This is a genomic window from Acinetobacter sp. YH12041 (assembly GCF_013419975.1).
In the GTDB taxonomy this organism is placed as follows: domain Bacteria; phylum Pseudomonadota; class Gammaproteobacteria; order Pseudomonadales; family Moraxellaceae; genus Acinetobacter.
The window spans coordinates 57672-114564 of record NZ_VOZC01000002.1 but is presented as its reverse complement, the minus strand read 5'-3'; the positions used below and the strand labels follow the sequence as shown (position 1 = coordinate 114564).

Here is a 56893-nt window from a genome sequence, read left to right as displayed (position 1 = left end):
ATGGATTTCGCCAGTTTCACGGTCATAAATCTTGGTAGATTGACCAATGAATACGCCCATTGAAATGACAGAACCTTCTTCAACGATTACGCCTTCAACGATTTCAGAACGTGCACCGATGAAACAGTTGTCTTCAATAATAGTTGGATTAGCTTGAAGCGGTTCAAGAACACCACCGATCCCTACACCACCAGACAAGTGAACATTTTTACCAATTTGAGCACATGAACCTACAGTTGCCCAAGTATCGACCATCGTACCTTCATCTACATAAGCACCGATGTTCACATAAGAAGGCATCAGTACCACGTTTTTCGCCTGGAAAGAACCTTTACGCGCTACCGCCGGAGGAACAACACGTACGCCAGCAGCTTTAAACTGCTCGTCAGTCCAGTCAGAGAATTTAGTATCTACTTTGTCGTAGAAGCGAAGATCACAAGCTTCCATTGGTTTGTTATCGTTTAATTTAAATGATAACAATACCGCTTTCTTAATCCATTGATGAACAACCCATTCACCTTCGATTTTTTCAGCAACACGTAAAGTACCATTGTCCAGGCCAGCAATTACTTCCTCAACTGCTTGACGGATTTCAGCAGGACAGTCTGCTGCTGTGAAATTCGCACGGTCTTCAAACGCTTGTTCAATGATTGTTGAAAGCTGAGACATGATCTTCCTTCCAGAAAAAAATTTCCGATATTTTACACTATATTGCTCTAAAAAGATGGAAAACTAGGAAGGGTCCTGAATTAAATTCGCAAGTAAAGTGATTAGTATCCTTTTCGTATTTTAGATATGTACAAACATTGTTTAAAAAAGGCTTATCATTCAACAAGAAAAATTAATATGTATCAAAAAATAACAAAAGCTCAGCAAAACACGAATAAAAAATATTCATTGGCTCCTTTATATTGAGCTCATCACGAATAACTATTGATGAAAAAAAAGTTCTTTTGAGGAGAGAAATAATGAAAGCTTTATATCAACTTTTAGCAGTATCCGTTCTAGCTGCCACAGCTGGATCTGTCATGGCTGCTGATGAAACAATTGTAACAGATGAAGGCGTAGCTGAATTCTCTTTCTTTAAACCTGCAGCCGTTCGTGCTGAAGTCGGTACTACCGGTTACGGTGGCGCGATCTCTTGGAATGCTAACCCTTATGTAGGTGTTACTCTAGGTTATAATGGTGGTGATATTTCTTGGACTGATGATTTATCAATCAATGGTACAAAATATGACCTAGATATGGACAATAACCTGACTTACTTAAATGCTGAGATTCGTCCTTGGGCGAACTGGTTCTATATGGCAGCAGGTGTCGCTTATATTGATAATGATTATAGCTTAGAACGTCGACCAGGCACGAATGCTTCATTCACAGTGGATGGCGCACGTTTTAGCAACCCAACTGGTGCAGATGTTCGTATCAATGGTGATTTATCATATAAAAATAATATTGCACCTTATGTAGGTATCGGTTTCTCTCCAGCAATTACTAATCGTTGGGGTGTATTTGGTGAAATCGGCGCATACTACAATGGTAATCCAACAGTAGATCTAACAGCTAATCCAGAAGCATATGCAGCAGTTGGTCTTGCTGAAGATGGTCGTTCTTTAGAGCAAGCATTAGCTGATGAGCGAGATGCACTTCGTAACGATAATAAATACGAATGGTTACCAGTGGCTAAACTAGGTGTAAGCTTCCGTTTCTAAGCTGTAGCTGCTAAGCCTAATAAAAAAACGAGCTTCGGCTCGTTTTTTTTTATTTATTAAAAACTATTGAAAGTGATAGCCCAACTTCATACCGACCACCCAAACATTGTTATCATCCACTGCAGATAAGCCTACGAACTGGGGTATAGCAGCGTTTGTATCTGTTTTAGGCTTTTGGAATTTTAAATAATACATTCCTGTAGCGAAATCCCAGTGTTTTAGAAAATTCTGAAAATAGCCCAAACCCACTCCCCAATAGCCGTCACTCGGATTCAAGGTAGAAGCTGGATTTCCCGTACCTGAGTCCCATAAGATTTCAAAAGAATGAATAACAGAAGAAGGCCATTGATGGGCGATTCCAAATTTAGCCGACCATTGATCCTCCTGATAATCAATCATCTTGATATCTTTCACTTCAGGAAACTCCAAAGCGGCATAATCAATCACTGCACCGAATTTTGGTGGTTGAATGACAAAATCTTGCCAGTTTACCCAGCGTAATCCTGCATAAAAAATATTCTGGGAGGGAAGTCCGCTCTGAATATCTAAATTAATAGATTGAGGTGTTTGTATTTTCGTAAAGCTGGGCGTAGTTGTGCCGACTATAAGTGATTCTGTGATTTGCAGTTGATGATTTATGGCTGAACGATAAGTCAGCGAACTTCTAAAGAAATACTCAGGAGTTTGATAGCTAATTCCAGCGAGCCAACCCCAGTCAGCATTTTGTTCAAGCTGAACGTGATAACCATTAAAGACTGAAAAAGATTCACCTACCAAACTTAAATTACCTTCTAAGGTCTGATAACTCAGTCCTGCATAGAGATTCCAGTTTGGATCAGGCTGATATCCAAGAATGGAAGTCAGATTATGACTATCAAACTCAATATCGGCTGCTTCAATCTCTGTAGGTTCGCCTGCAAAAACTGGACTATATTGATATGCAACATCGACATGGAAGGGCTGATCGTAAATGAGTCCCGAAGAGATCTGTGGGTGAAGCTGTAATTTTAATGCCGCATTGGCAACCAGCTGATTATTCGCAAGTTGACCCGTGGAAAAATCCTGAAATTGTTCTAATAATTTGGTATGCTGCACCTGACCGCTGACATTGGGATTTGTCCAGGCAAATGACACTTCGGCATAATGATCCTTTTCAAAAAAGGACTGGATGGTTTGATTGGATTGCTCAAAAGCTGCTGCAAAACTTGTCCCGGAAAAAATCAGTCCACATCCCAAGAGGGAAAATTTGTAGCTCATCATTAATATAATTTATTTATTGAATTATACTGTAATTATGCTTGATTTTTAATGAAATAATCTACTGTTAAAATTAAAAAAAGAGGCAATACGCCTCTTCAATTTAGAAAGCATAATCCATATTATTCATCTGGATAAGCCACTTTTTTAAGTGCCTTGATGTCCGCATCTGGTGAGCATAAAGAAATAAACTCATAACCATAACCACGTAATAAGTGGCCTTTACGTACGGCGATCCAGGTAGTATTTACCCCAAAAATATCAGTTTTAATTTGTTTCAAACGATAGTCACGTTCTGGATCATAAGCCAGATCATTGACAATACCGACACCCATGTTGAGCTCGACATAAGTTTTAATCACATCGGCATCCAGAGCTGACATGACAATATCAACATCTACACCGGCTTCTTCAAAGGCTGAGTCGATTTTAGAACGGCCTGTGAAACCACCATGATAAGTAATAATCGGATAGCCAGCGAGGTCTTCAATACGTATCTGTTCTTTGCTATTTAGCGGGTGATTTTGCGGCGTAATAATACTGTGCTGCCAGTTATAATAAGGCACACTCGCCAGATTTTCTTCAGTCGTTAAGGCTTCAGTCGCAATCCCGATATCTGCTTCACCCTGAAGTAGCATTTCAGTAATTTCCATTGGACTGGCTTGTTGCAAAATCAGATGAACTTTCGGAAATTCTTTTTTGAACTGATTCACGATCGGCGGTAATACATAACGTGCCTGGGTATGCGTCGTTGCAATCGTTAATGTACCTTCATCGACCTTGTTAAAGTCATCTGCAAGACGTTTAATATTGTCTGCATCAACCAGCATACGTTCTACAATACCAAGAAGTGCCTGACCTGGTTCAGTCAGTCCTAATAGGCGTTTACCTTTACGGATAAATAGCTGTACACCAAGCTCATCTTCTAAATCTTTAATATGCTTACTGACACCTGACTGCGAAGTGTAAAGCGCGGCTGAAGCTTCAGTTAAGTTAAAATTCTGTCTAACAGTTTCTCGAATAATTCTTAGTTGTTGGAAATTCATAATTCTTTACTCTATAAGAGGATGGGGCATTTAAAAGCCCCATCTTGCAGTCTTACGCGACCTGGTTTTCAAATAAATGCAGATTTAATGCACTCAACCAAACAGTTTGATCCGGACGGAATTGATGAGCGCGGGCTTCTTCTGGTGTCAGTGAAATTTCAATCAGATTGCCTTGGCGGTCATTCAATTCTGCAACGACTTTTCCTGCAATCCAGAGTTCACGAATGAACGTGGCCTGAATCGCATTCTCTTGTGGTTGTGCATGAATACGCAGTTCATCCGGGCGAGCGAAGACAATGACATTACCCTGAGCTGCCTGTTTAGCGGCATCAAACTGGATACGGTCTTCACCTAGCTGAATAATGCCGCCATTATTTTGACCTTCGAAACGGTTGGCTTGTCCCAGGAAATCAAACACGAATGGGGTTTTCGGTGTTTCATACACTTCACGTGGTGAACCGATCTGTTCTACATTGCCTTTGTTCATCACTACGATTTGATCTGCAACTTCTAAGGCTTCTTCCTGATCGTGAGTGACGAAAATTGAAGTAATGTGCAGTTCATCATGCAGGGTACGTAACCAGCGGCGCAGTTCTTTACGGACTTTGGCATCTAGCGCGCCGAACGGTTCATCCAGTAACAGTACACGTGGCTCAACGGCTAGTGCACGAGCCAAAGCAATACGCTGACGCTGACCACCAGAAAGCTGAGCCGGGTAACGGTCTGCCAGGAAACCTAACTGAACCAGATCAAGCAAACGAGTCACGCGCTTTTTGATTTCTGCTTCCGATGGACGGGTTGAACGTGGGCGTACACGCAGACCAAAAGCCACGTTATCGAATACAGTCATATGACGGAACAGGGCATAGTGCTGGAATACAAAACCCACTTCACGTTCACGAACGTGAACATTGGTTGCATCCTGTCCTTCCAGAATTACCTGACCACCGTCAGCAGATTCCAGACCTGCGATGATACGCAGCAGGGTAGTTTTGCCACAGCCGGATGGACCGAGCAGGGCAACTAACTGGCCGTCTGGGAAATCTAGGGAAATGTTTTTCAGTGCATGGAATGCACCAAAGTGTTTTTCAATATTTTTAACTTGAATACTCATGTGGGCATTCCTTAAGAAACTGTTGAATCGTCATTACGTTTGTCTTGTTTTTCCTGGCGCAGTTCGACCCAGGTTTTCAGAACCAGAGTCACAATTGCGAGGAGAGCCAGGAGCGATGACACGGCAAACGCAGCGCTAAAGGTATATTCGTTATATAGAATTTCGACGTGTAGCGGCAAAGTATTGGTTTCACCACGGATATGGCCAGAAACCACTGATACTGCACCGAACTCACCCATGGCGCGGGCATTACACAGAATTACGCCGTAAATCAGACCCCATTTGATATTTGGCAGGGTCACTTTCCAGAAGGTTTGCCAGCCAGATGCACCGAGTACAATCGCAGCTTCTTCTTCTTCAGTACCTTGCGCTTCCATTAAAGGGATCAGCTCACGTGCTACAAAAGGTACGGTAATGAAGATCGTTGCCAGAACAATCGCAGGAACGGCGTAAAGGATCTTGATGTCATTATCCATCAACCAGCCACCCATCCAGCCTTGAGTACCGAAAATCAGTACCAGCATCAAACCTGCAATAACAGGTGATACCGAGAAAGGCATATCGATAATGGTGGTTAAAATTGATTTACCCGGGAAATTAAACTTCGCCACTGACCAGGCTGCAGCTACACCGAATACTACATTCATTGGTACTGCGATCACAGCCGTTAGCAAGGTCAGTTTGACCGCAGATAAAGTATCTGGATGTACCAGTGCCTGTGTATATACGCCAATGCCTTGTTTAAACGCTTCAACAAAGACCAGAACCAAAGGCAGAATCAGGCAGCTTAAAAAGAAGATCAGTGCAATCGCAATCAGGGTATAACGTACCCAGGTCGGCTCACGGGTCGCATCGCGGGATTGCAATTTTTCAGCCAGCGCATTGCTGTTGGTATTTAAACTCATCGTGCAGTTCTCCCGGTACGGCGGCTCGCCCAAGCTTGCAATAAGTTAATCAGGAAGAGCATTACAAAGGAAATGAGCAGCATCACTACAGCAATTGTGGTCGCACCTGCATAGTCATATTCTTCCAGACGGGAAATAATCATCAGCGGTGCAATTTCAGTTTCAAAAGGCTGGTTACCGGCAATGAAGATCACCGAGCCATATTCACCGACACCACGTGCAAAGGCCAAAGCAAAACCTGTGATCAGTGCTGGCAGCAGAATTGGGAAAATGACTTTGGTGACGATCTGAAAACGGTTCGCACCGAGTGCAGAAGCCGCTTCTTCCAGTTCAGTTTCTAAATCAGAAAGAACCGGCTGTACCGTACGGACCACAAAAGGAATACCGATAAAGATCAAGGCCAGGGTAATACCGATCGGGGTATAAGCCACCTTGATGCCGATTGGATCTAAATACTGACCAATCCAGCCAGTCGGTGCATATAAAGAAGTCAGAGCAATACCGGCAACTGCGGTTGGCAGGGCAAAAGGCAGATCGACCAGTGCATCGACAATACGTTTGCCCGGAAAGCTATAACGCACCAGACACCATGCCAGTAACAGGCCAAAAACTACATTAATCAAAGCAGCAATAATGGCTGAACTAAAGCTTAGCTGTAATGATTTCAAGATACGTTCAGAGCTCAGGATTTCCCATAAGCCTTCCCAGCCAATGCCGAGTGATTTAATAAAAACGGCAGATAGCGGGATCAGAACGATTAATGACAAATACGCTAGGGTAAAGCCTAGAGAAAGACCAAATCCTGGCAGCACTCGGGATCGCTGCGACATGATTACTCCTCAAAAGAGAGAATGCTGGTTAAAGTTAACCAGCGAAAATTAGAAAATAGAATCGGCACAAGCATAATTTGCAGGGACTAAAATGCAAATTTAAAATAATACTTGCTCTCATCAACTTTGCTGATATGGTGCATAGCCTTTTCTGAAATCAAATATTGTTCAATTTCAGGGAAAGAACCAAAACCGGAAGCAACATTGACATGGCCTACAGCTCCCAGATTAATCGGTTTGATCTTCCAGGCTTTCGCCAGAACCTGAGCATCTTCAAAACTTAGCCATGGATCATTTTCACTGATCAACAAAGTCGTTGGAGCCTGAATCTTGAGCTGCTGAAAATAGGCACTGTAATCTGTCTGGCTATCACGGGCAAAACCATTTTCCCCAAAACGTACCGGATTGGCAGGTGCAACCAGCACCAGATTTTTGACTTTAGTATTCAGTTCAGGATGCTGGGCCAGTGCTGCCATGCTGGTCAAACAGCCAAAGCTATGTGCCACAATTTGTACATCATCTGGAATGGCTTGCAGGGTTTTAACAAATTCTGCGACCCATACATCCAGTACCGGATGATTCCAGTCTTTTTGCTGTACACGGGAGCAACGCATGAGCCGGTGTTGCAGGCAGGTTTGCCAGTGATTGTATTCACTGCCACCTACACCGGGAACAATAAGCGTATGAGTCATGTCGATGCTCCTGTATGAAATCAGCTTAAATTATTTTTTTGCGCTGTTAGCTTTAACGATCTGGTCAAAAACACCACCATTTTCAAAGTGGGATTTCTGTACTTTATCCCAGCCACCAAACTCCTGATCAATAGTCACCAGTTTTAATGGCTTAAAGACTTGGCTATATTTCGCCAGCACTTTTTCATTACGTGGGCGATAGAAGTTACGTGCTGAGATTTCCTGACCCAGTGGGGAGTACAGGAAGTTTAAATAACCTTGGGCCAGGTATTTGTTGCCTTTTTTATTGGCATTCTTTTCAACAATCGCCACAGGTGGCTCAGCCAGAATTGACAGGGAAGGAGTCACAATTTCAAACTTGCCCGGTTGTTCACGAAGGGCTAAATGTGCTTCATTTTCCCACGCCAGTAATACGTCACCGATACCACGTTCAGCAAAAGTGGTGGTTGAACCACGGGCGCCTGAGTCAAGTACTTTGGTTTGTTTATAGATTTTACGAACAAATTCTTGTGCAGTTTTGTCGTTACCACCCGGTAAATGTTTGGCATATACCCAAGCTGCTAAATAGTTCCAGCGTGCACCGCCTGAAGTTTTAGGATTTGGTGTAATAATCGCTACACCCGGTTTTACCAGATCACCCCAATCCTTGATGCCCTTTGGATTGCCTTTACGTACCAGGAATACGATGGTAGAAGTGTATGGTGTTGAGTTTTGTGGTAATTTTTTCTGCCAGTCTGCAGGTAACAGTTTGGCTTTTTCGACCAGTACATCAATGTCAGCGGCTAATGCCAACGTTACGACATCGGCATCCAGACCATCAATCACGGCACGCGCCTGTTTACCTGAACCACCATGTGACTGTTTGAAGTTGATGCTTTGGCCAGTACGGCTTTTCCAGTATTTACCAAATTCTTTGTTGACGTCTTCATAGAGTTCACGCGTCGGATCATAAGAGACATTCAAAAAGTCGCGTGCTGCAGCAGAAAACGAAGTTGCTGAAATAACAGCAGCAAGAACCCCTAGTTTTAGTTTTGTTGAAATGCTCATGTGAACCTCAAACTCTTACACGTTTTGTAACATGAGTGAAGAATAAACCTATTCTTTATGCATAAAAAATAATTAAAAATGAATTTTATATGAAAATATAAGATAAAAGATTTTATAAGTATTTGAAACAACAATAGCCTTATTCAATAAGGCCATTGCATAGACATTTATTATTACGATTTTGTGCTATTTGCCTTTACGATCTGATCAAAGATACCGCCATTGGCAAAGTGTTTTTTCTGTACCTTGTCCCAACCGCCAAACTCTTTATCAATAGTCACCAGCTTCAGCGATTTAAAGACATTGCTGTATTGTTTTAATACTGCCGCATTACGTGGACGGTAGAAATTCTTTGCAGCAACCGTTTGACCCGCAGGTGAGTACAGGTAGTTCAAATAAGCTTTAGCCAGATTTTCATTGCCATCTTTTTTAGCATTCTTTTCAACGATTGCCACTGGTGGCTCAGCCAGAATCGACAAAGAAGGGGTGATGATTTCAAACTTGCCAGGCTGTTCACGAATCGCCAGATGTGCTTCATTTTCCCAAGCCAGCAATACATCACCGATACCACGTTCAGCGAAAGTCGTTGTTGAACCACGTGCACCTGAGTCGAGTACTTTAGTTTGTTTGTAGATCTGGCGAACAAAGTCTTGAGCTTTAGTATCATTACCGCCTGGCTGATGTTTCGCCCAAGCCCAAGCTGCTAAATAGTTCCAGCGCGCGCCACCAGAAGTTTTCGGATTTGGCGTAATGATTTCTACGCCCGGTTTCACCAGATCGCCCCAGTCTTTAATGCCTTTAGGATTACCTTTTTTCACCAGGAAAACGATGGTTGAGGTATAAGGTGTCGAGTTTTGCGGGAATTTTTTCTGCCAGTCTTTTGGTAGCAAGCCGCGTGCTGCAATCTCATCGATATCTGCAGCTAGAGCCAAAGTCACGACGTCCGCATCCAGACCATCAATGACAGCACGTGCCTGTTTGCCTGAACCGCCATGTGACTGTTTAAAGTTCACATCCTGACCAGTAGATTTTTTCCAGTAAGCACTGAATTCTTTATTAAAGTTATCGTACAATTCGCGAGTTGGGTCATAAGACACGTTTAGGAAGTCTTTTGCAGATACGCTAAAAGCGGTTGCTGAAATAAGTGCTGTCAATACCCCAATTTTTAATTTACGGATGTTCATATTTGCCTCAAATGTTTCTTTGTTTTGTTGGATGGGGCAAGAATAGCTGGAGATTTTTTGCATAAAAAATAATTAAAAACGAATTTTATGTGAGTAAAACAGATATATAGACAGAGCTTATATTTCATCGCTCTATCCGTCACCAGAGAGGCCTTAAAAGCATGCTGTATTTAAAAAATGCTCAACCCGTCAAAGATATAGATGTGCTGGATCGTGCCTTTCATTATGGTGATGGCTGCTTTACTACCGCTCGCATCCGTCGAAACCGGATCGAGTTAGCAGACCGTCATCTAGCCCGTTTAAGGATGAGCCAGCAAAAATTAAGTTTGCAGGCTGATCTGGACCTGATTGAAAAAAGTTTGCAAGCGTTATTGAAATCAGAAGATGAATTGAACGGCACCTTAAAGATTGTACTGAGTCGTGGTATAGGACAGCGTGGTTATAGCCTGCCAGAGCATCCGGCAGATCTTTGGGTGTTCTATTATCCGAAAACAGTACAGGACTTCAGTTATGAGCAGATTCAGACGGGTGTATTGCAACAGGCCATTGGCCTCAGTATGCCGAATCTGGTGGGGCTGAAAACCTTAAACCGTCTGGAACAGGTGTTGCTTAAACAGGAAGCGGATCAGCATGGCTGGCCGGAAGCACTGGTAACTGATGTGCAGGGTACAATTGTTGAAGGGGTGAGCAGTAATTGCTTCATTCGTATAAACAATACATGGATTACACCAGAACTTCGTTATAATGGCGTCTTCGGTGTGATGCGTGCAGAAATTTTGCAACGTATGCAGGATCAGGGCATTATCTGTCAGCAGCGTGATGTGGAAATGGATGAAATTCCCCATATCGACAGTCTGTTTTTCTGCAATGCGCTCAGTCCGATGAAAATTGCCACTCAATTTGAGCAGCGTGCTTTAAATGTAGATGCTTGTATTGAACTTTTTAACCGTCTTCGATTGAATCAGATGCCTTATTAATATGTCAGCTTCCAAGTCTAAAACCAAAAAGAAAAATAATGCCAAACGCCCTGGTTTCATGAGAGGGATAGTTCTATTTCTAATCGGGATACTCCTGGTTCTAGGGTTAATCCTGAAAGCTAGCCTATGGAAAGATTATCCTGTAGAAGGTCAAAAACAGTTACTGGCAATTAGTAACGGTGAAACCTATTCTGGATTTATTGATCGGCTGGCCAAAGAAAATTATGTCAGCTTTCCGATTATTTTAAAGCTGTATCAGCGCATCATGATTCATGACACCATGAAGGCGGGTGTTTATGAAATTCCTCAAGGTATGAGTATCCGTGCAGTGCTGGACATGATTTCCAATGCAGAAAATGCTCAGATGAACCGGATTCTGGTCATCGAAGGCACGACCTTTAAACAGCTGATTGATGCCTTAAAGAAAGATGATCTGGTGACTAAAGAAGTGGTGAATTTGCCAACCGATCAATTGCTCAAAGAACTTAATATTCCATTCAATCATCCTGAAGGTCTGTTTGCTCCAGATACCTATTTCTTTGCCAAAGGTGAAACGGATCGCAAGATTCTGACCGATCTTTATCAGCGCCAGATGAAGTCTCTGGATCAGGCTTGGGAAAAACGTGCTTCAGATCTGCCATATCAGAATAAATATGAAGCGCTGATCATGGCATCGATCATTGAAAAAGAAACCAGTCTGGATAGCGAGTTACAACAGGTATCAGGTGTATTTGTACGCCGTTTGAAAATCGGCATGCGTCTACAGACAGATCCAACCGTGATTTATGGTATGGGTGAGAATTACAAAGGTAATATTACTCGTCAGGATCTACGCACTCCAACACCTTATAACACCTATACCATGGCTGGCTTACCACCAACACCGATTGCCTTACCAAGCAAAAAAGCTATTGAAGCAGCGATGCATCCGGACAATTCACAAAATATTTATTTTGTTGCAACGGGTAATGGTGGGCATAAATTCAGCAGCAGTCTGCAAGACCACAATAGAGCAGTGCAAGAATATCTCTCTGTTTTACGTTCAAAAAATAAGGAATGAGCATGTTTATCAGCTTTGAAGGCACTGAGGGTGTAGGGAAAACCACACTCATTCGTCGTATCTATGATGATTTTATTGCTCAAGGTAAAGAGGTCGTGCTGACCCGCGAACCGGGCGGTACGCCAATGGCAGAACAGATCCGTTCACTGTTGTTGGCCGTAAACCATGAAGAAGCGATGTGCCATGATACAGAGTTATTGTTGATGTATGCGGCACGAGCCCAGCATCTGGCACAAGTGATTTTACCCGCTTTAAATGCTGGAAAAATTGTCTTATGTGATCGCTTCAGTGATGCCAGTTTTGCCTATCAATGTGCAGGACGTGGACTCAGTGAAGACAAGCTGAATCTGTTAAATCAAAATTTTGTGGAACGTATGCCAGATATTACGTTCTGGCTGGATGCACCGATTGAACTGGGTATGAATCGCGCTCGTGCCCGAGGTGCGCTGGATCGGTTTGAGCAAGAGAAAGTTACTTTCTTTGAGAAAGTTCGCGCTGGATATGCAATACTATGCCAGCGTCATCCAGAGCGGATTAAATGTCTGGATGCAACTCAAACACCGGATCAGGTGTTTGAACAGGCGCTGTCTTATTTAAAATAATTTTATTCTAAAGATATTTTCGGCATACTTTTCTCTAGTTATTTCAAGGAAGAATCTCTATATTGGAATAAATCAGGAAGATAAAACATGATGAAAAGTACAAGAGAAGAAATCATCCAGTTTTTACAGCAGGAATTTCCACAGAGCCTGGAAAAGTGCCAGATCGAAGCTGTAGTGCCTCAGGGTGCAACCGTACTGTATCGAGTGAGTGAGCAGGAATTACGTCCCGGCGGCACGGTATCTGGCCCTACTATGATGACCTTGGCTGATCTGGCTTTATATATTGCCATTCTCGGTGAGATTGGACTGGTTGGCCTAGCAGTGACCACAAACTTGAATATTAATTTTTTGCGTAAACCTTCAGGCGGAGTCGATCTGCGAGGGGAAAGTAAATTGATGAAAGTGGGGAAGGCGCTCATTGTGGGAGAAGTTTGGATTTATTCGATTGATCAGGAAGAGCCGGTTGCCCATGTGACAGCGACCTATTCGGTTCCACCACGTAAAGAACCCATACATTCCTTAAAATGCTGATTAACTCATACAAATCATATGCTTTATTTAAATAACCTGATTATTCTAAAAACTTAAAAAAATCACAGCCAAAGAAAAGGCAGATAACATTTAAAAATATGATCTGCCTTATTTATATCTTTAAGCATTCACCAAAGGAGTTTCTACTTCAAAACTTGGTGGAATTAGTACGGTTTTGCGTAGCTCAGGCAGCAATTCTGGATAATCTAGGGTGAAATGCAGGCCACGGGATTCTTTACGTTGCATGGCACAACGCACAATCATCTCTGAAACGAGTACCAGATTACGCAGCTCGATCAAGTTTTTGCTCACCTGATAATCCTGATAGTATTCGGTAATTTCTTTCTTTAACATCTCAATCCGGTGCAGGGCACGTTCTAGACGTTTAGTCGTGCGGACGATACCCACATAGTTCCACATGGTCTGACGCAGCTCGTCCCAGTTTTGCAGAATAACTACATCTTCATCAGGATTGGTCACCTGAGAATCATCCCATTCTGGTACTTCAGGGATAGCTTGATCTGCCTTGAAATTTTCCTGAATATGTTTGGCAGCACTCATGCCATATACAAAACATTCTAAAAGTGAGTTGCTGGCCATGCGGTTAGCACCATGTAAGCCAGTATAGGACGTTTCACCAATGGCATAGAGTCCGACAATATCAGTCTGGCTATTTTCATCTACGACCACACCACCACAGGTATAATGCGCAGCAGGAACCACAGGAATCATTTCCTTGGTGATGTCGATCCCAAGCTCTAGCAGACGTGCATATAAGGTTGGAAAGTGTTCCTTGATGAAGCTTTCATCTTTATGGGTAATGTCTAGCCAGACATGACGAATGCCCAGACGTTTAATTTCATAGTCAATCGCGCGTGCCACAATATCACGTGGTGCCAGTTCAGCACGCTCATCAAAACGCAGCATAAAACGCTCACCATCAGGTAGGCGTAAATACGCACCTTCACCACGCATAGCTTCTGTGATCAGGAATGAACGGGCTTGCGGATGATATAAACAGGTCGGATGGAACTGGTTGAATTCCATATTGGCAACCCGGCAACCGGCACGATAAGCCATCGCAATCCCATCACCGGTCGCGATATCAGGGTTCGAGGTATAAAGATAAGCTTTCATAGCACCGCCACAAGCCAGAGCAGTAGATGGTGCTAAGAAAGTGTGGACTTGTGCACTTGCTTCATTGAGTGCATATAAACCTAAAGCGCGATTTTCACCATCTAAGCCCAGTTTTTGTGAGCAGATCAGGTCGATCGCAATGTAATTTTCAAAGATGGTAATATTTTCTTTTTCCTGAGCGCGCTGTACCAACGTGGTAGAAATGGCACGCCCAGTCGCATCAGCTGCGTGAATGATTCGGCGCTGTGAATGGCCGCCTTCACGGGTCAAATGTAATTGTTCCTGCTCATCCAGGGTAAATTGGACGCCGTGTTTCAGCAGAAAATCCACCGAAGGCTTACCACCTTCAACCGTCTGCTTCACCGCATCCATTTCACACAGATGTACACCTGCAATCATGGTGTCATCAATATGCTGTTCAATCGAGTCTGTCTCATCCAGTACTGCTGCAACGCCGCCTTGTGCATAATAGGTACTGGCATCGGTCAGGGTGGATTTGGCAAGAACTGCAATATTAAAATGTTCAGGCAAAGAAAGTGCTAGACTAAGACCGGCACCACCACTGCCCACAATGATCACGTCAAAATGATGGGTAAGGGGAAAATTAGACATGTCCATCAGCTAATTGAAAAAAGTCCGTTAATCAGAGCGCTTTTTTGTACAAAAGGCAAGCGTTTAAGTGCTCATTTATTGATGAAAAAAATTAATAAAAGCTTTAACTTAATGCTTTAGAAAAATTAAAGGTTGCCAACATTCAAGCTTTCGAACATATTGTTACTTAAAATATATGAAGTTTGTGATAAAACCTATTTACATAAATTTATCAACAATTTGGGTGAATAATTTATATGAAAATTCTGGATTTAAAAAAAGGATTATTTGCAGCGACTGTTACCATGAGTGCTGCTCAGTTACAGGCAGTAACACCCGTCGATTTTTCTAACCTGGTTGATCAGGTCAGTCCGGCAGTTGTCAGTGTGAGTGTTGTCAAGAAAATGAGCGAAGAAGAGCTCTTGCAACAACAGGTTCCTGAAATTTTACGCCGTTTCTTTGGTAATCAGGTGATTATTCCGCAGCCACGTGTACCGCAGGAAAAAACTGGATATGGGAGTGCCTTCTTCATTAGTAAGGATGGCTATCTGCTGACCAACCACCACGTAGTTGAAGATGCGTCTAAAGTGACAATTACCTTGAATGATCGTCGGGAAATTGATGCGACAGTCGTAGGAAGCGACGAGCGTACTGACGTCGCTTTATTGAAAGTCAATGGTTCAGGTTTCCCGGAACTGCGTACTGGTGATGTCGATAAATTACGTGTAGGTGAACCCGTATTAGCAATCGGTTCACCTTTTGGTTTTGACTACTCCGCTTCTGCCGGGATTGTCAGTGCCAAGATGCGTAATATGATGGGCGAAACCGCAGTCCCATTTATTCAGACTGATGTGGCCCTGAATCCAGGTAACTCGGGTGGACCGCTATTTAACCAGCGCGGTGAAGTGGTTGGGGTGAACTCACGAATCTTCAGTGGTACGGGCGGTTATATGGGCCTGTCATTTTCGATTCCCATTGATGTCGCTATGGAAGTCGCTGACCAGCTGAAACGTGATGGTAAGGTGACCCGTTCTTATCTGGGTGTAAGCCTGCAAGATATCGACCGTACTTTGGCTGAATCTTATAAATTATCTAAGCCAGAAGGTTCTTTAATTACCCAGGTGGCACCAAACTCGCCAGCGGCTAAAGCGGGTCTGCAAGCCGGTGATGTGATTTTAAAATACAATGGTACTGATATTTCACGCACTAGTCAGTTGCTGAACTATTTGAACCGTTCTGCACCTAAACAGCAGATCCAGTTAGAAGTATTACGTGATGATAAACGCCGTAGTATCAATGCAACACTCACGACTGCACCAGATGAAACGCCAGCCAAAGCAGGTAACCAGGCTCAGCCAAATAAAGGTCCGGTATTAGGCGTTACTATTCGGGAATTAAGCCCGGCTGAAAAAGAGCGTTTAGAGATTAAGGGTGGTGTAGTCATTCAGGATGTTCGTAGAGATGGGATCGCAGCTCAGGCACGGATTATGCCAAATGATGTCGTGACTCAAATCAATGGTAAAGCAATCTTGAACAGTAACCAGTTTGTGGAAGCTGTGGCAGATTTGAAAAAAGGTAGTGTTGCCCGTGTCGGTCTGATTCGTCAGGGTCAACGTGCCATTGTCGGGATGCGCATTTCATAAAATAAATGAATCTTCAATAATAAAAGACCGCTTGTATAGGCGGTTTTTTATTTTTCGCAATTTACCCGAGGCATAATTTCTGTAGACTCTGTATATAGAAAAAATTGCGATAAAGGATTAGAGAAAAGTGACCGGTATTTTTGACCAAGTTTTAAAGGTACAACCTGAACATATTGATCGTCTAGGACATGTGAATAACGTAGTTTATGTGCAGTGGATGCAGGATGTGGCCTCGGCGCATATCGAGCAATTAGGACTCGGTTTAAATGAGTATCTGCAACTTAAACATGCCATGGTTGCAGTTGAACATCATGTCCAGTATCGCAAGGCGGCATTTGAAGGGGATGAGCTGATTCTACGAACTTGGTTAAGTGATCTAAATGCCTTGTATTCATTCAGACAGTATGTATTTTATCGTCCGCAGGATCAGAATATCCTATTTACCGGTAACACGCAGTGGGCCTGTATCGAAATTGCGTCGGGTCGACCGAAGCGTATGTCGCCAAGTTTTACCCAAGCTTATCAGCCTCTCTCAGACAGTATTAACCCTTATGATTTTTCTACTTTATATTTGAGTGAAGAAGCAAAGGCGATAAGAGAAGAATCAATCTAATAAGGTGATGATATCGAGATTGAATAGAGAGTAGCTACCAAATAGGAGGCAACCCATTTAACAAGCTGTTTTCTTGAAAAAAAGCTGAGGAAAAGAAAATAAAACATAAAGCGGTTACGTATTTAAGATAGGCGAGAGAGAAGAAAGATAATTCTTTTTCTGTATCTCCATTCTGCTATAATCCTCGGCAATTTCTATTCGGCTTTTGTTATGCAATGACTTTTTAAATTGCATGACGCGTTTTTTTCTCAAGGTAGCCCATGGCGCAAGCTAAAAAATCTGTTGATATTAAAAACATTCGTAACTTCTCGATTATTGCGCATATTGACCACGGTAAATCGACTCTGGCAGATCGTTTTATTCAAACTTGTGGTGGTTTGCAGGATCGTGAAATGCAGGCTCAAGTTCTTGATTCTATGGAACTTGAACGCGAACGTGGGATTACCATCAAAGCGGCTTCGGTCACCTTGTACTATACCCATCCAAATGGCCAAGAGTATCAGTTGAACTTCATTGATACCCCGGGACACGTGGATTTCTCTTATGAAGTTTCACGTTCTTTGGCGGCCTGTGAAGGTGCACTACTGGTGGTAGATGCAGCACAAGGTGTAGAAGCGCAGTCTGTTGCAAACTGCTATACCGCCATTGAGCAGGGTCTGGAAGTTTTACCAGTACTGAACAAAATTGACTTGCCACAAGCTGAACCCGAACGTGTAATTCAGGAAATTGAAGATATTATCGGGATTGAAGCGACTGAAGCACCGACCTGTTCAGCAAAAACTGGCCTAGGTATTGAAGGTGTGCTTGAAACGCTGGTGAATGTCATTCCTGCACCAACAGGTGAACGTGATGCACCGCTGCAAGCGTTGATTATTGACTCATGGTTCGATAACTACCTGGGCGTAGTATCTCTGGTTCGTGTGAAACAGGGTCGTGTTCGCAAGGGCGACAAGATGCTGGTGAAATCGACTGGTCAGACACATATCATCACTTCAGTCGGTATTTTCAATCCGAAGCATACTGAAACCGATATCCTTGAAGCGGGTGAAGTTGGTTTCGTGATTGCCGGTATTAAAGACATTTTTGGCGCACCAGTGGGTGATACCATTACACTGGCAACTACTCCAGAAGTTCCAACACTACCTGGTTTCAAAAAAGTAAAACCACAGGTATATGCGGGCCTGTTCCCAATCGATTCCAGTGATTTTGAACCTTTCCGTGAAGCATTGCATAAACTGCAAATCAATGACTCTGCGCTGTTCTTTGAACCAGAAAGTTCTGATGCTCTAGGCTTCGGTTTCCGCTGTGGCTTCTTAGGTATGCTGCACATGGAGATCGTACAGGAGCGTCTAGAACGTGAATACGATCTGGATTTGATCTCTTCAGCACCAACGGTAATTTATGAAGCAGTGATGAAAAATGGCAATACCATTTACATCGACAGCCCTTCAAAAATGCCAGATGGTTCAACTGTTGAAGACCTGCGTGAACCAATTGCAGAGTGTCATATTCTGGTACCACAAGAATACCTGGGTAATGTCATGACCCTATGTATTGAGCGCCGTGGTGTACAAAAAGACATGAAGTTCATGGCGAATCAGGTCTCTGTTACTTTTGAAATTCCAATGGCCGAAGTGGTGATGGATTTCTTTGATAAATTGAAATCTTGTTCACGTGGTTTTGCGTCACTAGATTACAACTTTGTGCGTTTTGAAAGTTCATCACTGGTGAAAGTGGATGTCCTGATCAATGGTGAAAAAGTCGATGCTTTAGCAATGATTTGCCATCGCCAGGATGCACGTCACCGTGGAATTGCACTGGTTGAAAAAATGAAAGACCTGATTCCTCGTCAGATGTTTGATGTGGCAATTCAGGCGGCCATTGGTGCGCAAATTATTGCCCGTTCTACTGTAAAAGCAATGCGTAAAAACGTATTGGCAAAATGTTATGGTGGTGACGTATCACGTAAGAAGAAACTTCTTGCAAAACAGAAAGAAGGTAAGAAACGTATGAAACAGGTGGGTAGCGTTGAAATTCCACAAGAAGCGTTCTTAGCTGTACTGAAAGTCGAACGCTAATACTATAAGGATAATAAGCCCATGGATTTTGATTTTAATTTGATTCTTGTTCCTGCGACCTTATTTTTCGTCGCGGTCTGGTTGCTGGATAAATTTGTTCTGAAACAACGACAGACCAAAGGCAAGGGCAATGAAAACTTCATTATTACCTGGGCTTATGATTTCTGGCCGGTTTTGGCCGTCGTTTTAGTATTGCGTTCTTTCCTGTACGAACCTTTCAATATTCCATCAGATTCTATGGTTCCAACACTGGAAACCGGTGATTTTATTCTGGTCAATAAGTTTGACTATGGCGTGAAATTACCGATTGTAAATACAAAAATTCTGGATACAGGTAGTCCGGAACGTGGCGATGTCGTGGTCTTTCGTTATCCGCCACAACCAACGATTAGCTATATCAAACGTGTAATTGGTTTGCCAGGTGATCATATTGTTTATGATCATGGTCAGTTAACCATTAATGGTGAGAAAGTAGCAAAAGTTCCGGTAGAATTCAGTCGTGAAAAAGATCGCCTGGATACACCAAATTCGATTTATCATAAAGAAACCATTGGTGAACATACTTTCACTATGCGTGAACTGGAAGGAGTCAATGTAGCTCGTCAGGCTCCATTTCTTAACTATATAGAAAATGGTAAGTTTTCAGCTGAAAATGGTTTATATTGGGAAGTGAAAGTTCCAGAAGGCCATTACTTTGCGATGGGGGATAATCGCGATCAAAGTGCTGACAGTCGTTTCTGGGGCTTTGTTCCGGAAGAAAACTTAACAGGTCGCGCATTCTATATCTGGATGCATAAAGAACCTGGCTTTAAACTGCCATCGTTTAGTCGAAACGGAATAATCGATTAATTATTTCAGTCAGGAAAATAAAAAATGAAACATCAACAAGGTGCTTCGTATATTGGAATTTTATTTGCAATCGTGGGGTTTGCTTTTCTTGCCAAAGTGGCGATTGCAGTTTGGGGGCCATACTTTGATGATCGTATGGTGGACAATCAGATTGAGGAACTTTTAAAGAGTTCTCCGGCAAATATTGCACCAGAAAAATTTCGTCAGCAGATGGGTCAGCGTTTAGAAATGAACAATATTCGCGATCTGAAGTTTGATGAAATTGCCAAGGTAACCAACACTGATGGTTTACAGGTGCACAAGAATTATGAAATTCGCAAGAATTTTATAATGAATATCGATTTAGTGATGAAGTTTGAGAAAGATTTTGATCAAAGCACAGTCAAAACTAAATGATGAGCGTCTTGCCAAACGGATCGGCTATCAGTTTAAACAAGCTGATCTGTTAAAACTGGCATTGACCCATCGTTCAGTCAGTCATAAACACAACTATGAACGCCTAGAATTTCTAGGCGATTCTCTTTTAGGGATGATCATAGCCAATTATCTCTTTACTGCTTACCCGCAGGAAAACGAGGGCCGTCTGACGCGTATGCGTGCGACTCTTGTCCGACAGGAAGCGTTAGGGAAAATTGCCAATGATCTAAAATTGAGTCAGAACCTGATTCTCAGTACGGGTGAGCTGAAATCGGGTGGTCATCATCGTGAGTCTATACTTGCGGATACGGTCGAAGCCATCATTGGTGCGATCTATGTGGATTGCGGTGATCTCACTGTACTACAGGCGATTGTGCTAAAATGGTACGAGCCGTATTTAGACAATATAGAACCAACTGACCAGCTGAAAGACCCTAAATCACGCCTACAGGAATATTTACAAGCACGTAAAAAACCTCTCCCAGTTTACGAGGTTGTAGATATTCAGGGTGATGCCCCGAACCAGCATTTCAAAGTGGAATGCCAGGTAGAAGGCTTGCCGGTCATGGCCGGTGAAGGTTCAAGCCGACGATTCGCTGAACAGGCGGTTGCGGCAGATATTTTAAAACATTTGGAGCATAAGTCTTAATGACTACTCATTCCGATCACATTGATGCTGATCACGAGTCGCAAAGCGACAGCAATGACTTGATTAGTCAATTTTTCAGTGCACAGGGTACTGAAATTCCTTCTGATTATCGTAGCGGTTTCGTGGCGATTGTCGGACGTCCAAACGTGGGTAAATCAACCTTGATGAACCACTTACTGGGCCAGAAACTTTCAATTACTTCACGTAAACCACAAACCACACGTCATAAAATCGTAGGGATTGATTCACGTGAAAAGTCTCAGGCGGTATTTGTTGATACACCGGGGATGCATAAAAAAGAAGTGCGTGCCATCAATAAAATGATGAACCGAGCTGCGCACTCTGCATTGCGTGACGTGAACTTGGTACTGTTTGTAGTTGATGCACAGAAATGGACCCAGAACGATGAGCTTGTTCTGGAGAAATTAAAAAATGCGGATATGCCAGTCATTCTGGTGATCAACAAGCTGGACACGTTCGAGAACAAGAATGAGGCCTTACCGCTGATTCGTGAACGTGCCAAACTGATGAACTTTGCTGAAATCGTACCAGTGTCTGCACTTCGTGGTGCCAACCTCGAACACTTACGCGATACGATTGCCAAGTACCTGCCATTCCAGCCACCGCTATATTCACTGGATCAGCTCACTGATCGTTCAGAACGTTTTCTGGCTTCTGAAATTATCCGTGAAAAGATCATGCGTCAGTTAGGTGAAGAACTGCCATACGATTTAACTGTTCAGATCGAATCTTTCAAAACTGAAGAGCCGACCCTGAACGAAAAAACAGGTCGTATGAAGCCGGCATGTACTTATATTGATGCGACTATTTTCGTTGATCGTGCTGGCCAGAAAGCCATTGTGATTGGTGAAAAAGGCACCAAGCTGAAAAAAATCGGTATGGATGCTCGTGTCGACATGGAAAAAATGTTCGAGCAGAAAATCATGCTAACGCTTTGGGTGAAAGTCAAAGGCGGCTGGTCTGATGATGAGCGGGCACTGAAAAGTCTAGGTTATAGCGACATTTAAATTGGACGGGAACGGATCATGATGAAATTTCTGGTAGTCTTTGCATGTGTTTTATTCTTGCAAGGCTGTATTCATAAAGTAGTGACCGTTCCTGCCAAAGTTGCCTATAAAACCACAAAGTACGCGGTCAAAGGGACCGCGGCTGTTGTGGGCGCCGCCATTCCTGATGGGGATGACGAAGAAGACGAGAAAAAATCAAAAAAGAATAAAGATTAAAGAAGCGGCCTATGCGTAATGAAGTGCTGCATGGATACTTGATTCATCATCGTAAATATCGCGATCGCAGTCATATTGTGCATTTATTTACCCAAGAGTATGGCCGTATTGATGGGATACTGAGACAAAATCCTCCACCACAATATCAACCCATCAGCCTGCTGGCCTCGGGCAAATCTGAACTTAAAAATTTCACCAAATTAGAAATTGTTAATCAGCCGATCTTTTTTTTCGGTGATGCCTTCTTTTCTGGCTTTTATCTGAATGAAATCCTGTTGCGTTTATGTCCGCTTGAAGTGCAAATGCCGCTGACCTTTGCCAAATATGGCGAAACGTTGACCGCCTTGCAAAAACTCTCCGATCAGGAAAATCCCAATACTTATTTAAAACAGGTTCTGCGCCAGTTTGAACATATCTTATTAGAAGAACTTGGCTATGAACTGGATTTTTCAGTCGATGCCAATCAGGCACAAATCAATCCCTTGCAACATTACTATTTTCAGTTGAATGAAGGTTTTATGCCTTCGGCCAAGGCCCTGCGCTCAACCATGTCAGGCCAGCAGATTTTAACAATGCAGCACTATGAAAATGGTAGGGATTTTAATCCAGAACAGTTACAATTACTGACGAAGCTATATCGACAGGTGATCACTGCTTTGCTTGGTGACCGACCACTGAAAAGTCGACAATTGTGGATCCAAAATTCTCAATCTCAATCGTAGTTAGGAAAATATTATGGCTGCATTACTTGGTGTCAATATTGACCATGTCGCAACTTTAAGACAAGCACGTGGTACGACGTACCCAGACCCAGTCAATGCTGCATTGATCTGTGAGCAGGCCGGTGCAGAGGGAATTACCCTGCATTTGCGCGAAGACCGTCGACATATTCAGGATGAAGATGTACGTTGTATGCGTCCGGTATTAACTACCCATATGAATCTGGAAATGGCCGTAACTGATGAAATGGTGGCGATTGCTAAAGAAATCCAGCCGCAGCATGTCTGCTTTGTACCAGAAAAACGTCAGGAAGTGACGACTGAAGGTGGTCTGGATGTGGTTGGTCATTTTGAAGATGTAAAAAAAGCCACCCAGGAATTGTCTGCAATTGGCTGTGATGTGTCGCTATTTATTGATGCAGACATTGCCCAGATTGATGCAGCAGTGGCTTGTGGTGCACCTACAATTGAGCTGCATACAGGTGCTTATGCCGATGCAGCAACACCTGAAGCACAGCAGGCTGAACTAGAGCGTATTATCAAAGGGGCAGAGTATGCGGCTTCTAAAGGTCTGGTGGTCAATGCAGGTCATGGTCTGAACCTAGATAATGTCACTCCAATTGCTGCAATTCCTCAAATTCATGAATTAAATATTGGTCACTCGATTATTGCAGATGCAGTTTTTGTTGGTCTGGCGCAAGCTGTGCAACAAATGAAGGCTGCAATTAAAGCTGCGCGTTAAGATTGCAAAAAATATATGTCAAATATTGATTATGATGAACTGATGAAGCCTGTCATCGGCTTCTTAGGTTGTGAAACTCCAAAAGCCTGGCTCGATGAGGCATTACAGAATCTGGAGATCCTGATGCAGGATCATGCCAACTGTGAGAAGAAAGCAGCCAGTACAGCAATGAACTTGATGTTCCGCTATAGCTTCTTTGTAGATTTACAGGTGAAACTGGCGCAGCTGGTACGTGAAGAAATGCTGCACTATGAGCAGGTGCTGGAATTCATGAATAAGCGTGGCCAGCAATGGATTGGACTCAGTGCAGGGCGTTATGCGGGTGGTTTGCGTAAGGAAATCCGGACCTATGAACCAGAAGCATTAATTGATGTGCTGGTGATAGGTGCTTTTGTAGAAGCACGTTCTTGTGAGCGTTTTTATGCGCTTGCACCGCTGGTGGATGACGAGTTAGGGCGTTACTACCGTTATCTACTAAAATCTGAATCTCGTCATTTTGAGGACTACTTGGCCTTAGCTTTAGATGTGGCTAAAACTGAAAAACTGAAAAATCCGCAAGAAGATATTCAAAGCCGAATTGAGCATATCCGGGAAGTGGAAAAGAATCTGATTCTCAGTCCAGATGAAATGTTCCGTTTCCATAGTGGTGTGCCTGCAAAAGTAGCTTAAAAAGCTACTCAATTAAGACATCAAAAAATATCCTCCAAATCGGGGGATTTTTTATAAATATAAGAGTCTCTGCCTAGCTTATTAATCTATTGAAAGAATTTGAAATAGCCTAAGCATATTATAATTTGATTAGAAGGAAAAACTTGAAGTGCAAGATAGCAAAGGCTGTCGTCAATTTTAGAATAACGACTTATAACAACACATTTGATCAAACGAAAATATAAGCTAATCTAACCAGATAAATAAAAGGGCAGGGTGAGAATATATATGAGATAAGAAGAATTAAATCATTTTATAAATGAAATTTCAGGCAATAAAAAAGCCCGCTTTAATGCTGCGGGCTTTCTTGAATCTGGCTCTCCCACCTGGGCTCGAACCAGGGACCTGCGGATTAACAGTCCGTCGCTCTACCGACTGAGCTATGGGAGAATCTGAATGCGATTATAGAGAGATTTTACCAAGGGTCAAGCAAAAACTGTCATATTTATTACAAATTGCACTTATCTGATTTTAATTTAAACGATTGCATTAAATTCTTAAAAAATGCTTGTCAGAATAAATTTCACTTGCTAGATTGAAAACATAAAGTCGTTTGACCAAATGGTCAAACAGTGTGGATTTAAACCTACTTGCCAGCACAAAAATGGCTAAACCGGAGAAAGCGAATGAATACGCTCACTATCCCTCAAATTTTCTCTCAACTGTCTTTTTATCAAGATCATTATCTCGATATTATTCAAGATTCAGCTCAATACTTTACCCCTGTGGCTGGTGCAGAAATCCGTTTATGGCCCTTGGCGACCAAACAATTGTATCTGGGCGACTTGTTGCAATTATGGTTTGCAGAAAAGTGGCTGGTCGAACAAGAACGCCAATTTAGTTTTGAAATATTCCTAAATACGCCTGAAACTCAGCAAAAAGATTTTTATATTTATGCGCTTGCTGGTAATCTTCTGACCGGATCGAACCAGTCTAAAGTGTGGCAAGCTTCTGCTAAAGAAACTCAGGTACTGAGTGTAGCGAATGTTTCTAAGCATTATTTCGAATATCGGGCATTGACCCAACCAAAACTGGTAAAAGCACCGCAAGGGAAATGGGGCGTACTTTAAGCCTTAAACACCTTAATGATCAGAATTGCGAAAAATCATGCAGGTTGCTGTGGCATGGGCATAAATACGACCTTCGTCATCCAGAATTCGACCTTCGGAAATACCTAGGTTTTTACTGAGATTAATTGATTTTCCGATCGCTTTTAGCTCTTGGTTGTGAGGAATTGGACGGCACATTTTTACATTCAGATCAATTGTGCCATAACCGACACCGGCTTCAAGTAAAGTATGAATCGCGCAGCCTGTTACCGTATCTAAAACAGTTGCGGCAAAACCGCCATGTACACCTCCCATAGGATTCAGATGGCGTTCATCAGCTCTTACAAGAAAGGTCACTTGTCCCGGTTCGACTTCGTTTGCAGACATGGGAATGGTGGTTGCCATAGAAGGCATAGGCAGGTTGCTCTTAAGCATCTCTTGCATAATCTGCAAACCGGAAAGATTCTTGAGATCCATAGTTTGTCCTTATTATTTTAAATACTGAATTTGAATGACAAGTTTAGGCAGATGGTGCTTCGATCAGCAATAAAAAATTGTATAAGGAAATGTACAAAGCCTTTTACTTATAATGAATCCGGTAAAATGATTAAAAATAATAATACCGAGGAAGAATAATCATGAAAGCGAGATGTTTATGCGGTGCAACTCGATTTGAAGTGCAGCTTAGAAATCATGAAGTGGCCGCCTGTCATTGCTCAATGTGTCGCCGCCAGACAAGTGGGCCTCTCATGTCTATTGATATAGAAAATATTCACTTTATTGATCAGCAGCATTTATCTGTCGCGAGCACTTCTGAATGGGCTGAGCGTGGTTTTTGCAATGCTTGCGGTACTTTTATTTTCTGGCGGACCAAAGATCATTCCTTTGCCAATATTAATGTATTTACTTTGGAGCAACTTCCAGAGGATCTGGATTTCAATTTAGAGATTTATGTAGATCATCAGCCAGCTTTTTATTCATTCAATAATCAAACCAAAAAAATGACAGAAAAAGAGGTTATTGCGATGTTTAAGCAACCTGATTCCTGAAAATGAGCATAATGTCTGGTTCCTCTTATTTAATTAAAGAATCCTATATGTTTAAAGCAAAGGTATTATCAGTATGCTTTTCATGCAATAGAAATACTATTCCTGTCATTATCATTTTTTCTTTTTTATATCATTATTAAAAAACTTAAGGAGGGAATTTCAATTTTTGGACTGGTAAATAGTCTGAAAATTGAAAGCATGTGAGTAATTTTTTTATAAAGGATAATAAATATAATGATTTATGGCACAAGGATTGTATGTAATTTTCATTGTATGTCGAAGCCTCAAATAATTCAGTTTGAAAATAAATTTCGAGAAAAGAATTAATAATAGAGTGATCTTGCAATGAAACAGTTTTTGCATCTTTGGGTGCCTATTTTTCTGAGTAATGCCATTATTATGCTGGGTGGTTTATTCGATGTGATCTTCCTGTCACATTTTTCACCCCAGCATGTTGCTGCTATGGCTGTGTGTGTTTCAATTTATTCATTGTGTTTTGTTTCAGGGGTCGGAGTTCTGCAAGGCATGATGCAAGAACTGGCTGAAGCCAATGGGCGTCAGGCTTTTTCTGAAATACAGCAGATTGTGAAACAAAGTATTTTGATTGTACTTACACTATCTGTTTTGGCAGCTTGGTTATTTACCCATGCCACACCCTTATTGAATCTTTTAAAAGCTGATGCTGAACTGCAAGCCCTGATTACACCCTGTTTGTGGTTAATGGCATGGGTAATTCCAGGACATCTTTTATTACGTATTCTATATATTCTGACGCAAACTTGTGGGCAGGCTAAACGTGTATTTTATGCCAATATTTTGTATTTAATCATCAAGGGGTTATTAGGGTATTGCCTGATTTTTGGTGTTGAAGGTTATATCGCTGCTTATGGTGTGCAAGGTGCTTTCATTTCAAGTTTGGTTGCACAGTGGTTATTGTTATTTGTTTATTATTTTGTATTTCTAGAGAAGAAATTACAAATACAGTGGTCAGGCACATTTTTACATTGGGCTACCTTGCTCAAAATTCTCAGAATTGGTGTGCCTAATGGTGTTGTCACGTTTGTGGATGTATTTGCCATAAGTGCGATTGCATTGCTGATTTTACCCTTGGGGGACATCGTTATAAATTCTCATCAAATTATGCTGGGCTTGACGGGATTGATGTTTATGGTGCCGATGTCAATGGGGTCTGCTTTTAGTATTTTGGTATCGACAAAAATTGGCGCAGAACATATTGATTCAGCATGGCAATTAAGCAAAAAAGCAGTTGTAGTTGTTGTGTCGATTGGATTCTGCCTCGCTAGTTTTGTATGGATTTTTCAGAGTGGGATTATTACTTTATTTAGTGGTGATCAGCAGGTATTGGCTGTGGCATTCAGTTTGATGATGCTCGTGTGTTGGATGCATATCTTTGATGCCATTCTGGTAATTAGTGTCAATATGCTGCGCTGCTGGAAAGAAGTGGTATTGCCCATGTTTATTTTTACAGGTGCAGTTTTGGTACTTGGTTTAGGTGGAGGTTGGTATGTTGCCTATCATCCTATTTCATTTATGAATATTGGTTTCAATGCCTTGGGAATTCATGGCTTTTGGTGGATGCTGGCTATTTCATATACCTTCGCTGCATTGATGTGCTTGCTGTGCTTGGCACTTAAATACCGTAAGCATATACAAACTGCATAAAAAAACCCGCGATCATCGCGGGTTTTTTCATCTAATCAATTAGATTATTTTGCAGCTTTTTCAGCTTCAATCGAAGCAATTGCTTCGTCTACGCCTTCGATAGAATCAGCAGCTTTTTTGATACGTGCAAGTGCATCAACTAATACTTCGTCAGCAGTTGCGTAAGAGATACGCATGAAGCCGCCTAGACCGAATGCATCACCAGGAACAACTGCAACACCAGTTTCTTCCAGTAACCAAGCAGAGAATTCTGTGCAAGAGTTCAGACCTTTTGCACGAATCAATGGTTTGATGTTTGCGTATGCATAGAATGCACCGTCAGCAGGTAGGCAAGAAATACCTTTAATGTCATTCAAGCCATTCACAACCAGGTCATGACGACGTTTAAACGCTTCAACCATTGGTACAAGAACATCTTGAGGACCATTCAATGCAGCTTCTGCAGCAACTTGTGAAATAGAAGTTGGGTTAGAAGTTGATTGAGACTGGATTTTTTTCATCGCACCGATCAGTTTAGCAGGGCCCGCTGCGTAGCCGATACGCCAGCCAGTCATTGCATAGGCTTTAGACACACCGTTTAATACGATAGTGCGGTCGTACAGGTCTGGGGCAACAGTTGCGATGTTGTAGAATTCATCTTCCCAACGGATTGGTTCGTACATGTCATCAGATGCGATGAATACTTCTGGGTATTTACGCAGTACTGCTGCTAAAGCTTCTAATTCAGCTTTAGTGTAGATCATGCCAGTCGGGTTAGAAGGGCTGTTTAATACCACTAAACGAGTTTTGTCAGTGATCGCAGCTTCTAATTGCTCAGGAGTAATTTTAAAACGTTGTTCTTCACCACATTTCACGATTACTGGTGTACCTTCAGCAATGATCACCATATCTGGATAGCTTACCCAGAATGGAGCAGGGATGATCACTTCATCACCTTTGTTTAACAAAGCAAGTGCCAAGTTAAAGAAAGACTGTTTACCACCACAAGAAACCAGGATTTGGTTCGCTTGATAATCAAGGTTATTGTCACGTTTTAATTTAGCAATAATTGCTTTTTTAAGACCTGGCGTACCATCAACAGCGGTGTATTTGGTGAAACCGTTGTTAATTGCTGCAATTGCTGCATCTTTGATGTGTTGAGGGGTATCAAAATCTGGCTCACCTGCGCCCAAACCAATAACGTTGTGACCAGCAGCTTTCAGTTCAGCAGCCTTGTTTGTCACAGCAAGCGTAGGGGACGGTTTGATGGCATTCACACGATCAGAGAGACGTACGTCCACGGCAGTATTCCTTCTTATAGGGATTAAAAAATAAAAAGCACATTATCTTAGCCTAAAATGGTGCACATTGGGCAAAAGAATTTGGAAAAATATACGAAAAAAATGCTGAATCAGTGCAACCTTATCTTGAACATCGATAGGTAGTTTAGATAGACATGAACTAAGAATATGCTTTGAGGATGAGAATAATAGGGGAAATATAAACTAAAAATGGCCACTTTAAAGTGGCCATTTATGTGAGAAAGTGTTGTTGTTATGCACTAAAACGTGACAAATCTTCTTCAGGACGGGCAGTCAGCACTTCAATGCCATTTTTTGTTACCAAAAGAGTGTGCTCATATTGAGCCGATAATTTATGGTCTTTAGTGACCACAGTCCATTTATCACCCAGCAGTTTGGTTTGCCAAACACCGGCATTCACCATTGGTTCAATCGTAAAAGTCATACCTTCTTCAAGAACCATACCGGTATCTGGTTGACCATAGTGCAGAACTTGTGGTTCATCATGGAAAGTCGTACCGATGCCATGGCCACAGTATTCACGGACAACGCTAAAGCGTTCAGATTCAACATATTTTTGAATCGCATGACCAATGTCACCAATAGTAGCACCTGGTTTCACCACAGCCATACCACGATACATGGCTTCTTGAGCGACTTTGCACAGACGGTTTGCCAGGATTGAAGTTTCACCACCCACGATGTACATCATATTGGTATCCCCATGGAAACCATCTTTGATGACAGTGACGTCAATGTTTAAAATATCGCCTTTTTTCAGGATCTTGTTTTCAGATGGGATCCCGTGACAGACCACATGGTTTACAGATGTACAGATTGTATGCTGGAAAGCAGGGCGGCCAGGCGCTGCACCATAACCTAAACATGCAGGAATGGCATTCTGCACATTTACAATATAGTCATGACAAATCGTATCCAATTCCAGTGTCGTTACGCCGGGTTTGATATGCGGTTTGATCATATCCAACACTTCTGCAGCCAGTCGTCCAGCGATACGCATCTTTTCGATATCTTCAGCGGATTTGATTAAACGACGGGGAGCTTGATAAGTAGTGTTCATGATCTCTAAAAACTTTTGGAAATTTGTATGTGACTATGGTATAAATAGCCGCCCATTTTATCAAATGCTTTTTCGTGAATATATTTGCGAGGCTGATTGAATGGTGTATTAAAAATCCGCACATATATCGTCACATTACTCTGGGTGCCCGCAAGGGTGGAGAATGCGGATATATGGAGGCCTAACCCAAACTTTAAGGTAAAGAAAATGGCAGATTACAACGTAAGCATGCGCGACCTTCTACAAGCTGGCGCGCACTTTGGTCACCAAACTCGTTTCTGGAACCCAAAAATGCGTCAATACATCTTTGGCGCGCGTAACAAAATTCACATCATCAACCTTGAGCACACTGTTCCTGCGTTAAATGATGCTTTGAACTTCGCTAACCAATTGGCTAGCAAAAAGAACAAAGTTTTGTTCGTTGGTACTAAACGTGCTGCTTCTGCAATCATCCGTGAACAAGCTCAACGCGCTGGTCAACCATACGTAGATCACCGTTGGTTAGGTGGTATGTTGACGAACTGGAAAACTCTTCGCCAATCTATCAACCGTTTAAAAGACCTTCAAACTCAATCTCAAGACGGTACTTTCGCTAAACTTACTAAACGTGAAGCTTTAGAACGTAGCCGTGAGATGGAAAAACTTGAACGTGCTTTAGGCGGCGTTAAAAACATGGGTGGTTTACCTGACGCATTATTCGTAATCGACGTTGATCACGAAGCGATTGCAATTAAAGAAGCTAAAAACCTTGGTATTCCTGTAATCGGTATCGTTGATACTAACTCTAACCCAGACAACGTAGACTACGTTATTCCGGGTAACGACGATGCGATCCGTGCAGTAACACTTTATGCTTCTGCTATGGCTGATGCGATTCTTGCTGGTAAAGAATATGCTCAATCACAAGCAAATGCACAAGCTAAAGCAGAAGAAGCTCCTGCTTCTGAGGCTTAATGCGTTAGACGCTAGCTTGTCATTTTTGCGACACGTGATGGTGGCAAAGTAAGCGTTATGTATGCAGGCGGCCCATGAGAATCCTCTGGGCCGTTTCTGTTCTAAAAAGAATTCATTTTCTACCGAATTTAGGAGATAAACATGACTGCAGTTACAGCAAGCATGGTTAAAGAACTGCGTGATCGTACTGGTCTAGCAATGATGGAATGTAAAAAAGCTTTGACAGAAGCTGGTGGTGACATCGAATTAGCGATCGACAACCTTCGTAAATCTGGTCAAGCAAAAGCAGCTAAAAAAGCTGGTAACATTGCTGCTGACGGCGCGATCACAATTGCTCAAGAAGGCAACAAAGCAATCCTTCTAGAAGTAAACTGCCAAACTGACTTCGTTGCTAAAGACGAAAACTTTGCTGGTTTCTCTGCAAAAGTTGCTGCTGCTGCACTTGCTGCAAACGAAACTGACGCTGCTAAAATCGCTGAACTTAAATTTGAAGATGGCGCTACTGTAGAAGAAGCTCGTATTGCGCTAGTTCAAAAAATCGGTGAAAACATTCAAGTACGTCGTGCGAAAATTGTTGAAGGTGAAAACCTTGCTGTTTACAAACACGGTCTTCGTATCGGTGTTGTTGTATCTTACTCAGGTGATGCTGAAACTGGTAAAGGCTTGGCAATGCACATTGCTGCATTCAACCCGGTTGCTGTAAATGCTGAACAAGTTCCTGCTGACCTTATCGCGAAAGAAAAAGAAATCGCTGAAGCAAAAGCACTTGAATCTGGCAAACCAGCAAACATCGTTGAGAAAATGGTTGTAGGTTCTGTTGAGAAATACCTGAACGAAGTTGTTCTTGAGCGTCAACAATACGTAATCGACAACGACAAGAAAGTTGCTGAAGTTCTTAAAGCGACTGGTACTACTGTTGCTAACTTCGTTCGTTTCGAAGTGGGTGAAGGTATCGAGAAGAAAGCTGAGCTTTCTTTCGCTGAAGAAGTTGCTGCTGCTCAGGCTGCTGCAAAATAATTCGGTAACGAATTAGAAAAAAGCCCCGAATGGGGCTTTTTTTTATGACTAAATAAAGAATGATCAAGGGGGAATTATGGCAAATAAAACCCATATGGGGATCGGGGCTGTCATTGCACTTTTGTTGGCTGCTTATTTAGGTCTGGATTTATCAGAATCTAAACAACCGACCAATACTTTTGTACCTTCAGCAGAAGTTGCGTTTCAAGAGCAGACTCATGTTCAAAAAAGTACCCATAAGGTTTCTGATGATACCCAGCGTATAGAGCAAGCTTACCAGCAAAGACAAAGTGATCTTCAGGTTCAGGCGAGCGGTAAGGTGGTAGTGTTATTAAAAGATGATAATGAAGGTTCCCGTCATCAGAAATTTATTCTGGAATTATCCACTGGTCAAACTGTATTAGTTGCGCACAATATTGATCTGGCGCCATGCATCCAGAATATGCAAAAAGGGGATCAGGTTGAGTTTTTTGGTGAGTATGAATATAGCGACAAAGGTGGGGTGATTCATTGGACCCATCATGATCCATCTAATAAGCACATCAGCGGTTGGTTAAAACACCAAGGAAAAACCTATCAATAAGGGAATTTTCCTTGGTTTTATAAATGTAATGATATTACATACGCTTTAAGCGCACTGTATTGCCTCAGATTGACGAGATTTCCATTTAGGTAGGACTTTGCCTAAATAGGCATCCATGCACCATAACGGGCCAATGAGAAGGAATTGAAGGTCTTTGAAGAAAGAAGGCTTTTTACCTTCGACTTTGTGTCCATAAAATTGCCCAATCCAGGCAAAAACAAACAATGCAATAAAGAAGCCGATACCTACAGGTAAAACCCAGATGAACCAGGCCATCATCAGGGTTAGCGCTGCCATTGCCACAGCCAGTACAATATCTAGACGTGCATAAAACACAAAAGCCAGAACCAAGAGCAGGGCAGTCAGTAAAGCGCTAAAGTGCGCCATGATGCCAATAATGGAAAAGTAGATGGTAGGCACGCAGACCCAATGGATCAGTTTGTTGGTTTTGTTTTGATGACTTTCACTATATTCATCTAACCATTCGGATATTGTTTTCATTCTATCGCTCCCATCCATGAACGTACTGTCAGTTTTCAAAATATAAAACAGTTTGGAGGTATGGTCAAAATGAAATCGATAGCGGGTGAGTAAAAGCTAATGAAGGCTCATACCTGAATGGAATAACATCGACAGTAGTATAGGTAAAAGCAGTTTGAACTCTTGCTCTACATCACCAAATAAAAAAGCCACATGACTGTGGCTTTGAGTTAAATGTAGAGCGGTCAAATCTTATGAGTTTGGACCATCTACACGCTCAATATTGACATGTGCAGTACCAGCATTGGTAATACCAAGCTGTTTAGCAGCACCGTAAGATAAATCTAGAACACGGTTGCCATGGAATGGTCCACGGTCATTAACCTTCACAACCACACTCTTACCATTGTTTTTGTTAGTCACGCGGATAAAGCAGTTTAATGGCAGGCTACGGTGTGCAGCAGTCATTGCATTCATATCGAATGTTTCACCACTAGCAGTTTTACGGCCATGGAACTGACGACCATACCAAGATGCTGTACCTGTCTGACTGAATTTACGAACTGTGTTTGAAGCAACATTGTTCAGTTTCTCAATCACTGAAGGCTCTTCTGCAGGAATTGCAATTTTTGCTGCAATAGTTTGACGACGAACTTTATCGCCAGAACGCTCAGTGATTGAAAGGCTGTTCAAATTTGTGAAATTTGAATTGAAGCTTTGAGCTTCTTTGTTTAATACACGCGCTGCAAGACGCGAATTGTCATGATCATTATTGAATGATGATGACTGAACCATATCTGCTTGCGATTGCGTTAGGGTAACGGTCGCGACGATGGCCATAAAATACTTCAGAAAAGAAGAATGCATTGAATCAACTCCTAACAGCATGTTTCATTAGATTGGGCCTAAGTAGCTGATAACCCTATAAACATGCCTGATATTTAACTTATGCAACTACATTTAACGAATTGGATAATATTCATGCTGGCAACTGGCTGTCTAGTGTTTAATTAAAATAGTTAAAAAAAGTACGCAAAATAAACAATGACTGATTAAAAAATAATCAATATTGTAACAAGTCGTAAAAAATGCCTAAAAAATAGGCATTTTTTTTAATAAAAATCTTGACTTTAGTGGTTGGTAGGAAATTTTACTGTTATCGGCTCGTAATTTCTGTACCTAAAAGCCACAATGCAGTGGCATACATACGACTACGATTGTACGTGGTAATCACTTGAAAATTCGGATAAGTAATATAGTAAATCGGTCCGTAATTTTCTTGTAATTGAATAACATTGACCATATCAAGATCATCAATACGAACAATCGGATTCATCGGACTGATCCCTTGGGTTTTGATTACTCCATAAGGCGTTGGCTGAGTCAGATCTTTTGCGATGACAGAATCAGGATTCGAGCCGGTATAACGGGCAGGGAAAGCTATTGGCTGATCACGTTGCCAGCCATTTTGAGCCAGATAGTTTGCAATTGAACCAATCGCATCTACCGCAGAATTGCGCAGATCGATATGGCCATTGCCATCATAGTCGACCCCATACTTTGGAATATTACTTGGCATAAACTGCGGATAGCCCACAGCACCTGCATAAGAACCCACGATCGAGGATGCTGACACACCATCTTTATATGACCATGCGATCAATGCCGCCAGTTCATCCTGGAAGTATTGCGCACGACGTTCATAACCAAAGCCAAGAGTTGCCAGTGCATCACGGGTCACAAATGAACCCTTGTTGCTGCCAAAACCGGTCTCTACCCCCAAAATACCCAAAATGATCGATTGTGGTACACCAAACTGCTGCTCAGCGCGATTTAGTGTTGCAGCATATTGCTGCTTGAAACGTACACCACGTTGAATCGTGCCTTCAGACAGAAAATTGGTCTTATAGGCATACCAAGGCTTACTTTCACCTGGACGATTCATGATATTGATAATATTTGGAAGATTTTTTGCTCCCGTCATTGCACTGTCTACTTGCTGGGCACTTAGACCATAGGTCTGCATAGTGTTTTGCTTGAAACTGGCATAAGAGGGATGATATTGAAAATCGTTGGCCAGGCTTAAACTACTGAGTCCGAATGCACTGACAAGGATCGAAAGCTGCTTCAATTTTTTATAAAAATTCGATTTCAACATCTTGGTATGATTTCCAATTTTTTGATAGGTTTGTGGCTATGTCATTTGAATCGTGCCATGAAAAAGATCAATTCACTTTTCTCAATTTTCTGGCATTAGAGGCAATATTAAAGATAACATTCTGATGAATAGGAGTCATATAAACTCCCTTAAAAACAGGAAAGGATTGGTTGTTTTTTCAGCATTTTGTATTTTAGTTCACAATAACTGTAACAAGCTATTTCTTAAGCCACAAAAAAGCCTGACCGAAGTCAGGCTTAATCTGCATTATTTGAATAAATATGCGGCTTTATTCAGTAAAGAATAGGGTGTCGTGATATTCTGCCATTGCCTGAAGTTCATCCTTATTTAAATTCAGGATGATTTTATCTGCTGCAATATTAATCGCCTTGATTACTGCTGAAGCACCAATATCAGCAGCCTTGCGTTTAATCATGCCTAAATCTAAGGTTTTATTAAAGTCGACCATGAAATGACGTACAGTCGCTTCACCAAACTGTTTGTACAGATTGCTGAGACTCTGCTTATCGACACTTTGGCCAGCTTTTAATTCTGCATAATGGTGTTTTAGATTGGTGACCAGATTGGCATCCAGAGGCTCACCAATACGGAAATTTCCTTCCGGATCTTTAAACAGGCTGCGCTCAGAAAAAGCAATCGACTCCTTGACGACTTCATTTGGTGCTTTACCCAGCAACTGTTTCAGTAACACTGCTACAGTGGACTTGATATAGCCCGCCAGTTTTTCTGCCGTATCGCGTTTTTCGCTTGCAGGAAAACGGCGTACCAGTTCCGTGAGAATCGCATCAATAATTTCATCATTAATCATTAATGCGGTTTTATCACGCAGTGGATAAAGTGGTTCACTCGAGTTTTTATTTTTCTGTGCAGTCTGAATTGTATTTAATAGTTCTGCAGAAGGAATAAAACCAAAAAAAGGCATTCTTAAACCTCAATGTTTTTTATTGTCGCGCTAAACGAATAGGGCGAGGCATCCATGTGGAATCCGATACACGACAAGGGTTGATATCCAATCCACCACGGCGTGTATAGGTCGCATATACCATCAGCTTTTCCGGTTTCAGATTTTGCCAAATATCGGCAAACATCTGTTCCACACATTGTTCGTGAAAACCGTTGTGCTGACGATACGAAATAATATAAGCCAAAATACTCTTATAACAAGGTTTTTTGCCCTGATAGCGTATAAATACTGTACCCCAGTCCGGTTGTCCAGTGACTGGACAGTTACTTCTTAATAAATGTGAATAGAGTTGCACTTCGATATTTTCATCGCTGTACTGATCTAAAGACAATAAAGAAGCATCCGGATGATTTTCCAGGCGTTCCGGAGTCAGGTCATCAATACAGATACCTTCAGGCTTGGAAATTTCCAGTTCATCGACATGGAAAAGATCTAAAGTAATTTCAGCATCGGCAGCTTTTGAGAGATCTTTTTCTACAGTTGCAATAAAGGCCTCTTTCGAATCAAACTTGGTAAAGTTCAGACTATTGAAATACAGCTTTAAAGACTTTGATTCAATGAGATTTGGGGAAAATGCTGGCAGGGTAATCCGACCAATCGCCACTTGAGGCACACCGGCAGCATTTAACCAAGAAATTTCAAAAACATGCCACCAGTCTTTACCTTGCTGAATAGCTTCAACATGGGCATATTTTTCACGGGCAGGCGCACGGGAAATCGGGAACAAAATATCGGGTTGATACTCTGTTGGGTAGTTGGTGTCTTTACCAAGGAGAGAATGTTCTACACTCATTATTCACGCATTCCTGAACCACGAGACAATAAATAGTAAGCAATACCGTAAAGCACGGCACACCAGAAAGTAATCACGACCAATGAAATGGAAACATTGACATCGCTATGACCTAAAATGCCGAAACGGAAAGCATTGACCATATACACGATCGGGTTAACCAAAGAGAGATTTTGCCAGAACGGACTTAAGGCTGAAATCGCATAAAACACACCGCCTAAATAGGTCAGTGGTGTGAGTACAAAAGTCGGGATGATCGAGATATCATCAAAAGATTTGGCATAGACAGCATTAATAAAACCGCCTAGAGAGAATAATAGCGAGGTAATGAGTACTGTATATATAGTCACAAACCAGTTGGTAATATAAAGGTCTGCAAAAAACAGGCTCATGGCACTGACAATAATCGCAACCAACAGACCACGAATTACCCCACCCAATACATATCCCCATAAAATGGCATGTAAAGGTACTGGACTCATGATTAGCTCTTCAATGCTTTTCTGAAATTTTGAGCTAAAGAAACTGGAGGAGACGTTGGCATAACTATTGGTAATCACCGCCATCATGATCAGACCGGGGACAATAAACTCCATATAGCTATAGCCGCCCATTTCCCCAATACGTGAACCGACCAGATTACCGAAGATCACGAAATATAGACTCATGGTAATGGCAGGTGGCAGTAAAGTTTGCGGCCAGATCCGCATAAAGCGGCGAACTTCTTTATGAACGATGGTATATAAGGCGACGCCGAGCTGATTTATATTCATTGTGCAGCTCCATCCAGATTTTTCTCGACCATTTTCACAAATAGTTCTTCTAAGCGGTTTGACTTGTTACGCATACTGCGTACCTGAATGTTCTGTGATTCCAGTAACTTGAACAGATCATTCATGGAATGGGCTTTATCCAGTGTCACTTCTAGGGTCATTGGATCTACTAAATTAAATTTCACACCAATAATTTCAATATTTAATGGCTCAATAGGTGCAGCCAGATCGAAGATAAAGGATTCTTCATTAAGCTGATTCAGGAAGTTCTTCATAGTGGTATCTTCTTTGATCACACCACGGTCGATAATCGCAATCCGACGACATAACATCTCTGCTTCTTCCAGATAATGAGTCGTTAAAATAATAGAAGTACCATTACCGTTCATTTCATTAAGAAAATCCCACATGGAACGACGCAATTCGATATCTACACCGGCGGTCGGTTCATCCAGAATCAATAATTTTGGTTCATGCATCATCGCACGGGCGATCATCAGGCGACGTTTCATACCACCTGAAAGCATACGAGCTTGAGTAGAGCGTTTTTCCCAAAGACCCAGTTTATTTAAATATTCTTCAGCACGCGCTTGGGCAATTTTTTTAGGAATACCGTAATAACCGGCTTGAGTGACCAGAATATCAAAGGTTTTTTCAAACTGGGCGAAGTTAAATTCTTGGGGTACTACGCCTAAACATTGTTTGGCTTCAGAAGGGTGAGTATCCAGATTGTGACCAAAAATTTCAACGGTTCCAGAGGTTTTTCTTGTTAATGAACTGATAATACCAATAGTAGTGGACTTGCCCGCGCCATTAGGTCCTAACAGGGCATAGAATTCACCTTCAGGTACAGTTAAGTTGATTCCTTTAAGTGCCTGAAAACCATTTCTATAGGTCTTCGACAAATCCCTTAATGTCAGCGCATCAGTCATAGAGATCTCAAATGGTGAAAAGTTGAGATATTGTGAGTGATCTTGCAGAATAAACCAAGTCATTCACATGGAATTCTCTGTTGCTGTTTTGGCACACTGTATAAAGGATAGGCATAAAAATAACGAAGTTATAGATAGTTGCTTTACCTTATGCATTTTTTTGTTATGATGTGCATCGCGCGCTCATAGCTCAACTGGATAGAGTACAGGTCTCCGAAGCCTGTGGCGTGGGTTCGAGTCCCGCTGAGCGCACCATCATTTTATAAATTCACTTTCCTCATTAGACTAAAAAATCAATTCTAGATTTATAAAATAAATTATGGATTCTCTTCCTCTTCATCCTGATGTTTTTGACGTATTTGATCTCTTTTCACCTGAGGGTCTTGATCTACACCTAACTGACCGCGTTGAATCTCTCGATCCTGTTTCTCTTGCGGATCTAATTCCTCTTCTGGTAATTCTTCATTCAATTCTTCATCTGGTTTAACCATCGGGAATTACCTCTTGTTGAGAATATATATGTATAAGTCGCCTTAGTCCTTTAATTCTATAAAAGTGGGTGAATTACATTGTTGTATTTATAGTTTGTTTAATCTCATAAATTGTTGTTCCTATAAATAGATGTGCTGAGTAGTTTTTCTCTTAAAAAATTAGTATCTTATGCTCACAATAAAAATGAGACATAGATATGAAAAAATTAATATTCATTGGGGTAATGATTGGGGCTTCTTCAGTTGCTGGAGCAAATACGCCTTTAGCTATTCAACATGGTAATCCTGCTCCAATAGATAAAGCAGTAATTCCGACTACGCCTTTTCATGCTCAAGAAAACCTAATAAGTCAGTACTCTTTAGCTTTTGGCTACGCCGGTTCAAAAATAGGATCAGACAGTTTTTTTGGTACTGAATCATTCGATGGGCTGTTTATTAATGGTGAGTATCAATCCCATTCGACTACCAGCTTATGGGCCGAATACAAATTTCAAAGTTCAGATATTGATTACAATCAAGTTGCAGTTGGGATAAAAAATAAATTTCTGGAAAATGATCAGTTTTATTCAGCAGTTTCTATAGGTCTGGGAATGAGCTGGGTAGATGAAAGCGAAACAGATGCAGATCTTGGTCGAATCGATCTTGAATTGGATTATTTTACAATTCCCGTTGCATTGGAAGTCGGTTATAAAGTTGCTCCTGAAGCAGATTTATTTGGATCTTTTGGTTATCAATGGATGTTTAACCGTGACGCCAAGATTTGTATGAATGGCGCATGTGTCTCTGGTAAGAGTGATGATCTGGACTTAAATGGGGTTACTTATCAATTTGGTTTTCGCTATTACTTTTAGTGGCTAATCAATCGCCTTAATAGCGAACTCTTTTACTTAAGACTTGAAATTGTATTTAGATGAAATTATTCATTTTTCACATAAATAAAGAATATTTTTTATTGAAATTTAAATAGATAGGATGTAGAGATAGAAAAGAATAGAATTGTTTGTAGTGCTCTATTGAGCCAGCCAAAATATTTTAATCTGCTTTTGAAAAAGCACAATTTAAATATTGTATAAGTCTTCTTTTAGAAGTGTAAAAGCGTATTGTAGGTAAAAAAAATCCTGCTATATTGAACTCATGGTAGGTTATAAAACGAAACGACGCTACCAATAAGTTGGACGGATCAATGACAGTTAGTTGAGTTCGAACTTCGGTTCAGGCAATAGATCTAGCACTAGCCATCCAACACAGAGCCCGCAGCGATGCGGGCTTTTTAATGCAAAATTTTAAGCGTGAGTTATTAATAATTTTGACTCTTTTATTTGTATGGCACATTCTTCATTAGCGACAATATATAGTCAATAAAAGGTGCTCGCTAAAAAATCTTACATATTCGTTTGAAAGCCTTTCAAATAACTATGTTATAAGAATTCAGACAAGCAAATTTAATAATGCCAATAAAGGGAGGTATGACGATGACAAAAGATTTAATTGAAGTGCAAGTCAAAAACCAGTATGGCAAAATTCTGAATGTAAAAGCATTATTACGTGCTGGCGCTCAGCATAGTGATCCGTCCCAGCGTTTGGAACAGCAAGTCGACTATATTGTCGTGGATGATGAAATTATCCGGCCAACGATTGAACTGTTATTTGCCAGTGAGCAGACCGACTGTATCTATCGTGTTTTAGAACCTAAATAAGGATCCGGGATTCATTATGCTGCTTTGCGACCCTTAAAAAAAGATATAGCTCATCCAATGATGAGCTTGATTTTGATATCTGAGTTCAGCTTCTTTATAAATATTTGATGCAGAATAAAAACTGATAAATTTAATTCAAAGAGATTGGATAAATTCCTATCATTTCTCAGTTTCTTAATTTTTTATGTTATATAGCATCAAGCTATCTACATAGATGATCTAAATGAACTTCTTCAAAAATACGCTCTGAGAAAAGCATTATTTCAGAAATTTTTTAATGTGACATTTACATCATAACGGTCAAACTCATCCAGAATTTGATACAAGGTTTGCTGTCCCAGTTCATCTGCCGGCCTGATATGAACTTCCTGATTGGTTCCGCTGTCAAAACATTCAATTGTTTGAATTAGCCAATGATGTTCGATTGAACTCTTTTGAATTAATACCCGTCGTGGCTGTAATGCGTCACTGATCTGGCGGGGCAGTACATAAGTAATCGCAAGTTGTATAGTGTCCAATTCTTCAGCTGGACTCAAAAAAGTGATTACCCAATTGCCCACTTTACTGAGCTGCATGGGATTATCAAAGGCATCGAATTCGAGATAATATTGCATGGGAAGAAAGAGGATTAATTTATATTATTTCCTATATGCACCTGTTTAGAGGGGGTGTTCTATCACGCTAAAGTATAAGAACAGCTAGATGCAAGAAGTGATTAAATATTAAATTATTAAAAATCAATAAATTAATATTGATTTGTATCTGTTTTTATTCTGAATATCGATTAGTTAAGAGCTTTAAAGACTAAGATAGTCATCTATAAAATACTTTATTTCACTTGCTGAATAAAACAAAACATGATTAGTTAAAAATCCCTCTCCATATTTAGAGAGGGAAGAAAAGATTTCATTTATAGCGTAAGGATCGCGGTATTTTCCAATGCTTTGCGTAGATAAGGATCTAAGTCGTCCTGGCGAAGTAACCACTGAACATAGTCAGCAGGAAGATCGGCAATCGCAGTGCCACGGTGCTTACCAAAATTGATGGTCCGTGGAATACGCGCATCTTCAGATGCCTCATAGAGTTCTTCAATACTGCTGATTTTCAGGTGATGCACAATATGCATCAGGATATTTGCTGTCAAAATGATATCCATATCGGCGCGATGGGCTTTACGGATCATTTCCCGGGCGCGCTCGCTGCCTTTGGTAATCATATAGATTAATGCAGAGATATTATGTGCTTCAGCCTCTGGCCAAACACGGCGGGCGAGGGCAAGGGTACAAATTGCTTTAATATTCGATGAATCGACGCCACATTTTTCTAAGGCACGAATATCATAATCAATATTATGGCCAATGATATAAGTGGTTTCTTGCGGGAGTTCAAAGCTGCTGTAATGCGGTTGTCCTTCCAAATCGGACTGCAGAATATGATGTACGGCCATTGCGGCAAAGGAAATCGGTTCGTCGCATGAATAAAGCTGATCAAACAAGCGACTTTTATCCAGACTGATTTTATGGTCTATGATCTCTACAGGCGCATAGGCAATTTCAATGGGTTGACCATTCAAGGTATGGGTTTCAGTATCGAGAATGATAGCCTGCATGACGAGAATATGCCTGAAAAAAAAGTGGATATCAAAATCTAACATTATTGTTTCGATCCTGACAATTGAAATGCCGGATTTCAACTTTAATTGCAGACTTTTTGACTGATATAGAATATTTGTAATCTACACTTATAAATAAAAGTTTTCAAAGTTTCTGTAAATATTTCCAAAACTTAAATTTATCGTGTTGGAATGGTCATAAATTAAATCGCTATTTATTAGAAAAATAACAAAATAATCTCTTGTATTTAATGAAATAACTTGGGAAATTATTGTCTAGTTTTATCAACTGATAAAGATAAAACTATAAAAATTATGAGAGATAATAATTAAGACAAGGATAAGATCGATGAAACGTCATGTATTGACTGGTTCTCTACTCGCGCTAAGCGTAGCTTTAACTGCCTGTAATGATAGCGATGATGATCGTTATTATGAATCCAAACCCGCTATTCCCGTAAATAATATTGACAATCCAGTCGTAACCACACCTGTAGCCTATACCAAAACAGATCTGACTGCTGTTGCCGATGAGAGCGTGGTCATGACCTATAAGATGTTAGGTATTAATAATAAGGAAACCCAAGCGACGGCACTGCTTTTCACTCCAAAAGGAACGCCTCCTGCAAAAGGTTGGCCGATAGTGGCATGGGCACATGGTACGACGGGTGTGGCCGATCAGTGTGCACCAAGTCGCAATGAAATAAATTCTTATATCAAAAATATGATTGCCGGATTCCTTCAAGCGGGATATGTGGTCGTTGCGCCTGATTATGAAGGTTTGGGTGAGCCGGGTGGAAAAGAACTTCATCCTTTCCTTAATCTTAAGAGTGAAGCCTATTCCATTACCGATGCTGTCGTCGCAGCAAAAGACTATTTAGGTTCGGAAGCCTCTAATCAATGGATGGCTGTCGGTCATTCTCAAGGTGGTCAAGCGGCTTTAGGCGCTGCCCAATATGCAGCACGTGCTTCTCAAATGACTTATAAAGGTACGGTAGCTTTAGCACCTGCTTCTAATTTCAGTCTGATTTTGGCAGGTGGTGAGGCTCAAGCTGGACAAGAACCAGATCTGAATAAAAAGATTCAAACTCTAGCCTCTTTAGATACTTTTACCGCGCTGATTGTCGCGGGATTGCGTAATCCGAATCCAAATCTGCAATATATTCAGGTCTTTAAAACACCAACAGACGAGATTGCCAAGAATGCCGAAACAGATTGTTATGATGTATTAGGCAACAAATTCGGTACGGCAATGGGAGCTTATGCCCAAACCAATGGGAATCTGGAAGAATATCCGCGTACTCAAGCTAATTTTATGAGTATTCCAGTAGTGAAGAATTTCCTGGATAAAGACTCTCAGCCTTTACAGGTTAAAGTGTCTACACCTGTGATTATTTATCAGGGAGAGGCGGATTCTACTGTTCCAAAGGCTGCAACAGATGTTTTAGTGAGCTTAGCGAATCAGAAACAAACCTCGGTACGATATATTACGGACGGTTCATGGGATCATGGTAGCGTCTATGCACTGAATATCGCTAATATTATTTCAGATGTAAAATCTCTAATGCCAATTCAATAACTTATTTTTATCTCTATAGCTCATGTTTTTTTAAGCATGAGTTATTTTTATTGCAAACTGAATAAAGTTCATGATCGAAATTGGCAAAGTTCATGTTACAATACGCGCCAATCTTAGCACGGCTTAAAAGCCCTAATTTAATAGGACCTCGCTAATGTTTGCCAATATCTCTATTGCTGAATTTGATCCAGAAATCGCTCAAGCAATCTCTAACGAAGATGCTCGCCAAGAAGCGCACATCGAGTTGATCGCTTCTGAAAACTATTGTTCACCAGCAGTAATGGAAGCTCAAGGATCAAAACTCACTAACAAATATGCAGAAGGCTACCCAGGCAAACGCTACTATGGCGGTTGTGAATATGTAGATGTCATTGAACAATTGGCAATTGACCGTGCTAAAGAATTATTTGGTGCTGATTATGCTAACGTTCAGCCACATGCTGGTTCTCAAGCAAACTCTGCAGTTTATTTAGCGCTGCTTAACCCAGGCGACACAGTATTGGGTATGAGCTTGGCTCACGGTGGTCACTTGACTCACGGTGCGAAAGTAAGCTTCTCAGGTAAAACTTATAATGCAATTCAATACGGTCTGAATCCAGAAACTGGTGAGATCGATTATGAAGAAGTTGAACGTCTAGCTGTAGAACACAAACCACGTATGATCGTAGCTGGTTTCTCTGCATACAGCCAAATCGTAGATTGGCAACGTTTCCGTGACATCGCGGATAAAGTTGGCGCTTACCTGTTTGTAGATATGGCTCACGTTGCTGGTCTGGTTGCTGCTGGCGTTTACCCAAGCCCAGTTCAAATTGCTGACGTAACAACAACAACTACTCACAAAACTCTTCGTGGTCCTCGTTCAGGTCTGATCCTTGCAAAAGCAAACGAAGAAATCGAGAAAAAACTTCAATCAGCTGTATTCCCAGGTAACCAAGGTGGTCCTCTGGTTCACGCGGTTGCTGCTAAAGCAATCTGCTTCAAAGAAGCAATGGCACCTGAATACAAAGCATACCAACAACAAGTGGTTAAGAATGCTCAAGCAATGGCTGAAGTTCTAATCGAACGCGGTTACGATGTTGTATCTGGCGGCACTAAAAACCACCTGTTCTTGTTGTCTCTGATCAAACAAGACATCACTGGTAAAGATGCTGACGCTTGGTTAGGTGCTGCTCACATCACTGTGAACAAAAACTCTGTACCAAACGACCCACGTTCTCCATTCGTGACTTCAGGTATCCGTATCGGTACACCTGCTGTAACGACTCGTGGTTTTGGTGAATCAGAAGTTCGTGAACTTGCTGGTTGGATCGCTGACATCCTTGATGCTAAAGGCGATGAAGCTGTGATCGCTGCTGTTAAAGAAAAAGTTGCTGCTGTTTGTGCTAAATTCCCTGTTTACGCAAAATAAGCCTAACTTGAGAAAAGCCCCCTCAAGGGGGCTTTTTTATTGGGTGATATTTTTTCTGACTCATCTTCTGCTGCTAGCTTTTACGATGAGTTAAAAGGGAAGATAAGATCAAAGCTTAATCAATCCTATATAGAAAATACTTATCCTTTTATAAAACAAAGTTGAGAAATACAGATCCTATAAATCTGATTTCGAAAAGAGTATTGAGTTTTTCTAAAACTGGTTACATTCTTTGAAAAACAGCTTTATAAGTTGAGTTAAGACACAATTTTTTAGCAGCTAAAAATAGATTTTTTATATTTGAACTTAATTTAATCTGATTAACCACTTAGAACCTAGATTCATTCGCTTTTTAAAGACTATTCAATCATTCATTAAACAAGGTAGTAAGAATGGCTAAACCAAAAATTATTTTATCTGAACAGGATGTGGAGCGTCTCGAAACCATGCTTGAAAATCAGGACAAGCTCAGTGAGACCATGCTTCAACTGGAAGATGAACTGGCTCGTGCTGAAGTGGTCAAGCCAGAGGACATGCCAAGCAATGTAGTGACCATGCATGCGCGTGCATTGCTGACGATTGCACCATCAACGGAGCCTGTAGAAATCACCTTAGTCTACCCGCATGAGTTTAAAGGTGAAAAAGGGCAAGTGAATGTCGTAGCACCGATTGGAACTGCAATCTTGGGCCTGGCAGAAGGACAGACCATTGAATGGCCACAACCTGATGGTCAGTTGATGAAAGTCACGATTGAAAAAGTGCTGTATCAGCCGGAACGAGAAGGTGACTATCTATAATTTTTTAGTTAATTCGCCAATATAAAAAGGCCCCTATAATCGGGGCTTTTTAATATCCATGTTTTAATGCTTTGTGAGTTTATCCAGATAACCCATAATAAATGCAGAAATCACAAAAGTCAGATGCATGATGATGTACCACATGATTTTGTCATTCTCGACGTTACGAGCATCCATAAAAATACGTAGTAAATGAATCGAAGAAATAGCTACGATGGAAGCCGCAACTTTGAGTTTAAGCGAATTGGCATCCATAGTGCCGAGCCAGTTCAGGCGGGTTTTATTTTCATCGATTTTGAGTTGTGAAACAAAATTTTCATAACCTGAAAACATCACCATCACAATAAGTCCACCAACCATGGTCATATCAACCAGGGAGAGAATTACCAAGATCAGGTCAGCTTCAGTATATTCAAAGATATGCGGCAGGACATGAATGACTTCCTGAAAGAATTTTAAGGCCAGTAATAATAAAGCGAATGATAAACCAAAATAGACAGGTGCCAAGATCCAGCGTGCGGCATACATCGTATTATGAAAAAAACGTTCCATTTTATTCTCAGGTTACCTACTTTATTGTTGATCTTGATCATAAATAATTCATGCTTAAAATTCGAGAATTATTTATGTTTTATAATGCCTTATAAGTATTCTTAAGTTTAAAAAAAGCTTAATTAAGACCATAAATTAACTTGGCATTTATTGTGCTTATCCTTATTTGGTTGATTATTAGCCTATTTGAGGCTGATGGGAAAGGTTATAGAGAGCAACAGCAGGCTAGAAGCAAAATGATTCATACAAGAAATGACTGTAGGCCAAACTTAATTCCAACAATATCTTCAACGTATATAAAGAAAATTCTATGGCTTGAAGCATTCCTTTGCAAAATGCTACATGTTATGTTGAATGAAAAGACGTACTATAAAAATCGAATTCATTGAGTTTAAAGGGTTATGTCACAGATAGATGTTTTGATTCCAATCCAAGACATTGCAGTAGAGCAGAGCGAGATTCTAAGTATCAAGCGCAACGAACTTGTGCCTTTACTCCACGATCAATACAAGCTGAATCATTATGCGGACTCACTTATTCAGGCGCAGGCAGTACTATTAAATGGGGTAGATCCCCATCTGACCCAACAACTGAGCCATACTATTGAACAGCTGATTCACATGCTGGCTCAATCAAAAAAATATTTTAAAAAACGTAAATTTAATGCCTTGCAGAAATGGCTGGGTATTGATCTGGACTATGGCTCAAGTCAGGTTGAATACTATAAAAAACTGGACTATTTACTGGATCAGGCAGATCACCTTAGCCGTAAGTTGCAAATTGAAATCCAGAAATCCCAATCGCGATTCCAGCAGCTGATCGGTTTACGTGAGCAAATGGCCAAGCATATTGTGGCAGCAAAAGAATTTTTATCTGAATATCCGCAGTTTGTAAGGAATCAGCATCCACTGGATAATTTTTCTGAGCGGCTGTCAAAAAAGGTGCATACCTTAAGAACCTTGCAAAGCAGTAATGACATTGCCATTACCCAGATGCAATTGTCCCAGCAACTGTCTTATAGCCTACTGGATCGGTTTAAAGAAGCGCAACAGGTGCTGATTCCGGCCTGGCAATATCATGTCAAACAAAGCCAGACGAAACACTCGACAAGTGATCTGGAAAAACTTGATAATAGCCGGGACAATTTGATTAAAACGTTAAAAAAGTCACTCGAGAAACCCTCGAATACATAACAATATAAGGTGAAACATGACCAAATCTGATGTAGTAAATTTACCTGTCGAAAGCTCAACTGAACTGACTGAACAGAAGTTCCAGCAAATGGATCTGAAAGAGCTGGGCTTGCAGCCTGCCGATTTTCAGGGGGTCTTGGCAGCACGTAAAGAACTGCAGAATATGAGTCATAATAGTGTGGCCGAATATGGCAAAAATATAGCCACCAAAACTTCAAGCTATACCGATGAATTGCTGAATCTGGTACAAAATAAAGATCTGGATGCAACCGGTCAAAAGCTGAATCAGGTGGTGCAGGTGGCACAGCAACTGAATACCAGCAGTATCTTGAACAAGAAAAAAAGTTCAGGATTTCTGGGCAATATCATCAGCAAATTTAAGGGCGTGAAAGATAATTTTGACTCGCATTTCAATACCACTAAAGAACAGATTGATGTACTGGTCAAGGAAATTGAAACTTCACAATCTGGATTAAAAGCCCGCGTTGATACCCTGGATAAAATGTTCGATGGGGTGCAGGAAGAATACAAGCAGCTGGGTATTCATATTGCAGCTGGACGTTTACGTGAACAGGAATTGCAGCAGGAAATTGCTGCGCTTACAGCTTTGCCACAAGATCAGAGCACCACGCAAAAAATCTATGACCTAAATCATCTAGCCAATAATCTGGAAAAACGCATCAGTGATTTACAGGTATTGCAGCAATCTGCGATGCAGACTTTGCCTATGATCCGGATTATTCAGTCCAATAACCTGATGCTGGTGGATAAATTCTATGCCATTAAAAATATCACATTGCCAGCATGGAAAAACCAGATCAGTCTGGCCATTTCACTGAATGAACAGAAGAACAGCGTACAGCTGGCCAATACCATTGATGATGCGACCAATGAGCTTTTACGCCGTAATGCAGATTTATTGCATCAAAACTCGGTCGATACGGCAAAAGCCAACCAGCGTTCTGTTATTGATATTGAAACGCTTGAACATGTGCAAAATACCCTCATTAAAACTGTTAATGATGTGATTCAGATCCAGAAAGAAGGTGTACAGAAACGTACTGAAGCAACGGTACGTTTAAGAGCCTTACAAGATAATCTGAATCATTTGGTGATTGAATCAAGTACCAGTGGATCTAAACCCAACTAAATGCAGTAGGGCCAAGATCTAAAAAAAGGAGTAGAGATTGCCGCCCTTAGATGAATATGCTGTAAATCCTCAGGAAATCAAGCAAGGGGTCGTCGCACTCAAAAAGCGTCAACGTAATTTGATGCTTTTGGGACTGACCACCTCTACGGTCTGTATTGCATCTGTGATAGGTCTATTCTTTCAGCAGGAAATGGTTTATGGCTTTTTTGGCCTGAGTACTCAGCTTCAACAGCTGCATTTACCAGTCAGTGTCGATGCTAATCTGGCCAGTATTGGGGATAGTCCGGATTATTTCTTTGCTCTATTAAGCTGGTTTGGCTGGCTGATTCTGAAAATCTTTGCCTCTTTTATTGGTGCATTTTTTCTGGTTGGATTGCTGAAGAAGTTTCGCTTCTTCTATGTGCGCTTTCAGTCTTTCATATTGAAGTTTGTAGGCTGGCTGATTTCCTTTATCGTGATCTGGTCAGGACTGACTTATTGGCAATATGACCTGAGAAATGACCGTGAAGACGCTTATCAGCAAGTGGTCTATTACGATAGTAATATCAATGATAGTGAAGTGGCTCGTTATCTGGTTGATTCCGATATTGCTTCACCGGTGAAATCTTATTTACTTGCCCAAACTGCACTCTTGCATAAGCCTGTGGATCTATCCGCAGCCAGACCTTATGTCGCACAAGTAGTTGAAGCAGAGCGGCAGGATAACAAGTTTGAACAATACGGATTTAAACCGGAACAGATCTGGACCATGCAGCAACAGGTCTATGGCAAAAGTCTAACGCCTGTGGCACAAAGTGTAGATCGTCAAGCCCAGCAAGCCGAACAAGTCAGCAAGATTACCAATGTCATCATTATTGGCATTGCCATCTTATTTGCCTTGCTTAGCTTAATCATATTTGTACTAGCTAATTCAATTAAGGGGCGTTCGCTACGTATTGAACAGCGAATCTTCTAAACTTAAAAATGCTCCTTTAAAAGGAGCATTTTTATTTTCCAATCTATATTCGGTTTCTTTGGGATAAAAGGCATAAATTCTAGCGATAATAAAAAATAAAATGAGGAGATGGTTTTTGATCTATAAAAACGATCATTAGGATAAAAACAAACTGTTTTACCTATTTTTGTTATTCACTTATTATAGCTTCATCGAATAAATATTTACTCCCTTGGAGACGTTAGCAATGTTAGATCAAAATACTTCAGCTCAATTAAAAACACTACTTGAACGTTTGGAGGGCCCGATTGAATTAGTGGCAACTCTGGATGGCTCTGACAAATCAGCCAAAATCAAAGAACTGGTTGAGGAAATCGCCCAGCTTTCTGATTTAGTGACTGCCCGTTTTGACGGTACCAACAAACGTGCACCAAGCTTTGGTGTGGCAAAAGCCGGTGAACAGCCTCGTGTGTTCTTCGCAGGCTTGCCGATGGGCCATGAGTTTACTTCCCTGATTCTGGCATTGCTGCAAACTTCAGGCTATGCACCAAAAGTCTCTGCCGAAGTTCTGGAATCGATTAAAGGTTTAGGCATTAAATCTGACTTTGATGTATTTGTCTCTTTAAGCTGCCATAACTGTCCTGATGTGGTGCAGGCATTGAACCTGATTGCCATCTATAACCCGGGTACCACAGCAACCATGATCGATGGTGCTTTCTTCCAGGAAGAAGTAGAAGAACGTAAAATCATGGCCGTACCGATGGTCTTCCAGGACAATGAACATATCGGTCAGGGTCGTATGACACTGGAAGAAATCATTGCCAAACTGGATACCAATGCTGCAGCCAAAGATGCTGAAAAACTCAATGCCAAAGATGCATTTGATGTCTTGGTGATTGGTGGCGGACCTGCAGGGAATACTGCAGCGATCTATGCAGCACGTAAAGGCATCAAAACTGGCATCGTGGCTGAACGCATGGGCGGTCAGGTCATGGATACCATGGACATTGAAAACTATACGTCAGTGCAAAAAACCCAAGGTCCAAAATTTGCGGCTGAAATGGAAGCACACGTGCGTGAATACGGTGTTGACATCATGAACCTGCAACGTGTCTCTGACATTAAAGGTGCAGATCGCACAGCCAATGGTCTGGTAGAAGTGACTTTAGAAAATGGTGCGAAACTTGAATCTAAAACTGTGATTTTATCTACCGGTGCACGCTGGAGAGAGATGAATGTTCCAGGTGAACAGGAATACAAAACTCGTGGCGTGGCTTACTGCCCACACTGTGATGGTCCTTTGTTCAAAGGCAAACGTGTGGCAGTGATTGGTGGCGGTAACTCGGGTGTAGAAGCTGCGATTGACCTTGCGGGTATTGTTGAGCATGTAACCTTGGTTGAATTTGATACCAAACTTCGTGCGGATCAGGTATTGCAGGACAAACTGAACAGCTTGCCAAATACGACTGTGATCAAAAATGCACTTTCTACCGAAGTGATCGGTGATGGTTCACAAGTCACAGCGTTGAAATACAAAGACCGTGCAACTGATGAAGAGCACACAGTAGAACTTGCAGGGATCTTCGTTCAGATCGGTTTGTTGCCGAACACTGACTTCCTGAAAGGAACCGATGTTGAGCTAACTAACCGTGGTGAGATTGTGATTAACGAGCGCAATGAAACCAATGTCAAAGGTGTGTTTGCTGCAGGTGACTGTACCACTGTTCCTTACAAACAGATCATCATCGCGACTGGTGAAGGTGCCAAAGCATCATTATCTGCCTTTGATTACATCATTCGCTCTGGTCAGTAAAAAAAAGAGCACCTGGAATCCCCACATTCCAGGTGCTTAATCTCAAACACCTATTATTATTTTCGCTTTATAGGAACTCAGGATGCTAACACCCGGGTTCCTTTTTTTAGTTATTGTTAGATCAGCCAAAAGCGTCCCCAATCGCTTTTAGCTGTTCCTTTCCTCTGGACAGTTTTTGTTTTCAACCCTTATTTTTATCTTTCCCCAAGGTTGTTCTTAGATGAAGTCATCAGACTTCATGCATCATTCAAGCTTTGAACAGATTCAAACCTTTAAATTTCTCCATTAACTGTTCTTGCGTTTCCCGATGCTCGGGATGCGGCACAATGCATTCAATCGGACAGACGGCAATACAGGTTTGATGATCATAGAAACCCACACACTCGGTACAACGATTGACATCAATTTCATAAAACTTCTCGCCCTCATAAATTGCTTCATTTGGGCATTCCGGTAAGCACATATCACAGTTGATACATTTATCGGTAATCAAGAGCGCCATTTTTTAACTCGCCTGATAAGCCAATGAAGAGGCTGAAATGTCTACAGATGATGATGGCAGATTACGGATCAGCAGGGCATACTGCATATCGACATCTGCAGGCACTGGAATTTCAACGATATGACCTGAACCTTTAGCATCTTCAATCAGATTGCCTTGACAGTCTTTGATCTCAGTTAAGGTAAAAGTGATGTTGCCTTTAGTGGTCATCAGCTCTAGTGAGTCACCAACGACAAAACGGTTTTTCACATCAATCTTGATATAGTCACCATTACGCTCTAATACTTCCCCACAGAACTGCTGATGATCGAAACTCGATGAACCATTTTCATAGTTTTGATATTCACTATGTACATGACGGCGTAGGAAGCCTTCGGTATAACCACGATTCGCCAGACCTTCTAATTGAGTCATCAATGAAGGGTCGAATGGCTTACCAGCAAGCGCATCATCAATGGCTTTACGGTAAATCTGCGCAGTACGCGCACAATAGAAATAAGATTTGGTCCGACCTTCAATTTTCAGGGAGTGTACGCCAATCTTGGTCAGGCGTTCCACATGCTGTACAGCACGCAGGTCTTTGGAATTCATAAAATAAGTGCCGTGCTCATCTTCTTCAGCAGCAAACATATCTTCGTCATTACGTTGCAATAACACGGGTTCATCAAACTGATGTTGTACTTGCATATGTGACTCATCAGCATCTTTTGAACAACAGCCGGAATCAATATTTTTAACCGGGATCACATCGCCCGTTTCATCTTCTTTAGCTTCAAGTACCTTGTATTCCCAGCGGCAAGCATTGGTACAGGCACCCTGATTGGCATCGCGTTTGTTCATATAGCCAGACAGCATGCAGCGGCCAGAGTAGGCCATGCACAACGCACCATGTACGAACACTTCGATTTCGATATCTGGAACTTGCTGTTTGATTTCTTCGATTTCTTCGATGGACAGTTCACGTGACAAAATTACGCGAGTAAGTCCCATATTCTTCCAGAACTTTACAGTTGCCCAGTTCACAGCATTGGCCTGTACAGACAGGTGAATGTCCATGTGCGGGAAATGCTCACGCACCAGCATGATCAGACCAGGATCGGACATGATCAGCGCATCTGGCTGCATTGCCACGACTGGTTCAAGGTCACGAATAAAATTTTTCAGTTTGGAGTTATGTGGCTGAATATTCACCACGACATAGAATTTTTTGCCAAGCTTATGCGCTTCCTTGATGCCAATCGCCAGATTGTCATGGTCAAATTCATTATTACGAACACGCAAGCTATAACGCGGCTGGCCGGCATAGACTGCATCTGCACCATAAGCAAAGGCATAACGCATGTTTTTTAGGGAGCCAGCAGGTGAGAGAAGTTCGGTAACGTGAGAAATGCTCATGATGAAATCGAAAGACATATAAAAAGTACGTCTTTATTCTAGTCATCTGAAATCAGGATTCAACCTAGTAAATAACTCGGAATTGGCATAATTTAACTCAATTTCAAGTTAAAAGATAAACAGTAAACGATTTAAAATATCCATAAATATTTCAGCTATTTTCAATAGATTCCAGTGTTTTTAAAATCTGGCAATGATTAATCGTGGTTGGGGTATTACAGCTTTCGCGAAGCGCCATTAACTGCTGTTTAAATAATTGTAATTCTTTAATTTTATTTGAAATATCTATAAGGTGCTGATCAATCATCTGGTTAACTTCACAGCAATCCTGTTCAGGATTCTGTTCCAGCTGAATCAGGTATTCAATTTCTTTTAAAGACATGCCTAAAGCACGACAGCGTTTGATAAAAATCAAGCGTTTTAAGGTCTCGTCGCCATAATAACGATACTGGTTACTTGCTCGAAAATTCGGCTGAATCAAACCTCTTTTCTCATAAAATCGAATGGTATCAGTGCTTAAATCAGTTTTCTTGGCTATATCAGAAATCAAATAATGTGACATAAATACCTCAGGCTTGACCTTGGAGTGACTCCATAGTTTCTAATGACTTTATCGCATTCAGGATAAAAAATCATCGGAGAATAATATGGCCTGTAGTTGTAGTCATGAACCCGCGCCGCCCAAACCTAATAGCAAATTTAGAACAGCTTTATGGATTGCATTATTGATTAACCTGACCTTATTTGGTGTAGAGCTAATCGGCGGTGCTTATGCACATTCATCGGCCTTATGGGCAGATGCGTTAGATTTCTTTGGTGATGCTGTGAATTATGGTATTTCTCTGGCGGTGATTGGTGCAAGTCTGTATTGGCGTGCAACAGTTGCTCTGATTAAAGGATTGACCATGGCAGTATTTGGTCTGGTCGTCATTGGCAAAGTAATTTATGCCTTTATGCAAGGTATTCCACCTGAAGCCATTACGATGGGGATCATCGGGGTATTGGCCTTAATCGCAAACGTTGTCACAGCCATAATTTTATATGCTTTCCGGGATGGCGATGCCAATATGAAATCAGTCTGGTTGTGCAGCCGTAATGATGCGATCGGCAATGTGGCCGTCATTTTTGCAGCAGTGGGAGTGTTTGGCACTGGCAGTCTATGGCCAGATGTTATTGTTGCATTCATTATGGCAAGTCTAGGCTTAAGCGCTGGATATCATGTGGTGAAACAGGCTCTAGCTGAACGAGTATTGCAGCATGAGTCAGTCTGATCCTTAATATTAAATTTAATTATGAAAAAGCTGCTGATCAGGCAGCTTTTTATTAGCCTTAAGTCTAAAAAATAGATGAAAAATAAAGCTTTACAAATGCGATAAATTTAGGAAGAATCATGCGCGAAATTTAGAAAAGATTCATATAACTAAACAATTTAAATTTTTTAGTGTTTTTGAGGGGGAGCAATGAGCTTCATAAAACTACTTTCACTTTCAACTATTATACTGATGACTGGGTGTAGTTCTATGGTCGTCACTTATGATGCATCGGGTCAGGTGATTGGATCATGTAAAGCTACACGTGGTCTGCTTTCAACTGCTAGTGCTCATTGTAATGGATCAGGCAATGCAATTGGCGTGAACTACAATACGGTGGATGCCAAGACAGGTTTATTGCCAGTACCACCAAGTCAAAATCAGATTCATTTAGCACCATAAATCATAGAGGGGAATATCATGAAATTATCAGCACTTATTGCATTAGCAGCGACTATCGTACTAACTGGTTGTGCATCAACAGTGACTACATTTGACTCACATGGCCGTATGATCGGTTCATGCAAAGCAGAAAGCGGTTTTATTATCGGTGGTGGTGCAGGCTGTTCAGGTTCTGCAAATCAGGAAGGTCGCGATCGTTAATTTTTAATGACGATTGCAAGAAAAAACCGAAGCCTAAGCTTCGGTTTTTTCTTTATTCATCAAAAAATTATTTTTGATCAGGTAAAGCAAAGGCAATAATATAGTCGCCAACATCTTTAGAGTGGCTTGCACCACCTGCAGAAATCACAACATATTGTTTGCCAGTTTTTGGAGATTTATAAATCAGCGGTGCAGCAACAGCAGCAACAGGAAGCTCAGCTTTCCACACTTCTTTACCAGTTTTTGAATCCAACGCACGTAGGTAATAATCCTGAGTACCTGCGAAGAACACCAGACCAGAAGCGGTTGAAGTAGGACCACCCAGTGTAGGCATACCTAAAGGAATTGGCATATGGGTTTTCACACCTAATGGACCTAATTCTTTGGCTGTACCCATTGGTACTTCCCAAACGACTTTTTTAGATTTTAAGTCGATGGCAGTCATGGTACCAAACGGTGGTTTGTTACAAGGAACACCCAGTTTAGACTGCATGATGTCAATTTTCACACCCGCATAAGGACCAGCCAGTTGCGGATGTACTGTACCCATGAATCCTGGTACTTCGTCAGTTGAGATATGATATTTACTCATATCTTCTTTACGAACCAATGACATACGAAGTGGCATACGCATATCGTTGACGTACATCATGCCAGTAGATTCATCAATGGAGATCCCACCCCAGTTGAAAC

General features: G+C 41.4%; 63 protein-coding genes and 2 tRNA genes (2 of these 65 only partly in view). 36 read left to right on the top strand and 29 right to left on the bottom strand.

What is annotated here, in order from left to right; all coding sequences use genetic code 11:
- Positions 1-669, bottom strand: the 5' portion of a protein-coding gene (dapD, locus tag FTU00_RS02930; protein ID WP_004784553.1) for a 2,3,4,5-tetrahydropyridine-2,6-dicarboxylate N-succinyltransferase. Its footprint begins 153 nt before the window's first position; only the first 669 of its 822 coding nucleotides appear in the window; it begins with the start codon at positions 667-669; the stop codon falls past the left edge of the window.
- A gap of 299 nt (positions 670-968) precedes the next feature.
- On the opposite strand from dapD, the gene carO reads away from it, so the two are divergent.
- Positions 969-1712, top strand: a complete 744-nt coding sequence (gene carO, locus FTU00_RS02925; RefSeq protein ID WP_180068927.1) for an ornithine uptake porin CarO — start codon at positions 969-971, stop codon at positions 1710-1712.
- A gap of 63 nt (positions 1713-1775) precedes the next feature.
- On the opposite strand, the gene FTU00_RS02920 is transcribed toward carO, so the two are convergent.
- From FTU00_RS02920 to FTU00_RS02885, 8 genes are all read right to left on the bottom strand, one after another.
- Positions 1776-2972: an outer membrane protein transport protein gene (locus tag FTU00_RS02920; protein WP_180179049.1), complete on the bottom strand. Its 1197-nt coding sequence runs from the start codon at positions 2970-2972 to the stop codon at positions 1776-1778.
- A gap of 119 nt (positions 2973-3091) precedes the next feature.
- Entirely contained in the window at positions 3092-4015 is a 924-nt protein-coding gene (locus FTU00_RS02915) for a CysB family HTH-type transcriptional regulator (protein ID WP_179992692.1), read from the bottom strand.
- Between the two features lie 52 nt (positions 4016-4067).
- Positions 4068-5129, bottom strand: coding sequence for a sulfate/molybdate ABC transporter ATP-binding protein (locus FTU00_RS02910; RefSeq protein WP_125279340.1), 1062 nt, complete (start codon positions 5127-5129; stop codon positions 4068-4070).
- 11 nt (positions 5130-5140) lie between these two features.
- Positions 5141-6034: a sulfate ABC transporter permease subunit CysW gene (gene cysW / locus FTU00_RS02905; RefSeq protein WP_180179048.1), complete on the bottom strand. Its 894-nt coding sequence runs from the start codon at positions 6032-6034 to the stop codon at positions 5141-5143.
- Positions 6031-6864 carry a sulfate ABC transporter permease subunit CysT gene (gene cysT / locus FTU00_RS02900; protein WP_004784537.1) on the bottom strand — a complete coding sequence of 278 codons (834 nt, stop codon included), beginning with the start codon at positions 6862-6864 and terminating at the stop codon, positions 6031-6033. Before cysT ends, cysW begins: the two co-directional genes overlap by 4 nt.
- Before the next feature lie 86 nt (positions 6865-6950).
- Complete coding sequence (locus FTU00_RS02895) at positions 6951-7556, bottom strand: alpha/beta hydrolase (protein ID WP_180179047.1); 606 nt, start codon at positions 7554-7556, stop codon at positions 6951-6953.
- Between the two features lie 30 nt (positions 7557-7586).
- A complete protein-coding gene (locus FTU00_RS02890; RefSeq protein ID WP_180179046.1) occupies positions 7587-8603 on the bottom strand; it encodes a sulfate ABC transporter substrate-binding protein in 1017 nt (338 codons plus the stop codon).
- 173 nt (positions 8604-8776) lie between these two features.
- On the bottom strand, positions 8777-9787 hold the full coding sequence (locus tag FTU00_RS02885) for a sulfate ABC transporter substrate-binding protein (RefSeq protein ID WP_180179045.1): 1011 nt from the start codon (positions 9785-9787) through the stop codon (positions 8777-8779).
- Between the two features lie 161 nt (positions 9788-9948).
- Between FTU00_RS02885 and pabC the strand changes: the two genes are divergently transcribed.
- From pabC to FTU00_RS02865, 4 genes are all read left to right on the top strand, one after another.
- Positions 9949-10764 (top strand): aminodeoxychorismate lyase, encoded by an 816-nt coding sequence (gene pabC / locus FTU00_RS02880; RefSeq protein WP_180179044.1) that lies wholly within the window; start codon positions 9949-9951, stop codon positions 10762-10764.
- A 1-nt stretch (position 10765) separates the two neighbouring features.
- Positions 10766-11824 carry an endolytic transglycosylase MltG gene (gene mltG, locus FTU00_RS02875; RefSeq protein WP_180179043.1) on the top strand — a complete coding sequence of 353 codons (1059 nt, stop codon included), beginning with the start codon at positions 10766-10768 and terminating at the stop codon, positions 11822-11824.
- A 2-nt stretch (positions 11825-11826) separates the two neighbouring features.
- Positions 11827-12426, top strand: coding sequence for a dTMP kinase (tmk, locus tag FTU00_RS02870; protein ID WP_180179042.1), 600 nt, complete (start codon positions 11827-11829; stop codon positions 12424-12426).
- Positions 12427-12516: 90 nt separating this feature from the next.
- The gene (locus FTU00_RS02865; RefSeq protein WP_179992698.1) at positions 12517-12957 is read left to right on the top strand and encodes a PaaI family thioesterase; all 441 of its coding nucleotides are present in this window, start codon (positions 12517-12519) and stop codon (positions 12955-12957) included.
- A gap of 120 nt (positions 12958-13077) precedes the next feature.
- Here FTU00_RS02865 and nadB read toward each other — a convergent pair whose 3' ends face one another.
- Positions 13078-14706 carry an L-aspartate oxidase gene (gene nadB, locus FTU00_RS02860; RefSeq protein WP_180179041.1) on the bottom strand — a complete coding sequence of 543 codons (1629 nt, stop codon included), beginning with the start codon at positions 14704-14706 and terminating at the stop codon, positions 13078-13080.
- A 236-nt stretch (positions 14707-14942) separates the two neighbouring features.
- Between nadB and FTU00_RS02855 the strand changes: the two genes are divergently transcribed.
- The 11 genes from FTU00_RS02855 to FTU00_RS02805 all read left to right on the top strand — a co-directional run bounded on the left by FTU00_RS02855 (position 14943) and on the right by FTU00_RS02805 (position 24308).
- Complete coding sequence (locus tag FTU00_RS02855; protein ID WP_125279350.1) at positions 14943-16328, top strand: Do family serine endopeptidase; 1386 nt, start codon at positions 14943-14945, stop codon at positions 16326-16328.
- A 127-nt stretch (positions 16329-16455) separates the two neighbouring features.
- Positions 16456-16941 (top strand): thioesterase family protein, encoded by a 486-nt coding sequence (locus FTU00_RS02850; RefSeq protein WP_179992701.1) that lies wholly within the window; start codon positions 16456-16458, stop codon positions 16939-16941.
- A gap of 260 nt (positions 16942-17201) precedes the next feature.
- Positions 17202-19019, top strand: coding sequence for a translation elongation factor 4 (gene lepA / locus FTU00_RS02845; protein WP_004784519.1), 1818 nt, complete (start codon positions 17202-17204; stop codon positions 19017-19019).
- Positions 19020-19040: 21 nt separating this feature from the next.
- A complete protein-coding gene (gene lepB, locus FTU00_RS02840) occupies positions 19041-19868 on the top strand; it encodes a signal peptidase I (RefSeq protein ID WP_004784518.1) in 828 nt (275 codons plus the stop codon).
- A gap of 24 nt (positions 19869-19892) precedes the next feature.
- A complete protein-coding gene (locus tag FTU00_RS02835) occupies positions 19893-20264 on the top strand; it encodes a DUF4845 domain-containing protein (protein WP_034171224.1) in 372 nt (123 codons plus the stop codon).
- Positions 20236-20934 carry a ribonuclease III gene (gene rnc, locus FTU00_RS02830; RefSeq protein WP_004784515.1) on the top strand — a complete coding sequence of 233 codons (699 nt, stop codon included), beginning with the start codon at positions 20236-20238 and terminating at the stop codon, positions 20932-20934. The genes FTU00_RS02835 and rnc overlap by 29 nt, the downstream gene beginning before the upstream one ends.
- A complete protein-coding gene (gene era / locus FTU00_RS02825) occupies positions 20934-21962 on the top strand; it encodes a GTPase Era (RefSeq protein ID WP_180179040.1) in 1029 nt (342 codons plus the stop codon). The genes rnc and era overlap by 1 nt, the downstream gene beginning before the upstream one ends.
- 18 nt (positions 21963-21980) lie before the next feature.
- Positions 21981-22178, top strand: a complete 198-nt coding sequence (locus FTU00_RS02820) for an NF038104 family lipoprotein (RefSeq protein ID WP_180179039.1) — start codon at positions 21981-21983, stop codon at positions 22176-22178.
- Positions 22179-22189: 11 nt separating this feature from the next.
- Entirely contained in the window at positions 22190-22900 is a 711-nt protein-coding gene (locus FTU00_RS02815) for a DNA repair protein RecO (RefSeq protein WP_180068943.1), read from the top strand.
- A gap of 13 nt (positions 22901-22913) precedes the next feature.
- Positions 22914-23639 carry a pyridoxine 5'-phosphate synthase gene (pdxJ, locus tag FTU00_RS02810; RefSeq protein WP_180179038.1) on the top strand — a complete coding sequence of 242 codons (726 nt, stop codon included), beginning with the start codon at positions 22914-22916 and terminating at the stop codon, positions 23637-23639.
- A 15-nt stretch (positions 23640-23654) separates the two neighbouring features.
- Positions 23655-24308: a tRNA-(ms[2]io[6]A)-hydroxylase gene (locus FTU00_RS02805; RefSeq protein WP_180179037.1), complete on the top strand. Its 654-nt coding sequence runs from the start codon at positions 23655-23657 to the stop codon at positions 24306-24308.
- A 353-nt stretch (positions 24309-24661) separates the two neighbouring features.
- On the opposite strand, the gene FTU00_RS02800 is transcribed toward FTU00_RS02805, so the two are convergent.
- A tRNA-Asn gene (locus FTU00_RS02800) sits at positions 24662-24737 on the bottom strand.
- 236 nt (positions 24738-24973) lie between these two features.
- On the opposite strand from FTU00_RS02800, the gene FTU00_RS02795 reads away from it, so the two are divergent.
- A complete protein-coding gene (locus FTU00_RS02795; RefSeq protein ID WP_180002825.1) occupies positions 24974-25417 on the top strand; it encodes a hypothetical protein in 444 nt (147 codons plus the stop codon).
- Between the two features lie 12 nt (positions 25418-25429).
- Here the strand turns inward: FTU00_RS02795 and FTU00_RS02790 are convergent, their stop codons facing one another.
- Entirely contained in the window at positions 25430-25873 is a 444-nt protein-coding gene (locus FTU00_RS02790) for a PaaI family thioesterase (RefSeq protein WP_180002827.1), read from the bottom strand.
- Between the two features lie 161 nt (positions 25874-26034).
- Here FTU00_RS02790 and FTU00_RS02785 point away from each other — a divergent pair, with 161 nt between their 5' ends.
- Both FTU00_RS02785 and FTU00_RS02780 read left to right on the top strand, forming a co-directional pair.
- On the top strand, positions 26035-26445 hold the full coding sequence (locus tag FTU00_RS02785) for a GFA family protein (RefSeq protein WP_180002829.1): 411 nt from the start codon (positions 26035-26037) through the stop codon (positions 26443-26445).
- 345 nt (positions 26446-26790) lie between these two features.
- Positions 26791-28128, top strand: coding sequence for an MATE family efflux transporter (locus FTU00_RS02780; RefSeq protein ID WP_180002831.1), 1338 nt, complete (start codon positions 26791-26793; stop codon positions 28126-28128).
- Between the two features lie 44 nt (positions 28129-28172).
- Here FTU00_RS02780 and FTU00_RS02775 read toward each other — a convergent pair whose 3' ends face one another.
- Together FTU00_RS02775 and map are read right to left on the bottom strand one after the other, a co-directional pair.
- Complete coding sequence (locus FTU00_RS02775; RefSeq protein WP_005236666.1) at positions 28173-29408, bottom strand: pyridoxal phosphate-dependent aminotransferase; 1236 nt, start codon at positions 29406-29408, stop codon at positions 28173-28175.
- Between the two features lie 253 nt (positions 29409-29661).
- A complete protein-coding gene (gene map / locus FTU00_RS02770; protein WP_004784494.1) occupies positions 29662-30489 on the bottom strand; it encodes a type I methionyl aminopeptidase in 828 nt (275 codons plus the stop codon).
- Positions 30490-30696: 207 nt separating this feature from the next.
- Between map and rpsB the strand changes: the two genes are divergently transcribed.
- From rpsB to FTU00_RS02755, 3 genes are all read left to right on the top strand, one after another.
- Positions 30697-31443, top strand: coding sequence for a 30S ribosomal protein S2 (gene rpsB / locus FTU00_RS02765; protein WP_004784492.1), 747 nt, complete (start codon positions 30697-30699; stop codon positions 31441-31443).
- A gap of 141 nt (positions 31444-31584) precedes the next feature.
- Entirely contained in the window at positions 31585-32460 is an 876-nt protein-coding gene (gene tsf / locus FTU00_RS02760) for a translation elongation factor Ts (RefSeq protein ID WP_180179036.1), read from the top strand.
- A gap of 76 nt (positions 32461-32536) precedes the next feature.
- On the top strand, positions 32537-33043 hold the full coding sequence (locus tag FTU00_RS02755) for a DUF3465 domain-containing protein (RefSeq protein WP_180179035.1): 507 nt from the start codon (positions 32537-32539) through the stop codon (positions 33041-33043).
- A 45-nt stretch (positions 33044-33088) separates the two neighbouring features.
- Here FTU00_RS02755 and FTU00_RS02750 read toward each other — a convergent pair whose 3' ends face one another.
- The 7 genes from FTU00_RS02750 to FTU00_RS02720 all read right to left on the bottom strand — a co-directional run bounded on the left by FTU00_RS02750 (position 33089) and on the right by FTU00_RS02720 (position 39164).
- Positions 33089-33544, bottom strand: a complete 456-nt coding sequence (locus FTU00_RS02750) for a DUF962 domain-containing protein (RefSeq protein WP_005236656.1) — start codon at positions 33542-33544, stop codon at positions 33089-33091.
- A gap of 231 nt (positions 33545-33775) precedes the next feature.
- Entirely contained in the window at positions 33776-34390 is a 615-nt protein-coding gene (locus FTU00_RS02745; protein ID WP_180179034.1) for a septal ring lytic transglycosylase RlpA family protein, read from the bottom strand.
- Positions 34391-34679: 289 nt separating this feature from the next.
- On the bottom strand, positions 34680-35681 hold the full coding sequence (gene mltB, locus FTU00_RS02740) for a lytic murein transglycosylase B (protein WP_166138288.1): 1002 nt from the start codon (positions 35679-35681) through the stop codon (positions 34680-34682).
- Positions 35682-35970: 289 nt separating this feature from the next.
- Complete coding sequence (locus FTU00_RS02735) at positions 35971-36624, bottom strand: hypothetical protein (RefSeq protein WP_004784477.1); 654 nt, start codon at positions 36622-36624, stop codon at positions 35971-35973.
- 19 nt (positions 36625-36643) lie between these two features.
- A complete protein-coding gene (gene queF / locus FTU00_RS02730) occupies positions 36644-37459 on the bottom strand; it encodes an NADPH-dependent 7-cyano-7-deazaguanine reductase QueF (RefSeq protein ID WP_180179033.1) in 816 nt (271 codons plus the stop codon).
- Entirely contained in the window at positions 37459-38232 is a 774-nt protein-coding gene (locus tag FTU00_RS02725) for an ABC transporter permease (protein WP_180179032.1), read from the bottom strand. Before FTU00_RS02725 ends, queF begins: the two co-directional genes overlap by 1 nt.
- Positions 38229-39164, bottom strand: a complete 936-nt coding sequence (locus FTU00_RS02720; protein WP_180179031.1) for an ABC transporter ATP-binding protein — start codon at positions 39162-39164, stop codon at positions 38229-38231. Before FTU00_RS02720 ends, FTU00_RS02725 begins: the two co-directional genes overlap by 4 nt.
- Positions 39165-39343: 179 nt before the next feature.
- Between FTU00_RS02720 and FTU00_RS02715 the strand changes: the two genes are divergently transcribed.
- Positions 39344-39419, top strand: a tRNA-Arg gene (locus tag FTU00_RS02715).
- A gap of 62 nt (positions 39420-39481) precedes the next feature.
- On the opposite strand, the gene FTU00_RS02710 is transcribed toward FTU00_RS02715, so the two are convergent.
- Positions 39482-39655: a hypothetical protein gene (locus tag FTU00_RS02710; RefSeq protein WP_180179030.1), complete on the bottom strand. Its 174-nt coding sequence runs from the start codon at positions 39653-39655 to the stop codon at positions 39482-39484.
- Between the two features lie 197 nt (positions 39656-39852).
- Between FTU00_RS02710 and FTU00_RS02705 the strand changes: the two genes are divergently transcribed.
- Both FTU00_RS02705 and FTU00_RS02700 read left to right on the top strand, forming a co-directional pair.
- Positions 39853-40506, top strand: coding sequence for a hypothetical protein (locus FTU00_RS02705; protein ID WP_180179029.1), 654 nt, complete (start codon positions 39853-39855; stop codon positions 40504-40506).
- A gap of 621 nt (positions 40507-41127) precedes the next feature.
- The gene (locus tag FTU00_RS02700) at positions 41128-41352 is read left to right on the top strand and encodes a hypothetical protein (protein WP_180130265.1); all 225 of its coding nucleotides are present in this window, start codon (positions 41128-41130) and stop codon (positions 41350-41352) included.
- A gap of 263 nt (positions 41353-41615) precedes the next feature.
- Here the strand turns inward: FTU00_RS02700 and FTU00_RS02695 are convergent, their stop codons facing one another.
- Complete coding sequence (locus tag FTU00_RS02695; protein ID WP_373684928.1) at positions 41616-41912, bottom strand: hypothetical protein; 297 nt, start codon at positions 41910-41912, stop codon at positions 41616-41618.
- Between FTU00_RS02695 and FTU00_RS15680 the strand changes: the two genes are divergently transcribed.
- Positions 41856-41984: a hypothetical protein gene (locus tag FTU00_RS15680; protein ID WP_354667255.1), complete on the top strand. Its 129-nt coding sequence runs from the start codon at positions 41856-41858 to the stop codon at positions 41982-41984. The genes FTU00_RS02695 and FTU00_RS15680 overlap by 57 nt on opposite strands.
- Before the next feature lie 278 nt (positions 41985-42262).
- Here the strand turns inward: FTU00_RS15680 and FTU00_RS02690 are convergent, their stop codons facing one another.
- Complete coding sequence (locus tag FTU00_RS02690) at positions 42263-42961, bottom strand: putative quorum-sensing-regulated virulence factor (protein WP_179993419.1); 699 nt, start codon at positions 42959-42961, stop codon at positions 42263-42265.
- A gap of 352 nt (positions 42962-43313) precedes the next feature.
- On the opposite strand from FTU00_RS02690, the gene FTU00_RS02685 reads away from it, so the two are divergent.
- The 3 genes from FTU00_RS02685 (at position 43314) to rnk (ending at position 46748) form a co-directional block, all read left to right on the top strand.
- Positions 43314-44543, top strand: coding sequence for an alpha/beta fold hydrolase (locus FTU00_RS02685; RefSeq protein ID WP_179993420.1), 1230 nt, complete (start codon positions 43314-43316; stop codon positions 44541-44543).
- A 154-nt stretch (positions 44544-44697) separates the two neighbouring features.
- Positions 44698-45951 (top strand): serine hydroxymethyltransferase, encoded by a 1254-nt coding sequence (gene glyA / locus FTU00_RS02680; protein ID WP_004784306.1) that lies wholly within the window; start codon positions 44698-44700, stop codon positions 45949-45951.
- 392 nt (positions 45952-46343) lie between these two features.
- Complete coding sequence (gene rnk / locus FTU00_RS02675; protein WP_034171243.1) at positions 46344-46748, top strand: nucleoside diphosphate kinase regulator; 405 nt, start codon at positions 46344-46346, stop codon at positions 46746-46748.
- Positions 46749-46811: 63 nt separating this feature from the next.
- Here rnk and FTU00_RS02670 read toward each other — a convergent pair whose 3' ends face one another.
- Positions 46812-47300, bottom strand: a complete 489-nt coding sequence (locus tag FTU00_RS02670; RefSeq protein ID WP_005236522.1) for a TIGR00645 family protein — start codon at positions 47298-47300, stop codon at positions 46812-46814.
- Positions 47301-47701: 401 nt separating this feature from the next.
- Between FTU00_RS02670 and FTU00_RS02665 the strand changes: the two genes are divergently transcribed.
- The 4 genes from FTU00_RS02665 (at position 47702) to ahpF (ending at position 52390) form a co-directional block, all read left to right on the top strand.
- A complete protein-coding gene (locus tag FTU00_RS02665) occupies positions 47702-48493 on the top strand; it encodes a tellurium resistance protein (RefSeq protein WP_180179028.1) in 792 nt (263 codons plus the stop codon).
- A 16-nt stretch (positions 48494-48509) separates the two neighbouring features.
- Positions 48510-49643 carry a toxic anion resistance protein gene (locus tag FTU00_RS02660; RefSeq protein WP_179993421.1) on the top strand — a complete coding sequence of 378 codons (1134 nt, stop codon included), beginning with the start codon at positions 48510-48512 and terminating at the stop codon, positions 49641-49643.
- A gap of 37 nt (positions 49644-49680) precedes the next feature.
- On the top strand, positions 49681-50598 hold the full coding sequence (locus tag FTU00_RS02655; protein ID WP_166135984.1) for a hypothetical protein: 918 nt from the start codon (positions 49681-49683) through the stop codon (positions 50596-50598).
- Positions 50599-50824: 226 nt separating this feature from the next.
- A complete protein-coding gene (gene ahpF / locus FTU00_RS02650; RefSeq protein WP_180179027.1) occupies positions 50825-52390 on the top strand; it encodes an alkyl hydroperoxide reductase subunit F in 1566 nt (521 codons plus the stop codon).
- Positions 52391-52637: 247 nt separating this feature from the next.
- On the opposite strand, the gene FTU00_RS02645 is transcribed toward ahpF, so the two are convergent.
- The 3 genes from FTU00_RS02645 to FTU00_RS02635 all read right to left on the bottom strand — a co-directional run bounded on the left by FTU00_RS02645 (position 52638) and on the right by FTU00_RS02635 (position 54849).
- The gene (locus FTU00_RS02645; RefSeq protein WP_159123203.1) at positions 52638-52892 is read right to left on the bottom strand and encodes a YfhL family 4Fe-4S dicluster ferredoxin; all 255 of its coding nucleotides are present in this window, start codon (positions 52890-52892) and stop codon (positions 52638-52640) included.
- 3 nt (positions 52893-52895) lie between these two features.
- On the bottom strand, positions 52896-54287 hold the full coding sequence (gene yegQ, locus FTU00_RS02640; protein WP_373686154.1) for a tRNA 5-hydroxyuridine modification protein YegQ: 1392 nt from the start codon (positions 54285-54287) through the stop codon (positions 52896-52898).
- 151 nt (positions 54288-54438) lie between these two features.
- Positions 54439-54849 carry a Cd(II)/Pb(II)-responsive transcriptional regulator gene (locus FTU00_RS02635; protein ID WP_179993297.1) on the bottom strand — a complete coding sequence of 137 codons (411 nt, stop codon included), beginning with the start codon at positions 54847-54849 and terminating at the stop codon, positions 54439-54441.
- A gap of 85 nt (positions 54850-54934) precedes the next feature.
- Here FTU00_RS02635 and FTU00_RS02630 point away from each other — a divergent pair, with 85 nt between their 5' ends.
- From FTU00_RS02630 to FTU00_RS02620, 3 genes are all read left to right on the top strand, one after another.
- The gene (locus FTU00_RS02630) at positions 54935-55558 is read left to right on the top strand and encodes a cation transporter (RefSeq protein WP_180179025.1); all 624 of its coding nucleotides are present in this window, start codon (positions 54935-54937) and stop codon (positions 55556-55558) included.
- Between the two features lie 249 nt (positions 55559-55807).
- Complete coding sequence (locus tag FTU00_RS02625) at positions 55808-55999, top strand: hypothetical protein (RefSeq protein ID WP_227607384.1); 192 nt, start codon at positions 55808-55810, stop codon at positions 55997-55999.
- An 18-nt stretch (positions 56000-56017) separates the two neighbouring features.
- Entirely contained in the window at positions 56018-56200 is a 183-nt protein-coding gene (locus FTU00_RS02620) for a hypothetical protein (RefSeq protein WP_005236502.1), read from the top strand.
- A gap of 67 nt (positions 56201-56267) precedes the next feature.
- On the opposite strand, the gene FTU00_RS02615 is transcribed toward FTU00_RS02620, so the two are convergent.
- Positions 56268-56893, bottom strand: the end of a protein-coding gene (locus tag FTU00_RS02615) for a membrane-bound PQQ-dependent dehydrogenase, glucose/quinate/shikimate family (protein WP_180179024.1). It continues 1789 nt past the right edge of the window; the window shows 626 of its 2415 coding nt (coding positions 1790-2415); the start codon falls outside the window, past its right edge; its stop codon occupies positions 56268-56270.

Bases quoted from the DNA above. Each gene is read 5' to 3' on its own strand.
- carO (WP_180068927.1), top strand. From the start codon at position 969: ATGAAAGCTTTATATCAACTTTTAGCAGTATCCGTTCTAGCTGCCACA.
- FTU00_RS02920 (WP_180179049.1), bottom strand. From the start codon at position 2,972: ATGATGAGCTACAAATTTTCCCTCTTGGGATGTGGACTGATTTTTTCC.
- FTU00_RS02915 (WP_179992692.1), bottom strand. From the start codon at position 4,015: ATGAATTTCCAACAACTAAGAATTATTCGAGAAACTGTTAGACAGAAT.
- FTU00_RS02910 (WP_125279340.1), bottom strand. From the start codon at position 5,129: ATGAGTATTCAAGTTAAAAATATTGAAAAACACTTTGGTGCATTCCAT.
- cysW (WP_180179048.1), bottom strand. From the start codon at position 6,034: ATGAGTTTAAATACCAACAGCAATGCGCTGGCTGAAAAATTGCAATCC.
- cysT (WP_004784537.1), bottom strand. From the start codon at position 6,864: ATGTCGCAGCGATCCCGAGTGCTGCCAGGATTTGGTCTTTCTCTAGGC.
- FTU00_RS02895 (WP_180179047.1), bottom strand. From the start codon at position 7,556: ATGACTCATACGCTTATTGTTCCCGGTGTAGGTGGCAGTGAATACAAT.
- FTU00_RS02890 (WP_180179046.1), bottom strand. From the start codon at position 8,603: ATGAGCATTTCAACAAAACTAAAACTAGGGGTTCTTGCTGCTGTTATT.
- FTU00_RS02885 (WP_180179045.1), bottom strand. From the start codon at position 9,787: ATGAACATCCGTAAATTAAAAATTGGGGTATTGACAGCACTTATTTCA.
- pabC (WP_180179044.1), top strand. From the start codon at position 9,949: ATGCTGTATTTAAAAAATGCTCAACCCGTCAAAGATATAGATGTGCTG.
- mltG (WP_180179043.1), top strand. From the start codon at position 10,766: ATGTCAGCTTCCAAGTCTAAAACCAAAAAGAAAAATAATGCCAAACGC.
- tmk (WP_180179042.1), top strand. From the start codon at position 11,827: ATGTTTATCAGCTTTGAAGGCACTGAGGGTGTAGGGAAAACCACACTC.
- FTU00_RS02865 (WP_179992698.1), top strand. From the start codon at position 12,517: ATGAAAAGTACAAGAGAAGAAATCATCCAGTTTTTACAGCAGGAATTT.
- nadB (WP_180179041.1), bottom strand. From the start codon at position 14,706: ATGTCTAATTTTCCCCTTACCCATCATTTTGACGTGATCATTGTGGGC.
- FTU00_RS02855 (WP_125279350.1), top strand. From the start codon at position 14,943: ATGAAAATTCTGGATTTAAAAAAAGGATTATTTGCAGCGACTGTTACC.
- lepA (WP_004784519.1), top strand. From the start codon at position 17,202: ATGGCGCAAGCTAAAAAATCTGTTGATATTAAAAACATTCGTAACTTC.
- lepB (WP_004784518.1), top strand. From the start codon at position 19,041: ATGGATTTTGATTTTAATTTGATTCTTGTTCCTGCGACCTTATTTTTC.
- FTU00_RS02835 (WP_034171224.1), top strand. From the start codon at position 19,893: ATGAAACATCAACAAGGTGCTTCGTATATTGGAATTTTATTTGCAATC.
- era (WP_180179040.1), top strand. From the start codon at position 20,934: ATGACTACTCATTCCGATCACATTGATGCTGATCACGAGTCGCAAAGC.
- FTU00_RS02820 (WP_180179039.1), top strand. From the start codon at position 21,981: ATGATGAAATTTCTGGTAGTCTTTGCATGTGTTTTATTCTTGCAAGGC.
- FTU00_RS02815 (WP_180068943.1), top strand. From the start codon at position 22,190: ATGCGTAATGAAGTGCTGCATGGATACTTGATTCATCATCGTAAATAT.
- pdxJ (WP_180179038.1), top strand. From the start codon at position 22,914: ATGGCTGCATTACTTGGTGTCAATATTGACCATGTCGCAACTTTAAGA.
- FTU00_RS02805 (WP_180179037.1), top strand. From the start codon at position 23,655: ATGTCAAATATTGATTATGATGAACTGATGAAGCCTGTCATCGGCTTC.
- FTU00_RS02795 (WP_180002825.1), top strand. From the start codon at position 24,974: ATGAATACGCTCACTATCCCTCAAATTTTCTCTCAACTGTCTTTTTAT.
- FTU00_RS02790 (WP_180002827.1), bottom strand. From the start codon at position 25,873: ATGGATCTCAAGAATCTTTCCGGTTTGCAGATTATGCAAGAGATGCTT.
- FTU00_RS02785 (WP_180002829.1), top strand. From the start codon at position 26,035: ATGAAAGCGAGATGTTTATGCGGTGCAACTCGATTTGAAGTGCAGCTT.
- FTU00_RS02780 (WP_180002831.1), top strand. From the start codon at position 26,791: ATGAAACAGTTTTTGCATCTTTGGGTGCCTATTTTTCTGAGTAATGCC.
- map (WP_004784494.1), bottom strand. From the start codon at position 30,489: ATGAACACTACTTATCAAGCTCCCCGTCGTTTAATCAAATCCGCTGAA.
- rpsB (WP_004784492.1), top strand. From the start codon at position 30,697: ATGGCAGATTACAACGTAAGCATGCGCGACCTTCTACAAGCTGGCGCG.
- tsf (WP_180179036.1), top strand. From the start codon at position 31,585: ATGACTGCAGTTACAGCAAGCATGGTTAAAGAACTGCGTGATCGTACT.
- FTU00_RS02755 (WP_180179035.1), top strand. From the start codon at position 32,537: ATGGCAAATAAAACCCATATGGGGATCGGGGCTGTCATTGCACTTTTG.
- FTU00_RS02750 (WP_005236656.1), bottom strand. From the start codon at position 33,544: ATGAAAACAATATCCGAATGGTTAGATGAATATAGTGAAAGTCATCAA.
- FTU00_RS02745 (WP_180179034.1), bottom strand. From the start codon at position 34,390: ATGCATTCTTCTTTTCTGAAGTATTTTATGGCCATCGTCGCGACCGTT.
- mltB (WP_166138288.1), bottom strand. From the start codon at position 35,681: ATGTTGAAATCGAATTTTTATAAAAAATTGAAGCAGCTTTCGATCCTT.
- FTU00_RS02735 (WP_004784477.1), bottom strand. From the start codon at position 36,624: ATGCCTTTTTTTGGTTTTATTCCTTCTGCAGAACTATTAAATACAATT.
- queF (WP_180179033.1), bottom strand. From the start codon at position 37,459: ATGAGTGTAGAACATTCTCTCCTTGGTAAAGACACCAACTACCCAACA.
- FTU00_RS02725 (WP_180179032.1), bottom strand. From the start codon at position 38,232: ATGAATATAAATCAGCTCGGCGTCGCCTTATATACCATCGTTCATAAA.
- FTU00_RS02720 (WP_180179031.1), bottom strand. From the start codon at position 39,164: ATGACTGATGCGCTGACATTAAGGGATTTGTCGAAGACCTATAGAAAT.
- FTU00_RS02710 (WP_180179030.1), bottom strand. From the start codon at position 39,655: ATGGTTAAACCAGATGAAGAATTGAATGAAGAATTACCAGAAGAGGAA.
- FTU00_RS02705 (WP_180179029.1), top strand. From the start codon at position 39,853: ATGAAAAAATTAATATTCATTGGGGTAATGATTGGGGCTTCTTCAGTT.
- FTU00_RS02700 (WP_180130265.1), top strand. From the start codon at position 41,128: ATGACAAAAGATTTAATTGAAGTGCAAGTCAAAAACCAGTATGGCAAA.
- FTU00_RS02690 (WP_179993419.1), bottom strand. From the start codon at position 42,961: ATGCAGGCTATCATTCTCGATACTGAAACCCATACCTTGAATGGTCAA.
- FTU00_RS02685 (WP_179993420.1), top strand. From the start codon at position 43,314: ATGAAACGTCATGTATTGACTGGTTCTCTACTCGCGCTAAGCGTAGCT.
- glyA (WP_004784306.1), top strand. From the start codon at position 44,698: ATGTTTGCCAATATCTCTATTGCTGAATTTGATCCAGAAATCGCTCAA.
- rnk (WP_034171243.1), top strand. From the start codon at position 46,344: ATGGCTAAACCAAAAATTATTTTATCTGAACAGGATGTGGAGCGTCTC.
- FTU00_RS02670 (WP_005236522.1), bottom strand. From the start codon at position 47,300: ATGGAACGTTTTTTTCATAATACGATGTATGCCGCACGCTGGATCTTG.
- FTU00_RS02665 (WP_180179028.1), top strand. From the start codon at position 47,702: ATGTCACAGATAGATGTTTTGATTCCAATCCAAGACATTGCAGTAGAG.
- FTU00_RS02660 (WP_179993421.1), top strand. From the start codon at position 48,510: ATGACCAAATCTGATGTAGTAAATTTACCTGTCGAAAGCTCAACTGAA.
- ahpF (WP_180179027.1), top strand. From the start codon at position 50,825: ATGTTAGATCAAAATACTTCAGCTCAATTAAAAACACTACTTGAACGT.
- FTU00_RS02645 (WP_159123203.1), bottom strand. From the start codon at position 52,892: ATGGCGCTCTTGATTACCGATAAATGTATCAACTGTGATATGTGCTTA.
- yegQ (WP_373686154.1), bottom strand. From the start codon at position 54,287: ATGAGCATTTCTCACGTTACCGAACTTCTCTCACCTGCTGGCTCCCTA.
- FTU00_RS02635 (WP_179993297.1), bottom strand. From the start codon at position 54,849: ATGTCACATTATTTGATTTCTGATATAGCCAAGAAAACTGATTTAAGC.
- FTU00_RS02630 (WP_180179025.1), top strand. From the start codon at position 54,935: ATGGCCTGTAGTTGTAGTCATGAACCCGCGCCGCCCAAACCTAATAGC.
- FTU00_RS02625 (WP_227607384.1), top strand. From the start codon at position 55,808: ATGGTCGTCACTTATGATGCATCGGGTCAGGTGATTGGATCATGTAAA.
- FTU00_RS02620 (WP_005236502.1), top strand. From the start codon at position 56,018: ATGAAATTATCAGCACTTATTGCATTAGCAGCGACTATCGTACTAACT.